The organism is Bariatricus sp. HCP28S3_F11 (assembly GCF_052065395.1).
Taxonomy (GTDB): Bacteria; Bacillota; Clostridia; order Lachnospirales; family Lachnospiraceae; genus Allocoprococcus.
Window position 1 is genome coordinate 1 of record NZ_JBQHUC010000005.1, and the last position, 57,671, is coordinate 57,671.

A 57,671-nucleotide genomic window follows, 5' to 3' on the forward strand; every position below is an offset into this window, starting at 1 on the left:
AGTGGATGCTCTTTTTTCATTCACTTGATAGGTGAAAAGCAATATTCAGTTAAAATACAGTAACAACGTGGCTTTCAGCCACTTTCACGGCACAACCGTGAATAATTCAGGTTCATTTTTCGCTATTTACTCCTCTTTTATAACTTGTTTCCTTACATTATCATAAACTCTTTATAAAGTTTTTACAATGAATTTTACATAGTTTTTCCCCTGATGCAGAAAATATCATAAAAAAAGGAAGGTTATTTTCATGAACAAAAAAGAAAAACAGCAAAACAATCGTATCATTGATTCCTATGATTATCTTGCCAATGCAGCCTCCTCCCAGGATTGTACAGGACTGATCCCCTCTCTCCCCATATCCCGTGCGGAGCTGGATTCCTATGAGGATGTTTATCACTACCAGCCTCCCAAAGTTCCGGTCAAAAAAGATGAGCGGGAATTGTAAAAATTCTATAAAATTGCAGAAGCGTCTGCCGGTCTATGGTATACTAATAACAAGCGAATTGTGCAGACTACTCCTGCACAAGAATTTACAAAAGAGAGGAATTGATATGGATCTTTTATCTGCTCTCAAAAGTGCACATTTTTTCAATCACAAAAGGCGTCTTCTTCCCCTTACAACAACGTGGGGCGAGTCGCTGGATCCCGAGCACGTTCTGGAAGAGTATCCGCGCCCCCAGATGGTACGCGAACATTTTATGATTCTGAACGGTTACTGGGATTATACCATCATTTCCAAAAAGAAACGCCATGCTCCTGTTTCAGGGAAGATTCTGGTTCCTTTTTCACCGGAAGCTCCTCTGTCGGGCGTGCAGCAGCAGATTTTCCCGGATGATACTCTGATCTGCGAACGGACACTCCCCGATGAGATTCTTCCGCCATACGGCAAGAGATGTATTCTTCATTTTGGTGCCGTGGACCAGCAGGCCAGTGTCCGGATCAACGGCCGGACCGTCATCGAACACACCGGAGGTTATCTTCCGTTTTCCGTAGATATCACCGACGCACTGACCGAACGTTCCAACATTCTGTCAGTATCTGTCAGAGACCAGTCGGACCGCTCCTTCCACAGCACCGGCAAACAGAAGCTGAAACGCGGCGGAATGTTCTATACAGCCCAAAGCGGCATCTGGCAGACAGTCTGGGCGGAATGGGTTCCGGATATCTATATCACGGAACTGCATCTGACTCCTCAGTATGACAAGGAAACGGTGCATGTCTCTTTAAAATTGAACCGTCCGGTACCGGCATGCCGTGATCAGGATGCGGTCGTCTGCCATGTTCTTGATGCCGACGGCAACATCATTTCCAAAGGAATCTGCACCAATTATTCCGATTCTCTTTGTGAATATTCCTGCTACTGCGATGTGGACCAGATGGAGCCGTGGACTCCGGATCATCCTTATCTGTACCGCCTGCGTGTCCGTGCCGGCAAGGATGAGGTGACCGGATATTTCGCCATGCGCACCTATACTATTGAAAATGATTCAAAAGGGATCTCCCGTTTCTGCCTGAATCACAAGCCCTTCTTTCTGAATGGAATCCTGGATCAGGGCTACTGGCCGGACGGACTCTATACCGCCCCTTCCGACGATGCTCTGATCTATGACATTACCAAGATGAAAGAACTTGGATTCAATATGCTGCGCAAGCATGTGAAGATTGAGACCGCCAGGTGGTACTATCACTGTGACCGCCTCGGTATGATCGTATGGCAGGACATGGTAAATGGCGGCGCCTATCATGCCCCCATTATGACCTGGATCCCGGCTCTGTTCCCGAAATTCAAGGTACGTATGAGTGACAAGCTGCACCTTCCTCTTGGCCGCAGGAGTATCCGGGGCAGAGAAGAATTCATTCAGGAATGCCGCGATACAGTCCAGGCACTTGGCTGTTTCCCGTGTATCAGCACCTGGGTCATCTTCAATGAAGGCTGGGGACAATTTGACTCCAAGAAGCTCACACGGCTATTGCGGGAACTGGATTCTGACCGACTGATCGACTCCGCCAGCGGATGGTTCGACCGCGGACAGGGGGATTTCAAGAGTGAGCATAATTACTTTGATAAACAGTTTGTAAATCCGGAACGACGCGCTTTCGTCATTTCCGAATATGGCGGGTACGCCTGTCAGATCAAAGATCATGTCAGCACGCGCGGTGTTTACGGGTATAAGGTTTTTCCGGCCGTCAGCGATTTCAGAGGCGCTTTCTACCGCCTGATGAGTGAAGAGATCGATCCGCTGATCGAGAAGGGGCTTTGCGGAGCCATCTACACCCAGGTTTCTGACATCGAAGAAGAAGTAAACGGTCTTCTCACCTATGACCGGAAAGTCTGCAAATTGGACAGGAATTAGACCGAAATATCAAAATTTTAAAACGCAGGGGCACCTCTTATAAATGAAGTGCCCCTTTTTCTTTATTCTGATTCCAACAATATTCCGGAAAACGGCGGAAGATTTAGTATGACCTTTCCATTTTTGTACTCATTTTGGACAAGAGATGTCTTTTTTGCGGTACTGCCACCGAATTCTTCCCAGTCTGAGTGCAATGCCACTCTGATTTTTGCATCTTCCTCAACCTTAAATTCATACGCTTCCTGCAATACATTCGAAAAATTAAAGACAGCTATATATTTTCTTTTGATTCCAACGCGTTCCATCGCATAAATGCACCGCTCCTCCTGATGGCAGTCCACCCACCGGAAATTCTCAGGATCATAGTCCCTATGGAACGCATCATTTTCCCGGTAAATACGGTTCAGTTCTATCATATACCGGTGAAGCGCATCATGATTCGGATACTTCAGCATATCCCAGTCCTGCTCCCGCTTCTCATCCCACTCACGGAGCTGGCCGAATTCATTTCCCATAAAATTCAGTTTCTTACCCGGATGCACCATCATATACATGTACATCGCTCTGGCCTGCGGAAATTTTCCATCGTAATCCCCGTTCATTTTCTGAAGGATCGTCGCTTTCCCGTGTACCACTTCGTCATGACAGAATTCCAGCATATAATTTTCATGATAGAAATACATCATAGAAAATGTCAGTTTATGATAATCCCGCGCCCGATACTCCGGAGCCGTCTGGAAATACTCCAGCGTGTCATGCATGAATCCCAGATCCCATTTATAGTCAAATCCGAGGCCGCCCTTCTCTACCGGCTTTGTCACCCCCGGGTAGGAAGTCGAGTCCTCTGCGATGAGCATCGCCGTCGGATGGCGCTGTTTCAGCCCCTGATTCATGGTCTTCAGGAAATCCAGCGTCGTTCCGTTCACACCGCGTCGTTCATCTCCCTGCCAGTAGATCAACCGGCTGACCGCGTCCATCCGAAGCCCGTCAAAATGAAATTCCTCCAGCCAGTAATTCGCCGCCGACTGCAGGAAACAGCGCACCTCTCCCCGGGAATGCATGAAATTACAGCTTCCCCACTCACTTTCTCCTACTGCAGCATTTGGGTACTCATACAGACATGTTCCGTCAAATTCCTTCAAGCCATAATAATCCACCGCAAAATGCACCGGAACAAAATCCATAATCACTCCGATTCCTGCCTGATGGCATTTATCAACCAGCTTTTTCAGCTGATCCGGTGTCCCATACCGTGAAGTCGGCGCAAAAAATCCGGTATTCTGATACCCCCAGGAACCGTCAAACGGGTGCTCAGAAAGAGGCATGAATTCCAGATGTGTATAATGATTTTCCTTGATATATGGGATAAGAAGCTCCGCCAGTTCCTCGTAATCATACCAGTCCGTCTCTTCTTCCCCTTTCTTTTTCCAGGATCCTGCGTGCAGCTCGTAAATATTCAACGCCTCATCGTGCCTTACCGTGCGCGACTGCATCCATTCCTCGTCCTGAAACTGATAGGAATCCAACTCCGTCAGGATCGAACAGTTTGCCGGACGCAGCTCCATCTGAAATCCATAAGGATCCGCATGCTCTACCCGCCAGCCCTTTCCCGTGTAAATGCAATATTTATACATTTGTCCCAACTTTGCCGCAATCGGCTCCGATATATATACACCACTCTGGTTCTCCTGATACATCGGAATCTCCCGCCAGCTACTAAATTCTCCCATGACCGTAACGCCTCTCGCTCCCGGTGCAAATACACGGAAAATAAAATGATCCCCTTCTTTATGTGCTCCAAAATACCGGTAAACATCAAACAAATGACCTGTATAGAATTCTTTCTGCATTTCTCCTGGTTCCCCTTTCTCCTCATCGTATATCAGCTACGCCTATTATACAAAATGCAGAAAATAACCGTCAATAAAGCGGAAGACTACAATTTCTTGAAATTGTAGTCTTCCCATCATTTACGTTTCAAACCCTGCATACTGTGTCATATACAGTTCATAATATTTTCCTTTCTGTTCTTCAAATATATTGATGTATCTGTTATCTGTTGTCCTGTCACGAAAAGCCGGATATAAGAATCCAAATTCCGGTTTCCCCGGTTCGTACTCGCCGATAAGCGGACTGATTGTGCATAAAAGGTATGTATAAACCTCTTCCGATCCTTCCATCCACTCCTTATCACTGCCTTTTACGGGAACATCATATTGTCCGAAATAAAGATAACAAGCATACGGATATCCCGGATGAACTCTCTCTTGAATCAATTCATACAAAATATCCAGAAATGCATCATTCTTAAGTTCGGACTCTTTAATCCCATCCAATAACTGCCAGATGCTCCCCGGCTTTCTCGCAGAATCCGGGATTAGGTAGTCCTTCATTTGGTCATTGGTCCTGGAAATCAGAATCGTCTTCGCCAGATTCAGATTCTTTGTCCGGTCCGGTACCGACAATTTCAGAAAATGCGTATTAAAAGTCCCGTCAACATAACCTTCCTCATCAAAATACGCCCCTGCAATCCTCGACACCGAAGACCTGGCCGGGGTCATACGTCTGGTCAGTTCCAGCATATCTTCCCTGTTAATCATAATCACTACTCCCGCCTTTTCCTGTCATTATAAAATCAATTCCGGTTTGCGAGTGACCAGGGGACAGGTACCTAGTCACATTCAAATTAGTATTATTATAAACACAACATCGCATTAAGTCAATTAAGATGACTTTGGGAACGGATACATAATAAACGGTGCTTCGAATTCTAATTCCCGAAGCACCGCTCATCCCATTCATATCATATATTCTATTCGTCACACATAGAATCCTCATCCACCTTTTCCAGTTTTTCAACTCTTTTTTTGTATATCAGTGAGGATACTACTAATGCAGCCAAACATAAACCTCCCGTACAAACGAACATAAAAGCACCGGTCATAATAGATCCGATAAAATTATGATAATTTTGATAGGAAATCACAAACCAAATGACACCTAATGCAGTACCTGCAATTACACTGGCAATTGCGTTTGTTTTAAAATTTGGTTTTAATTTTCTGTCCCAAATTCCATTTTCATACAGGCAGCCGATAGATAAATTGCAAGGCACATAAATACGATTCATTCTCCTGCAAGATTTTTCGGACTGCCATTGCCCAAAAACATCTGAATCGGTATTGTGGTTCTTTGTCCCCAAGGCATTATCACACTTATGATTCCAACAATGAAAGTAGTTATAAAAAGAATTTCGTAATACTTCTTTTCCATGTTTTTTGTCAGCAGACCACATCTACACTCATTTTTCATTTTACGGTGCGTACGTACATAAATAAATTAATCCACACCCACTCCGATCCATCCCGATCTTAGCTATTTTTTAACATCTACATTCTTTATTTTCCAAGTGCCGTTTTCTGTGAAACTACAGTTGATTTTTCATAGCAGGCAAATGCCTCGTCTACCAGTTTCTTATCCGGCTTCGGTGTAACAAGGCTGACAAGCGGAACGATAATCAGACCGCCGAGCATTGCGATTGCACCCGTATTGATCGGAGACTGCATGATCACCGGAAGGCTTGATCTTGCAAACATATTGATAAACGTAAGACCGCAGCCCCAGATGAAGGATACCCAGCAGGATGCTACCGTTGTCTTCTTCCAGTACAGCGAATACAGGAACGGAGCCAGGAAGGAACCTGCAAGTGCTCCCCATGACACACCCATCAGCTGTGCGATGAAGGTTACGGAGCTCTTATACTGAATCAGTGCAAGTACTGCAGAAATCGCGATAAATACGACGATAAATCCACGGATTACAGTTACCTGCTTTTTGTCATCCATATCTTTTACCACGTTATCTTTAATAAAATCGATCGTCAGTGTGGAACTGGACGCGATTACCAGTGAGGACAGTGTAGACATAGATGCGGAAAGTACCAGGATTACTACCAATGCGATCAGCATCGGGCTTAAACTCTCCAACATGGTCGGGATAACAGAATCATATCCATTTGCGGCAATATCAATTTTATCGGAGAACAGACGTCCGAAACCGCCAAGGAAATAACATCCGCCGGCTACAACCAGAGCAAACAGCGTGGAAATAATAGTTCCTTTCTGAATCGCGTTCTCATCTTTGATCGCATAAAATTTCTGAACCATCTGTGGAAGTCCCCATGTACCAAGAGAAGTAAGGATAACCACAAACATCAGGTTCAGTGGATCAGGTCCAAAGAAAGATGCGAATACACCGGGCGCGGTAGAAACCGTTTCATCCGAAATCTGTGCAAGTCCCTGGTATGCTTCCATAAATCCGCCTTTGCTTGCAAGGACTGCCGCGATCACTGCAACAATACCTACCAGCATAACCATACCCTGAATGAAATCATTGATCGCAGTAGCCATATACCCTCCGGCAATTACATAGATACCGGTGAGAACTGCCATCAATACAATACATACGGAATAATCAATGTTAAATGCCATTCCGAATAATCTGGAAAGACCATTATAAAGCGATGCTGTATATGGGATCAGGAACACGAAGATAATCAGGGAAGCACACAATTTCAGTGCTTTACTGTTGTATCTCTGTCCGAAAAACTGCGGCATCGTCGCTGAATCAAGATGCTGTGTCATGATTCTGGTTCTTCTTCCCAGAACTACCCATGCAAGAAGTGAGCCAATAATGGCATTTCCAATACCGGCCCAGGTCGCTGCGATACCATATTTCCATCCAAACTGTCCCGCGTATCCTACAAATACGACCGCGGAAAAATAAGAAGTACCGTATGCGAAAGCGGTAAGCCACGGTCCAACCGAGCGGCCGCCCAATACAAAACCATTTACATCTGTTGCTGTTTTGCGGCAATACAGACCGATTGCGATCATCAGTGCAAAGTATGCCAGGAGTACAATTACTTTTAACATTTTCTTTCCTCTTCCCTCTCAACTAACTCATTGAGTTTGTGCTTTTTCTTTAGTACCTTAAAGTTTTAATCTTTAAATCGTTAAAGTAATAAAATTGTAGCATACGCCATTTGATCTGTCAATCAGATTACGGATACGTCCGCTTGTTTTTTGCCTTTTTTCATACAATAAGATGCTTTTTCATCGGGATTCTTTCATTGACAAATAAAATATTATGCTCTATCATTATTACAGCAACGCGTTAATATACAACTACAATCCAATCATAAATAAACAAAAACAACGAGGTAATCATCATGGCGAATTTAAATGAAAGAATGGTGGCATTGGGAACTTCCCGTTCCGTGATCCGTGAACTTTTCGAATTTGGTAAACAAAGAGCTGCAGAAATCGGCGCTGAGAATGTATTTGATTTCTCCATCGGAAATCCAAGTGTTCCGGCTCCGGATGCAGTCAATGAAACTGCAATCAAACTGCTTCAGGATACAGATCCTGTAGTTATTCATGGTTATACCAGCGCTCAGGGAGACATCGAAGTCAGAAAGCTCCTTGCCGATTCCGTAAACAGACGGTTCGATACATCTTTCGGACCGGATAACTTTTATGTATCCGTCGGTGCCGCCGCTGCACTTTGCTGCTGTCTGAATGGTCTTTGTAACAAGGATGACGAGGTCATTGTATTTGCACCATACTTCCCGGAATACAAAGTATTTATCGAAGGTGCCGGCGCAAAAATGAATCTGATCCCTGCCGATACCGAAGCTTTCCAGATCGACTTTGAAAAGTTTGAAGCAGCAATCAACGAGAACACAAAAGCAGTCATTGTAAACTCTCCGAATAACCCCTGCGGTGTTGTATATTCACATGAGACCTGCACAAAACTTGCGGAGATCCTCAACGCAAAATCTGCTGAATTGGGCCATCCGATCTACTTGATCGCGGATGAGCCTTATCGCGAGATCGTGTTCGATGGTATTGAGGTTCCGTACCTTCCTAAATACTACAACAATACTCTGGTGTGCTATTCCTGGTCCAAGTCCCTCTCCCTTCCGGGAGAACGTCTGGGATACGTTCTTGTTCCGGATGAAGTCGAGGAACACGGACTGGTGTACGCAGCTGTTGCAGGTGCAGGCCGTTCCCTTGGATATGTCAATGCACCCGGACTTTTCCAGCGCGTATGTGCCATGTGTGCAGATATGACTGCCGACATCACCATCTATGAGACCAACCGCAATCTCCTTTACAATGGGCTCCGCGAGATTGGTTTTGATGTAGTAAAACCGGACGGAACCTTCTACATCTTCCCGAAGACACTGGAAGAAGATGACGTTGCTTTCTGTGAAAGAGCAAAACAGTTTAATATCCTTATCGTTCCGGGATCCGGTTTCGGCTGTCCGGGACATGCACGTATTTCCTACTGCGTACCTACAGAAAGAATCGAACGCGCGCTTGATGCGTTCAAAAAACTGGCAGATTCTTATAAATAACACATAAAAATCTGTCAAATAAATACTAGAAGAGAAAACACCCATGATTATTGATTTTCATACTCATATATTTCCAGAGAAAATCGCAGAACGAGCGATTTCCAATCTGGCAGCAGTCATAAGACAAAAGCCCACCACCAACGGTTGTGCAGACGGCTTGCGTTCTTCCATGAAACAGGCCGGTATCGACATCAGTGTTGTGCTTCCTGTCGTAACCGATGTGAAGCAATTTGATTCCATCCTTCGTTTTGCGGTTTATATCAACGAGACGTATGCTTCCGTTCATGAGCAACGGCTGATTTCCCTTGCGGGTATCCATCCGGACGATCCTGACTGCAAAGCTCATCTGGCGCTGATTAAACGAGAAGGATTCGCCGGAGTCAAAGTCCACCCACATTATCAGAATGTAGAATTCAATGATATCCGCATGAAAAATCTGATCTATGCCGCATCCGAGATCGGTCTTCCGGTTATCACTCATGCCGGATATGATCCCTATACGCCGGATCATGAGTTCTGCACTCCCGATATGGTTCTCGACGTTTTGAAAGATGTTGCTCCGGAAAATCTGATTCTTGCACATTTAGGAAGCAACGAAAATTACGATGAGGCCGAAGAAAAACTCTGCGGTCAGAACATCTTTCTCGACACTGCTTACTCTATCACTCGTGTGAGTGAAGCCCAGTTTATCCGCATGGTGCGCAAACATGGCGCGGATAAGATTCTTTTTGCTACCGACTGTCCATGGGCAGACCAAAGAACCTGTGCTGAAATTCTGAAGGAAAGCGCACTCACTGATCGGGAAAAAGAATTGATTCTATCAGAAAATGCTATAAAATTATTAGGCATTCAATAAAAGTAAAACCCACTGAAGAATTCTCCGGTGGGTTTTGCTTTTCTCTCTATCCAATTACTTCATTGCGTCCATACCTACAATACGGAATCCTTTCGCATCCAGAATCTTTGCAGCTTGTGCATCATCATTCGTACGAATGATCATATATGCAACATCGTTCTTCTTTCCCAAAATCGTGTACATATACTCAATATTGATTCCTTCTGTCCCAAGTACAGCAATCATATTTGCAAGCATACCGGGCTCATCCTGAACTTCCACAGCGATGACATCGGTAATAGAGCAAATATAATTTTCATTTTTCAGAATGGTAACTGCGTTGAAAACATCATCCACGATGATACGGGCAATACCGAAATCAGAAGCTTCTGCTACTGAAATTGCACGAAGGTTGATTTTTTGAGCGGAAAGAACCGCTGCAACCTCAGCAAGTTTTCCCGGCTGGTTTTCAAGAAATACGGAAATCTGTTTAACTGTCATGAATTTTCCCTCCTATTCATTAACCCTGATACAGGTTTCGTTTATCAATCACTCGAACTGCTTTGCCTTCACTTCTTACAATGCTCTTAGGTGCAACCAGCTTAACCTTAGCGTAAATTCCAAGCATCGCTTTCAGTCCGTTTACAAGCTCTTTCTCTTTTTCGGATACAACACTCAAGTTGTCGGAGAACATCTCAGGTGTCATTTCTACCTGAACTTCGATGGTGTCACTGTTGTTTACACGATCAACGATGATCTGATAGTTCGCCGGATATCCCTGGTTCATAAGTACGGTCTCGATCTGGGACGGGAATACATTTACACCCTTAACGATCAGCATATCATCACTTCTTCCAAGCGGTTTGCTCATCTTCACATGCGTTCTTCCGCAAGAACATTTTTTCCTGCTTAAGATACAGATATCACGGGTACGATATCTCATGAGCGGGAATGCTTCTTTCGAAATGCTGGTAAATACAAGCTCGCCCTTCTCGCCGTCCGGAAGCACCTCTCCCGTGATCGGGTTGATGATTTCCGGAATAAAATGGTCTTCATTTACATGCATACCGGTCTGCTCTTCGCATTCGAAGGCTACACCCGGACCGGAAATTTCTGTAAGTCCATAAATATCATACGCTTTAATGCCAAGCTGTTCTTCGATATCATGGCGCATTTCTTCTGTCCATGCTTCTGCTCCGAAAATACCTGCTTTTAATTTGATCTGATCGCGTACCCCTTTTTCATGAATGCTCTCCGCTAGGTAGGCAGCATAAGATGGAGTACAGCAAAGAATCGTAGATCCCAGGTCTGTCATAAACTGAATCTGTCTCTCCGTATTTCCGGAAGACATCGGGAGCGTCAGACATCCTACTTTGTGGGAACCACCATTTAATCCCGGGCCGCCGGTAAACAAACCATAACCATAACTTACATGGCAGACATCTTCTTTGGTTCCGCCTGCGGCTACGATTGCTCTGGCGCAGCAATCCTCCCAGAGATCAATGTCATGCTGAGTATAGAAGGCAACCACACGTCTTCCGGTAGTACCACTGGTTGACTGAATGCGAACACATTCTGAAAGCGGACGTGCAAGCAATCCATATGGGTACTCGTCTCTTAAATCATCTTTTTCAATGAAAGGCAATTTCGGCAGATCATCCACAGACTTGATATCTTCCGGAGTCAGTCCTTTTTCCTCCATTTTCTTTCTGTACATTGGCACATTGTCCCAAACATTCCGGACCTGTTTTACAAGTCTCTCACTCTGGATCTTATGAATCTCATCCCTGGATGCGCATTCGATCTCTGGCTGAAAATATCTTTTCATCTCTTTTTCTCCTTCTTACTGTATTGTTTAACCTCTCCCGAGGGCAAACGCTCTTTTGTTCATTTCGACAAATTTTTCCGGAACACACTTCTCAATAGCACTGATCCATTTTTCTTCCGGAATATCAAAATATCTGGAAAGTCTTCCCATCAGGACCAGATTTACCGCTTTGGCAGAGCCAGCCTGCTCTGCAAGGGAAAGGCAGTCCATTGCATCAACTGCGATTCCTTCTGCTTCCATCTTATCGATCAGGTTCTCCGGATAAGAAGCTGCACCGGTGATGACCGGCATTGGATCGATCTCCTGGGTATTGACCACGATGCGTCCGCCTTTTTTCAAATATTCCACATAACGTGCCGCTTCCAGCTTTTCAAAGGATACGATAAAGTCTGCCTCACCCTTGTCAATGACCGGTGAATACACCTTCTCTCCAAATCTTACATATGTAACCACGCTTCCACCGCGTTGACTCATACCATGTACCTCAGATACTTTTACATCATATCCTTCATTCAGAAGGAGATATCCTAAAAGTTTGCTGGCAAGGAGAGATCCCTGTCCTCCTACACCGACAATCATTACATTCTTTGTCATTTCTTTATTCCTCCCCGCTCTGTAATGCATCAAACTTACACATCTGCTGGCAAACTCCGCAGCCAACGCACAATGTTGTATCGATCACAGCTTTTTTGTCTTTTACACTGATTGCAGGACATCCAAGACGCATACAGGATTTACATCCTACACAGTTATCCACAGCAACTTTCAAAGGAGCTTTATGTTTTACATATTTAAGAAGTGCACATGGGCGGCGGCTGATGATGACAGACGGCTCATCTGCTGCAAGTTCTTCTTTCAATACTTTATCGCACTCTTCCAGATTGTATGGATCCACGACAGCTACGCGGTTGAAGCCCATCGCTCTGCACAATGCCTCCAGATCAATCTTTCCTGCCGGATCACCTTTGATGTTGTATCCGGTCGTCGGATTCTGCTGATGACCGGTCATACCGGTAATGGAATTATCCAGAATGATAATGGTGGAATTACTCTGGTTATAGGCAACATTTGCCAAACCGGTCATACCGGAATGCATAAAGGTGGAATCACCGATTACGGCTACTGTCTTTCCTTCACTTTCTTCGCCGCTGGCTTTGTTAAATCCGTGAACGGCACTGATGGATGCACCCATGCAAAGAGTCATATCCATAGCGGCAAGGGGAGCTACCGCGCCAAGGGTATAGCAGCCGATATCTCCAAGAACCGTGCATTTATTCTTGGAAAGAGTATAGAACAGTCCTCTGTGCGGGCATCCTGCACACATAACAGGCGGTCTTCCCGGAAGCTGTTCGCCAAGAGAATAACAGTCTGCACATTTTCCTTCTATTTTTTCCGCAATGAGATTCTGAGAAAACTCGCCGCAGATCGGAAGCAGATCTTTTCCTGATAAAGTCAGGCCAAGTTGCTTACAATGATTTTCAATGATCGGATCCAGCTCTTCGATCACGATCAGCTTTTCAACCTTTGCCGCAAAATCCCGAATCAGTTTTACCGGCAGCGGATTTACCATACCAAGCTTCAAGATACTTGCATTTTCTCCGTAAACTTCCTTCGCATACTGATAGCAGGTGGACGAAGTGATGATACCCAGTGCGGTTCCTCCCATCTCCACACGATTCAGCGGGCTGGTCTCCGCGTATTCGATCAGTTTTCTGGTCCGTTCTTCTACAAATGGATGACGGCGGATCGCATTACCCGGCATCATTACATATTTCTGAATCTTCTTTTCATATGGCTTCTGCTTAGGAACCACACGCTCGCCCGGAACGACAACGCTCTGGGAATGTGCTACTCTGGTACACATTTTTATAATGACCGGAGTATCAAATGTCTCCGAAATCTCATATGCGGTCTTTACAAATTCCAGTGCTTCTGCAGAGTCAGACGGCTCCAACATAGGTACCTTCGCTGCGATTGCATGATGGCGGGAATCCTGCTCATTCTGGGAAGAATGCATGCCCGGATCATCCGCCACGCAAATCACCATCCCTGCATTTACACCTGTATAGGAGCAGGTATAGAGCGGATCGGCCGCTACATTAAGTCCGACATGCTTCATGCCGCAAAAGCTTCTTTTTCCGGCAAGACAGGCTCCAAAAGCAACTTCCATGGCCACCTTTTCATTCGGAGCCCATTCACAATAGACCTCATCATATTTTGCAATTTCTTCTGTGACTTCCGTACTTGGCGTCCCCGGATAACTGGACACCACGCTGCATCCTGCCTCGTATAAACCTCTGGCAAATGCCTTATTACCTAGCATCAACTGTTTCATCGGTATCGTAACTCTCCTTTCAACTTTCACTTTCTGCATTTACTTCGCTCTCTTCCAAACGAATCAACGTCTTCTCCAGCATACCCGTACCGCCATTCAACACACGGCTCACACGGCTGATAGTTGCTGTGCTGGCACTTGTTGTACTCATAATATCTGAATAGATTTTTCCCTTTGAGAGCATTCTCGCCACATCAAAACGCTGTTCTATAGCGCGAAGCTCTGTCTCTGCACAGATATCCTCAAAAAAATCCATACATTCTTCTATTGATTCCAGCTGAAGAATTGCCTTATACATATCTTCGTTTCTGGTTCTCTGAAAATTCTTTTTCATATAAACCTCTCTTTTCTGCACAATGAGTACACTTTATTACTGTATTCTATTATTGTATCATTTTTATCGGAATAGGTAAACAGTATTTTTATATCGGCAGAAGCTCCTCCGACGTTAAACAAATCGTACCTTTCAAAGTATCCTGCCAGATTATTGACTTTATCTTTCAAATATGCTATCTTGATTTAAAGTATTAAAGTTTGAATTGAGAGGAAATCCATCATGCCTGTTACTGATTTACTTGAGAGAAATCACAAATTATATGGGGACGAAGTGGCTCTTGTGGAACTGAACCCATCTGTGAAAGACACCAAAAGAACCAGCTGGAGAGAATACAGTCTGGTACAGCCTACTTCTTTTGAACCGTACAGAAGAGAAATCACATGGAGTGTCTTTGATGAAAAAGCAAACCGCGTTGCAAATATGCTTCTGGAACGTGGAATTAAGAAAGGGGACCGCGTTGCAATTCTGATGTTTAACTGTCTGGAATGGCTGCCGATTTATTTCGGAATTTTGAAAACCGGTGCGATCGCCGTTCCTTTTAACTTCCGTTTTGATTCTTCTGAAATCAAATATTGTGCAGATCTGGCCGAAGTACATGTCTTATTCTTTGGGCCGGAATTTATCGGCCGAATTGAAGCGATTGTTGATGAGCTGACCAAGGGACGGCTTCTTATTTATGTAGGAGACACCTGTCCCACCTTTGCCGAAAGCTATCGTGAAATGGTAGCCGACTGTTCCAGCCAGCCTCCGATGATCCATCTGGAAGAAAGCGATGATGCCGCTATCTACTTTTCTTCCGGAACCACCGGATTCCCGAAAGCAATTTTACATAATCATGAAAGTCTGACCCAGGCTGCAGAGATGGAACAGAAACATCACCTGACAGACCGGAACGATACCTTCCTTTGTATCCCGCCGCTTTATCATACCGGAGCAAAATTCCACTGGATGGGAAGTCTCTGCGCAGGAAGCAAAGCAGTTCTTCTGAAGGGCACGACTCCGGAAATCATTCTGGATGCTATTTCAAGAGAAAAATGTACTATCGTATGGCTTCTGGTTCCGTGGGCTCAGGATATCCTGAATGCTCTGGACCGAGGTGATGTGAAGCTCGAAGATTATGAGCTGAGTCAGTGGAGGCTGATGCACATTGGTGCGCAGCCTGTTCCGCCATCTCTGATCAAACACTGGAAAGAATACTTCCCGAACCATCTCTACGATACCAACTACGGACTTTCCGAGTCCACTGGTCCCGGATGTGTTCACCTTGGTGTAGAGAATATTCATAAAGTCGGTGCTATCGGTGTTCCCGGATATCGCTGGGAATGCAAGATCGTAGACGAGAATCTGAAAGAAGTTCCGTTTGGAGAAGTTGGAGAGCTCTGTGTCAAGGGTCCCGGTGTTATGACCTGTTATTACAATGATCCGAAGGCTACCGCAGAGACGATCGTAGACGGCTGGCTCCGTACCGGTGATATGGCCATGCAGGATGAAGACGGCTTCTACTTCCTCGTAGACCGTAAGAAAGATGTCATCGTCAGCGGTGGAGAAAACATTTATCCGGTACAGATTGAAAACTTCCTGAGCACCTTCGATAAGGTCAATGACGTTGCCGTTATCGGTCTTCCGGATCCACGTCTCGGCGAGATCACAGGTGCGATTATCTCGATCAAACCGGGCATGACCTGCACAGAGGAAGAAATCGAAGAATTCTGCAAAGGACTTCCAAGATATAAGAGACCGAAGAAAATTATCTTCGCAGACGTTCCGAGAAATGCCACCGGCAAAATTGAAAAACCTGCCCTCCGCAAGAAGTACGGCGCAGATCAGCTGGTTGCACAGCAGAACCGGGGTTAATTTCGGGGACATAAAAATAAGTTTACAATGATATGTTTTAAGGAGAGTACTCAATGTACTCTCCTCATTTCATTCCCGTTGATTCCAACATTTATCTCTACACTTCTTCTATCTCTATAATCTGCTCCATTGCTATCTTCATTCCACTATCCATGAGAATGACTTTTTCCACCTCATCCATCTTTTTGACCGTTCCCACATCCGTAAGATATGCCCCGCCGCATTTTTGAGTATCCGGCCTGAAATATGTGATAGACACATTTCTTTTTTCAGACAAATGCTGAGAGATATCGTAAAGCTTCTCATTGATCTTCTCGATCGCAGTCTCATCAAGCATGATCTTCTCATCTGTAAGTCTTGCGGTTTCTTCGATGGCTTCCTCATGTCCGGCAAGGGCCGCAAAAGGCGCAAACTGCGCTGCCCTGTCGTGGAGTGACATGTGTGTCCGCTCTTTAGACTGGTGGTGTGGCAGGTCCATAATATCATCATATCTGTGCTCGTCTTTATAATATCCACTCACGCTTTATGGCCTCCTATCTGTCCATTTCTTTCTCTGGTCATAGCGCCCTCTTCCAAATTCATTCCCTTAAGGACCGCGTTCTTACCGTATTTTTTCTGAATATCCAGAACCGCCCGCTGAAGCTTTTTCTCCTTCTCGCGCTCTTTGTTCTCCTGCTCTCTTTCTCGTTCGAGCGCTGCATAATCCGTAAATAAATCAAGCTGTTCAAAAGTCTGCTTCTTAGGAACTTCACTCTCAGGGATCACCCTTGACGCCACAACATTCACCCTTCGCACAAGTAAATCCGGATTGACGATCCTGTCAAACAGTTCTTCCACTGCTTTCATAATAATCCTGGTAGAAGAAGTCTGACAAGGCAGATTCATGGTTCCATGCGCATGCTTCGGAACTCGTCTTCCATAATGGTCTGTAGTAACCTCTCCATGATATTTATTCCTGATTGCAGGATCCGTCAGATTCTCTATGTCATATCCGATCGTAAGTACCATCTGATCTGTGACAAGCTTCTTATCCACCAGATCGAGCACCAGTAAATCCGTCATTTCCTTTACGATCAGCCTTGCTTTTTCTGCCGTGTACGCGCAATGAAGCACCTGACCGGAGCCCAGGCTGTTCTTCTGCGGTCTATAAGCCTTGATCTCCGCAATGGTCGTAGGCTCCCATCCCCACGCATGGTCGATTAAAAGCTCCGCATTCACTCCAAACAGCTTATATAAAAATGCCTCATTATAATACTCATTCGGCTTTCCGATCGAACAACGCGCAATATCTCCCATAGTATATAAGCCATTTGCCATAAGCTTCTTTGCGTATCCCGGGCCGACTCGCCAGAAATCCGTAAGCGGGACATGATTCCACAAAAGCTTTCTATAGGACATCTCATCAAGTTCTGCGATCCGGACTCCGTCCGCGTCCGCAGGGATCTTCTTGGCTACAATATCCATAGCAACCTTACAAAGGTACATATTGGTACCGATTCCCGCTGTTGCTGTCACTCCCGTTTCCCGCAGCACATCCCGAATCATTTTAAGCGCAAGCTCACGGGCACTCATCCCATAAGTATTCAGATAAGTCGTAGCATCAATGAATACCTCATCAATAGAATATACATGCATATCCTCAGGTGCAATATATCTTAAATAAATATCAAAAATCCTCGTACTGTATTCCATGTAATATGCCATTCTCGGAGCTGCTGCTATATAAGCCACCTCCAGATCTGGAGACTTTGCAAGCTCTACTGCATGAAAAGACGCTCCTGTAAATTCTCCGCCCGGTATCTTTGATCTTCTCTCTCTATTTACTTCCTTGATCTTTTGAACCACCTCAAATAATCTTGGCCTTCCCGGAATACCGTAGCTCTTCATGGAAGGGGATACCGCAAGGCATATGGTCTTCTCTGTCCTGGATGCATCCGCAACGACCAGATTCGTAGTAAGCGGATCAAGACCTCTTTCGATACATTCTACAGAGGCATAAAAAGATTTCAAATCAATTGCAATATATGTTCTGTCTGTCACATCTAAGCCTCCTCTCAGGTTTCTATGGTCTCATTACCAATCATTCCCCTATATCTTGTTGTTGAAATCGAATGTATGTTCGTGTATAATTATATCAGATCCTTTCAATATTTTCAACCAGGAGATGATAGACATGAACAAAATGTTTCGAGCGAGGAGTGATGCTTTATGAGTCAAATCCTATCCTCCAACTCCCATGATTATCTGCCCATGCAGATTGTCCCGGTCATCGCTTCCTTTAACGATGACGGGCAGATCAAGCCTCTTTATGTCGGCATCAACGGCGAGCGGTACAAGGTGGATTCCTATTGGGTAAGGCGCAGTTTCTCGAATCAGATAGAATTCCATTGTAAACTCATCATCGAAAATATGCGAAAACCGGTTATTATGACCTATTACCTGAATGAGTGTATCTGGACGATCCCGAATATCCCGGAGCGTAATTAGAGCCGATGGACCTTGCCCATCGGCTCTGATGATCTGCAATTATTTTCGGCTCTCTTTTTTCTTCTGCGCCATGTTCAGGAAAATTGCTATGCAGTTCAGCACCAAAGCCATAGGCAGGTACCAATTAGGTTCTCCCTTCGGAATAATACGGCACATGGATTGCACAAGAAAGAAAACCGCACCAAGTTCTGTATGTTTTTTAAAAAACAACCGATGTTTCGTTTACTTCTGAAAAACCTTATTAATATGGGATTCTACGAATCATTTACTTCACAATTTTCTTGTGAATGTTGCTCAATTCAAGAATATGTGCATCATAAACCCGATTAAAAAGCAAACCGCCGCCGTAACAACAGCACTGATGATAACTTTTAATTCATTTTGGTATGGACGCTTTCCTACTTCCATCGCTTTGTGAAGTTCATCCAGCTTCTTCCCTTCTGTAAAGGCGACTATCTCCTTGTATGTCTGAATATCATTTTCTTTCTTAATTTTTTTCAACTTTCAATGCCCAAAACATGGTTATGGCAAATAACAGCCAGAAAGGTATAAACGTATAGTATTCTAACCAGATAAACAGCGGGGCCGCTGAGATAATCAAAATCAAAAACTGAATACTGAAAATGTTTCCGTAATAATTAAACTTCTTAACTTCCTGCTCGTTGATCATTTCTTTCATTGTCTCTATATCTCCTTTAATTAGTTGGTCGAGAGATACATTAAACAATGAACTGAGAAGCAACAGGCTTTGAATATCGGGGTAGCTTTTTCCGTTCTCCAAATTTGAAATCGTCTGTCTTGTCACATATACCTTTTCAGCCAGTTCCTCTTGGGACAGCGAATGGTATTTTCTCAACTCCATCAAATTATCCGCAAACATTATTTTCCACCTCCAATTTCGCAGGCGCACCATCTGATATTATCAATGTAAGTTTTCCTCTTATTATTACCACCTATGCTATTATTCTTAACATCATGGTAGCATGAACGGGGCAGTAATTCTACCAACGAAAGCAAACAATTCTGCATGTTTCTTGTAAAAAAAGTGGCATCCGGATTATATCGTTCATGTCTACACTTCCACTACATTCGTAAGGATATTGAAAAAATAAAGACTTAATAAAGATTGATCTTTTCCAATCAAATAGAGGCGTACCACCATTTCTGGTGATGCGCCTTACTGCTATTTATCTCTCAATTTCATCTATAATATTCGATTTCACAATCTTTCTCGCTGGAATACTAACTGCTATGATTGCAATCAAAATATTCAGAACCATAAGCGCTGCCATGATCCCATTTGGAACTCCTGCTGTAAAGTGCAGAAACTGTACTACATGAGCCATGTAATAATCCATGATTTTCCGAAAAACAATATTGTAAATCAGGAAAATAAACAAATCTGCCAGAATCCCATATAAGAATCCTGTTCTTAAGATCATTCCATAAAATCCAATATCAGTAATCCCCATCGCCCGGATAATACCATATTCACGCCTATGGAATAATATGGAATAGTTCATACTATTCATGATATGGAACAAACTGATCACCAGTAAGATCAGGGCAATTCCCGAAAAGAATAACTGTTGCTGCCGCAGATAATTCTTCTGGGTTTCGATTGCTGCAGTATAATCCTGCAAGACCGCCTTTGGTACATCCTGAATCTTTTGCAGTAACTGACCGCTTGCCTGATCAGGGTCTGCCCCGGCAGCCGGGGATGCATTCACAAAGCTGTAATCCTCTATTCCAAACTGACTGCTCATCTGCCTGTTTGTCATGATAAAACTCGGACTATTACTCCATGGTTCCACGTTCAGGAATCTGTCCTCCTGGACCAATGCGCGGCTTACGATAGCTGCAATTTTAAAATCCTTTGCTATGTAGTTTTCCTCTGCCTCCCGGAACGTCAACACCTCCTGGGAACAGTTCAGGTTTCCTGGAACCCGCAGTGTAATCGTATCTCCGGGATGTTTTCCGTAAAAGTTATAATTTCCCTGTCCGTCCATGTTTGCGACTGCTATAATCTGATTCCCTTCTTCCAACTTTTCCGGGATCATCTCTCCCTCCAGAATAAACTCCTGTAGTTGTTCGAGTAATCCGGCATCATATCCGTAAACATCATACTTGATCCCGTAGGTTCCATCTTCTTTGTCTATACAGATTCCCCCATACTGCTGCTGGAAGTAACCGTCTGCATTCCGCTCATTAAAATATTTCTCCCATTCCAGTTCCTGTGCCTGAATCGTAAGTTCTCCCAACGTATATTTCGTTGCATATACCTCCGACAACTCAGACATAGCCTTTATTGCATCAACGGTTGACGCCGGAATGGTATCCGACAAAACATTTGATTTTACAGAAACCCTATATTCCGATCCCAGACCATCGTCTGACTTCATGGACATTTCTGCGTGTACTTTCAGATTTTCCACCATATAAGTGGTACAAAGGAAGATACATCCTCCAATCGACAAGGACAGCAAAATTCCAATGACTCTTTTTTTATTAGAAAACATGAATTTTCTTACTACAACATTTGCAAGCCTGACATTTCTTAAGCTGTATATCTTCCTCCTGCTTTTTACAAAAGAGGTATCTCCGCTCATCACCTGCCGGATCGATTGTTTTCGCACAGAGTATACCGTGCAAAAACCAACGGCCGCCAATGTTACCAATAAGAAAAGAAAACCGATGACCATCGCATCCCAGGACACATGGAACGCCGCAGTTCTCATACTCTCCTGGATGGCAGTCTGATCCAGCCCGGAAAGTTCAATACCAGTTCCTGCTACTCCAACCGTTTGAGTAGAAAAGACACCATCTAACTGTCCGTAAAGCTGATTCAGAATCCCGTTTCCTAACAGACACCCCATCGGATAACCGATAAAAAATAAGATCCATAATTCTAAAATCAGCGTGCCGCCAATGCTTTTTTCACTGATTCCAAGTGTCTGCATCACGCCATACTCCGCTGTGCGTTTGGAAACAGAGATATGAAAGATGCTGTTTATGATGAACAGACTAAAAACACAGAGCAGCAAGATCATCCCATTGAATGCCAGGTTATACTCGCTCTGCAATTTCAAAACAATGTATGTGAAATTACCACTCTCATCTGTCAATGCAAACTTTACGATGTCTGCAATACTGTCCGGCTGCTCACCGCCCAGATACCTGACAACTTCATCATTTGCCGTTACTGCATCACTGGAAATTTGATACTTCTTCAAAAACACATCCAACTGCTTATACAGCTTCTCACTTTCATCGAATCTCAAATATAAGAGTGGCTGGCTTCCCCGGCCTTCAAAATCCTCTCCCACAAAAAGTTCCATTTCATTGGAACTGGCTGCCCAGGCACTTTTTATGATTCCGGTCATGACATAATCTTTTCCATTCAGGCTTAATGTATCGCCAATCTCTCCTGAAAATCCCAAATTCCCCAACGTGTAACGATCCGCCGCGATCTCGTTTGATCCTGCGGGATAAATTCCCTCAATAAGCTCCCGGTGTGCCATCTGTCGGTAAGATTCATCCGTATTGATAAAATAGATGAGATAAGGTTCTGTCACCACATCCCGGATTTCCATTTTACCGCATTGCTCCACCTGAAATCCGGCATCTGTTTGCCCACTGCGTACTTCCTCAAACACCTCCGGTTCCACATCCAGGTAATAATGCCAATCCCCATATATGGCCTTATGAGTCTCCAGACTGTTCATCTGGCTGCTGTAGATCAGGGAACTAACGCCAGACAACAAGGCAGCCGTTAAGATGATACTTGCCAGAATTGCAAAAGTCTGACTTTTATAATACCGCATATACTTATACGCCAGTATTAACATACGCCATCACCACCTTTTTGGGGAAACAGGTGTGTTCCTGACGTTACCATTCCATCTTCAATATGGATGATTCTGTCACAAATCTGTGCAATGGTCTCATTATGCGTTACCATCAGGATTGTCTGATTGTACTTTCTGCAGCTTGTTTTCAGCAATCCGATAACTTCTATGGTTGTAGCTGAATCAAGGTTCCCGGTGGGTTCATCCGCCAGAAGGATTGCAGGTTTATTGACTAAGGCCCTTGCGATCGCAACCCTCTGCTGCTGTCCGCCTGACAGCTCATTCGGATACTTTTTCCGTTTATCCCAGATTCCCAGTTCCTTCAGCAATTGTTCGATATACTTACGATTGATATGCTTTCCTTTGTCAAAAGTTACCGGGAGGGCAACATTATCATACACATTCAAGACGGGCATGAGACTGTAATTTTGGAACACAAACCCGATGTTTCTCCGTCGGAAAATGGTCAGTTCCTTTCTGGTCAGTGTACCGATCTCTTTCCCTTTTACAAGAATTCTCCCCTTTGTAGGAGTATCCAAACCTCCGACAAGGTTTAGAAGTGTGGATTTCCCACTGCCAGAGGTTCCTACAATAGCAATAAATTCTCCTTCTTTAACTTGTATATTGATATCCTTTAGCGCTTTTACCTGATTCTCTTTTTCACCATATATTTTTTCTACATGGCTTAATTCCAGTATATTGCTCATGGCTTACCGCTCCTTTCCTGTTGATACCAACAGTATATCTATGGAATCTTGCATTTTCTTTACAGGGCGGTAATCAATTCTTACAGTTTTGTAAGAACACCGAAAAGCAGCTTCCTTCTCCATAGACGGACTTCACTACCATATAGCCTTTTTCCTTTTCAAGAATCAAGTTAGACAGATACAGCCCAATGCCGGAGCCTTCTATGTGTTCCACTTCCCGGCTTCTGTAAAAGCGTTTAAATATTTCCGTTGTCTCCTCCTCATGGATACCGCATCCGTTATCTAAAATCTGAATCTCCGTATAGATTTCATAAGGACAAACCTTGATCTGGATTGTGCCTCCCTGCTGCGTGTATTTGATCGCATTCTCCAGAAGATTTACAAAAACTTCAACCGTCCACTTCCGGTTATGAAACAGCAGGATATCCTCATATGGTTCCGAAATTAGCATGATCCCTTTCTTCTCTAGCTTTTCATATACAGTATCTATTGCATCCAGAAGCGTTTTTCTGATTGAGATTCCTTCTGCATCAAATACAATCACATCCTGCTCCAGTTTTACCATCTTAGCCAATGAGCCTATGATCCAGTCCAGCTTATCAATCTGCTTTTTGATTTTTTCAGCAACTTCAGCTTGCTTCTTTTCCTCTAATTCCTGACCGTTTAATATTTCTGTATAGATAGAGAGGTTTGCTAACGGTGTTTTAAGCTGATGCGACATATTGGAAACAAGGCTTTTTACTTGCTCTTTTTCTGCTTCTGCCACTTCCACCTGTTTTCCCAAAACTTCCTGAATCCGATTGATCTTATTTACCAGGGCAGACAGTTCTCCCTCCTGGACATCGGATAGTTCTATCTTTTCCTGATTTAACACACAATCTAATAACCTGTCTATCGAACGATAGGTTTTTCTATTTTTATAAATACTATACCCTGCAGTGAAACATAACAACACCACAAGTATGATATTGAGCATCATGTTCTTATTCCTTCCAAATATATCCCACTCCATGAACGGTCTTTATGAACTTTGGATTGGATGCATCCTCTTCTATCTTCATTCTCAATCTGCTGATATTCACAGAAACTGTATTGTTATCTACATACTTTCCGTCGCTATCCCATATCTGGCTTAAAATCTGTTCCTTTGACAGCACATGATTTTTATTTTCAATCAAGTACATCAGCAGCCGGTACTCTAATTTGCTTAATGTAATTTCTTCCTCATTCTTATAGACTTTACAGGTACTTTTATCAATGACAATATTTCCGGAACATAAATTTGCCGTTTCTGCTTTTTCATTCAGAATCCGTTTCATTCTCGCTTTCAGCACACCAAGTGAAAACGGTTTTGACAGATAATCATTCACCCCCAGTTCCAATGCCCTGATCTCATCCATTTCCGTATCACGGGCAGTCAGCATGATAATGGGAATCATACTGAACCGGCGCACTTTCCTGCACAGATCAAATCCAGTTCCATCCGGGAGGTTGCAATCCAAAAGCACAAGATCATAACTGCCTTTTTTGATTTCCTGCTGTCCCTCTCTTCCGGTTCCCACATCGAAAACCTCATATCCATCTCCTTCAAAAGAAAAGTGCAATCCTTCTCTTAAATCAATATCATCCTCTATGATTAACAGTTTTTTACCAACCATTATTTTCTCCTTTCCAGGAAATCATCACTCTCGTTATTTCACAGTGCCGCACTGACTTTACTCATATCTGTAATAAAATACCAACCATCCGATTGATGGTTGGCAAAGCATTAAATCAACTGCAATTTTCTTTTACAAAATCAACAATATCCTGATTCACTTCCCTAATCCTACTATCCCGTTCCATCTCAGAAATGCTCATCCAATAATACTGTACACCATCAATTTCAAACGAATTATCTTGCATTATATTTGGAAACGTTTTAAGCGTAACTTGATAAAGTCTGTGACAATAAACCCGCATTTCTTTATGATTTTGTGAATATTTTTCATGAATTTTCTGTGACATATATTCAATAGAAATATCTTCGCTTTTTATTTTCAATTCATGTGAGATATGATCTATAATAAATTTTTCATTGTTTTGGTTGGTCTTGTAATTTAAAAACAATTTACAATTCCACTTCGGCTCATCATACACTAAGAATCTATTTGGGAATTCACTATACGTATCTTTTATTGCTATAATAGAATGGTTATGAGTTATTTGGTTTAATTTATTGATATCCTTAAAAAGATCTTCTTTCGAGTAATTATTTTTCGCGCCGGACCATATATCTTTTACACTTTTTGCTGTAAAGAATAATCCCAACATTACAAACGTTGTTTTTATTGCTGCTCCGGGCACGCCAAATATTTCTTTGTAGGTTGCCAAAAAAACCGAAACCAGAAACGAAACCGCGGACAAAAGGCTATCCCAAACTACCTCTTTCCCTATGAATTGTTTCTTCTTTTCCAACAGAAGATCTAGTTCTGTTTCGTCTATTAATATCTTCATAGTAATCACCACACAGAAAAATATGTTATATTATACCGTCTAAAAACATATTTGACAATATACTATGTTATATTTTTATATAAAGTTATCCGTGTATAACCAGTGAGCCCGCTGATATGCCTGCTTCCACTGAAAACGAACCTGGCATCCCCGATGGAGAAGTTTTGCAATAGGCTATCTGTTTTTCAAACATGGTATGACCGGCTGTAACGCCACGGAAAAAAGCAAAAGCCCCTCTATAAAATCAAACAGGTCAGATGTTTGTTCTGGTTCTAAGAATAGAACAGTCAAGTAAAATACAAATGTAATACAACCACAAATAAACAGCGAATGCATTCTTTTGATTATTTTTTCTTATACCTTCTGAATATTCTGCTGCCTGCAACAAGGTATCCTTTAACTCTGTATCCATTGTCTCCTTTCTCCTTTCTCCACGAAAGATTTCATTTAGATCAACATCATAAAAATCAGCAAGTTCAACTATCACAGATAAATCCGGAAGATTATTTCCCGTATCCCAGCGAGCAATGCAGGAATTTTCTCTGCAGACAACAAATGTCCCACACCATTTTAAGCATAGAGTCCTGTTCAATTATCCAGATTTTTCAAAATCGCTGGCATGCACCAGTTCTGCCATTCGATTCAATTTGAACATCCGATAGTCATTCCTAAGCAGACAATATCCATAGATGTACCAATAACATCCGATGATCCAGCCTTGAGTTTTTCCATAAGCTGCCCATAATAATGGCTTCCACTCACACTGTCAAGACTTCGAAGACCTGCCAGAATCATCTGCATATCCCTAGATGTCAGAATCGTCCGATCCATCCTATAACCATCCATAATGCTGATGCCGCCGCCCGCACCCTGTGATGTAAAAATCGGAATGCCGGCCCTACATAAATCTTCAATATCTCTGTTTATCGTTCTTCTTGAAACCTCAAATCTTTCTGCCAATTCCGGAGCAGTAATTTTCTCTTCCTGCAAAAGGATAGAAAGAATACCGATAAGCCTATCTATTTTCATATCACGTTCACTTCCTGATTCATTATACCATCCATAACACGACATCTGTATGTCATGTTCAGTTTATATTATACACAAAATAAAAAGATGTTACATCTAAATTCAACAGGCAAATCCCCATATTCGTCAATATTTTCTCACATTCCCCCATCCCGTGCATACCTTAAATCAGATACTTTTTTGTTCAGGAGGATACTATGAAAAAGAAAACCATCTCATTCTTACTGGCAGGCATACTTCTCGTAAGCCTGCTCCCTGCATGCTCGGCAAATGAAAGCAGTGATCCCGCTGCCGTTCCTGCTGCCACTGAAAGCAATTCCGAAAACACTGCTCACAAAAAAATGACGGAAGTTACTCTAAATGAAGTTGCACATTCTATCTTCTATGCACCGCAATACGTGGCAATCGAAGAAGGGTATTTTGAGGAAGAAGGAATTTCTCTCCAACTCATCACTGGTTTTGGAGCAGATAAAGTCATGACCGCCGTTCTTTCCGGGGAGGCCGATATCGGATTCATGGGAAGCGAATCTTCCATCTACACGTATCAGGAAGGTGCAAATGATGTGATCGTCAACTTCGCGCAGCTTACACAAAGAGCCGGGAACTTTCTTGTCGCAAGGGAAGAAATGGCGGATTTCTCCTGGGATGATTTGAAAGGGAAAGATGTGTTGGGTGGCCGAAAAGGTGGCATGCCGGAAATGGTATTCGAGTATATCCTCAAACAAAATGGAATTGATCCTTCCAAAGACCTGACCATCAATCAAAGCATCGATTTCGGTTCCACCGCCGCCGCATTTTCCGGCGGTCAGGGAGACTTCACGATCGAGTTCGAACCTGCAGCAACCACACTGGAACAGCAGAATGCCGGTTATGTCGTAGCATCACTCGGTGTAGATTCCGGTTACGTTCCCTACACAGCCTACAGTGCAAAAAGCAGCTATATGAAAGGAAACTCGGATGTGATCCAAAGTTTCACCAATGCGCTTCAAAAAGGTATGGATTACGTCCAGACACATACCCCGGAAGAAATCGCCGAAGTCATTGCTCCACAATTCAAGGAGAACGATCTTGAAACCATCACCGCCATCGTCAGACGTTATTATGAACAGGATACCTGGAAAGAGAATCTGATTTTTGAAAAAGAAAGCTTCGAACTTCTGCAGGATATCCTGCAAAGTGCCGGAGAGCTGGAAGAAAGAACACCATATGAAAAACTTGTTACAACAAAATATGCCAAGAATGCTGCAAAATAAAAAGTAAAAGGTGGCTGATGGGGACGTATCCCCCACCAGCCACCCTACCAGTCACTTATCGGATAAATCCCTGCTGATATGCTCTCATTTTATTAAATGAATACATCTCAGCAATCGTTGCCTGATAATACGGTTCTACATAAAGCACGGACAGAATTCCGCATGTAAATACAGATAAAATATTCCATCCGATGAAGGAAAGATCAAGCACAAATGCCTCCCATTTCTGGCCTTCCATCATCTGTTTGCTGATCAGGAATGCTTCTTTTCTGTCCATTCCCGGATTCTCGGCAAGGATGTACGGGACCATTTTATATTCGTAAGATTTCACGATTCCCGGTACCACGAGAAGAAGTGACCACAGGAACACATACAAGTCTCTAAGAAACATAGTCAGTACAACGTTGCCGTAATGTCCTGATCTGAACGGATCGAGCATCGTCCCTACTCCCGGTCTTTCGGTCTGGTTCAATACGAAGAAACGTGATCCACCGACGATCAGTACGTTTTCCACCAGATACTGAAGCACCATTCCGACCAGTGCCATCACAAGCACGATCGATGTAGCAATTCCTGCAAACAACATTCCTTTCGGTGAACTCAGGAAGTCCTCAATCACATTTTGAGATGCTGAACCGGAATACTCGACTGTATCCGAATACTGAAGTCTTTCTGTGACATTTCCGCCTCCGAAGATCAGGGAAATAATTCCCATCAGAAGTGCAACCGCAACTGCTGCACCATAGTTGCGTTTAAACGCCATTTTCCCTCTCATTTTTAGTTCCTGTCTGTTCCACATAGCTGTTACCTCCTAAACTAAATCATTCTTTCGCTTCCTGTATGCGCTCATTCAGATCATTTAAATAAACCCAGCGCTCCATCTTCTCTTCTAATTCTGCTTCCACCCCTTCTTTCTCAGCTATAAGTTCGCCAAGGCGAAGAGAGTTTGTTGCATTTTTCAGAATCTCTTCGTCCAGATTTTCAATTTTTGCTTCCAATCTGGCAATATCGTCATCAATCGTTTCGAATTCTTTCTGTTCTTTATAGGTAAATCTAAGTTTTTTCTCACGCTGTTTCCATGTGTCTTTGGCGGGTTGTTTCTGATTTTCCGTCGTTCCGGTGCCGTCTCTATTATTCTTGTTCGGAATGGCACCACGCCTGCCGTCTTCATCTTCCGAAATGGTCTCCAGCTCTTTCCGGATCAGATAATCCGAATATCCGCCTTCGGACTGCCGGATCACTCCGTCTCCTTCAAACGCAAAAATACGGTTCACCGTCCGATCCAGAAAATACCGGTCATGTGAGACGATAATGATAATTCCCGCAAAATGATCCAGATAATCCTCCAGAATCGTGAGCGTCTGAATATCCAGATCGTTAGTCGGCTCATCCAGAATCAGCACATTCGGTGCTCCCATCAGAATACGCAGCAAATACAACCTCCGCCTTTCTCCTCCTGAAAGCTTCTCGATCGGAGACCACTGCATCGCTCCGTCAAATAAAAAACGTTCCAGCATCTGTGAAGCTGTGATCTTACCGTCCGATGTGGTGATGTATTCTCCCACTTCTTTGATATAATCGATCACTTTAAGTGATGTATCCATATATTCATTTTCCTGGGAAAAATAACCCATGCGGATGGTCTGTCCCACTTCCACTGTTCCTCTGTCCGGCTTCGCGATCCCGTTAATGATCTTAAGCAATGTGGATTTACCACATCCGTTCGGTCCGATGATCCCAATCCGGTCATTGCGCAGAAAAATATAGGAATAATCCCGAATCAGGCATCTTTCCCCATATGACTTTGAAATTCCGGACAATTCAATTGTCTTATTTCCCATGCGGGATGCCGCCGAGTCAAACTGAACCCGGCGTTCTGCCTGAATGTCCTTCATCTCCTGCATCGCTTTGATCCGGTCAATATGTGCTTTCTGCTTTGTACTGCGCGCTCTCGCGCCTCTATGCAGCCATTCCAGCTCCGTCCTGAGCAGACTTTTCCGCTTTCTCTCTGTCGCCAGTTCCATGCTTTCTCGTTCTTCTTTCAGGCGCACAAATTCCGAATAATTTCCCGGATAACTGTACAATTTCCCTTTATCCACCTCTACGATCCGGTTCACCACCCGGTCCAGAAAATAGCGGTCATGTGTCACCATCAAAATGGCGCCCCGAAAGCGTATCAGATACTCTTCCAACCATTCTGACATTGCATGATCCAGGTGGTTGGTCGGCTCATCCAGAATCAGGATGTCTGCCGGCGTCAGCAGTGCCTGAACCAGCGCAACCCGCTTCTTCTGTCCCCCCGACATATGCTCGATCTTTTCATTATAATCCGTGAATCCAAGCTGATTCAGCATCGATTTTGCTTCGGCCTCAATCGTCCATCGATTCATCTCATCGGTATTTCCCTCGACCGCTGCCCGAAGAATCGTCGTTCCTTCCGCAAAAACCGGTGTCTGGGGAAGGTAACAAATCTTCACATGATTCCCCATGCTGATTTTTCCCGAATCATATGGTTCTATCTGTGCCGCCACCTTCAAAAGTGTCGATTTCCCCATCCCGTTGATTCCAATCACACCGATTTTCTCATTTTCATTGATTCCAAATCCGACATCATTCAGCAGGATTCGATCTGTGTAGGATTTGGTTACATGTTCCATAGTCAGCAAATTCATAATCTATATTCCTTATGGCAATACCGGAAAAGGCACCGCCATTCTTCTCTTTGTCTCTTTCTCATTGCTAACTTATTATACTCACATTTCCCTGTTCGCGTCAACACCGGATTCCGTTTTCAATTTTTTCTCAGATTCACTTGCTTTATCCGCAATTTCGGCAAGTGTCATATCCTGAAGCAAGGCAATCACATCCTCATCAATCTGATCCCAAACCAGTTTTCTGATCGCTCTCTGGAGCGCGTCCAGTTCTTTCTCCTCTTTTTTTTCGACAATGCAGAATTTTCCCTCTACTGCAGCCAATATTTCTTCTACCGTGATTTCTTTCGGTTCTTTATCTAACGAATAACCTCCTTTTGGCCCTTTCATACTCTTCACGATCCCGGCTTTTCTCAATGCACCCAATACCTGTTCCAGATAATTCAGAGACATCTCCTGCCGCTTGGCAATCTCCACCAGAGGCACCGGGCATTCCTGAATGTGAACCGCCAGATCCACTAACGCTCTTAACCCATATCTTGCTTTTTTAGAGACTTTCATAACATACCTCTCTACGTTTCATTGTTCATTTTTTCCACTTCGTCAACAATATCCTGAAGTGTGACCTTCTCTGTAGTCTTCTGTATTCTCTCCCAGAGCTGCTGCCACACTTCCTGCACAGCACATGTGCCATTATTCCTGTCGCATTCCCCTTTCTCTCCGAGACAGGATACGGGAATCATTTCATCTTCCACTGCTGCCAACACATCATATGCTGTAATTTCTTCCGCATTTTTTGCAAGACAGTATCCGCCATACGCCCCGCGTACGCTGACAACGACCCCATTGTCTTTCAGTCCTTTCATAATACGTTCCAAATATTTTTCTGAAAGGTTTCGACGATTCGCAATATTTTTAAGGCTTTCCCAGGAATCCTCTGTCGAATGCATGGCAAGGTCTGCTACTATTTCTAATGCATATATTCCTTTCGTAGATATTCTCATACAAGATTCCCTCCAAATTTTCTTTCTTTTCTATCATTGTAAAGGATAATGCATTTTCACACAATGAAAAATCGCTAATTTTTTTTGCTTTTTGTTATAATCACATAGTTTTTTGCGCATTTATCATGCAACTATTGACGAATTTACAAATGCATGATAAAGTAGTATAGAATATATACACTTTGGTAACGGTTGATGCTCGTTATCCACAAATCTATAATGGAGGTAGTACCGATGAACAAGGGCACCGTAAAATGGTTTAACAACCAAAAAGGCTATGGATTCATCTCTGACGAAGCCGGTAATGATATTTTCGTTCATTACAGCGGACTGAACATGGAAGGATACAAGAGCCTTGAAGAAGGTCAGGAAGTAGAATTTGAGATTTTCCAGGGCGAAAAGGGACCTCAGGCAGTGAACGTAACAAAGCTGTAATCAAAATTTGGTGTACCTTTTATATATGTAAATCGCAATTTTATTTAAATATTTAAAAGACATACATGAATTTAGATGAGGGAAAAAAGGAATCGTAAAATATACGATTCCTTTTTTATTTCGGGACAAGACAAGTACTCCAATATAGCTTATGTAAAGTCAAAAAGTGAAAGCTGATTGGTTTCCGGAAGATCTCCGAGAAGCCCCATCTCATCCATCAGATCAATGACTGTTTTGCTGACTTTCGTGCGCTGTCTGAAATCGTCTTTTGATAGATATGGGCCATTCTTGGAAGCAATCTCCACAGCTTCTGCAGCTTTATCCCCCATTCCTTCAATGGTGTTTAAAGGAGGCAGGAGCTTTCCGTCCACGATCTTGAATTTTGTTGCTGCTGATTCATAGATATCGATTGGCAAAAATTCGAAACCTCTCGCGTACATTTCCAATACATTTTTCATATCCTTCAGTGTATCCTGATCTTTTTTACTGAGCTGATTTAATTCCGCCCGGCGCTTATACTCTTTCATGTGATATAAAAGCTTATCTTTTCCCTGCCCCATCAGTTCATAAGAGAACGCAGACGCACGGATACCAAAATAAGCCGCATAATAGGCAAGCGGGTAATTCAATTTACAGTAGGCGATTCGGTACGCCATCATGACGTATGCCGCCGCATGTGCCTTCGGGAACATGTATTTGATTTTCTCACAGGACCAGATATACCATTCCGGCACATCATGCTCCAGCATATCTTTTTTAAACTCCGGCCATTCTTTACATTTTCCTTTCGCCACAGTCCCCTTACGCACACGTTCCATGATCGTAAAGGATTCCTCACTGTCCAGTCCTTTATTGATCAGGTAGGTCATAATGTCGTCTCGGGTACAGATTGCCGTAGAAATCGTTGCTTTTCCTTCTTCGATCAGAGTCTGCGCGTTATTCAGCCACACGTCGGTTCCGTGTGAAAGTCCGGAAATACGGATCAGATCGGATAAGGTCTTGGGTTTGGTGTCCACGACCATCTGAATAACGAAATCCGTTCCGAACTCCGGAATTCCAAGGCATCCCACCGGACACCCGTCGATATCCTCCGGTTTGATTCCCAGTGCCTCAGTTCCCGCAAAAAGGGACATAACTCCCGGATCATCAAGCGGGATATCCGTCGCCTTAAAAATACGGTTCACTCCATCATAACCGGTGTCCATGGAATCGGAATTGATCAGCTCCTCCAGGGTCTTGATCATCGTCGGATCATCGTGTCCGAGAATATCTAATTTCAGCAGGTTGTGGTCAATGGAATGGTAATCAAAATGCGTCGTAATAATGTCCGTCGTCATATCATTTGCCGGATGCTGAATCGGGGTAAAAGAGTTGATATCCTCGCCGTGCGGAAGGACAACAATTCCTCCCGGATGCTGCCCGGTACTTCGCCGGATCCCCGTGCATCCCTGTACAATTCGGTCAATCTCACAATTCCGTTTGCGGTCGCCCCGCTCTTCATAATAATTTTTTACATACCCGTACGCCGTCTTATCAGCCAGGGCCGCGATCGTTCCTGCACGGAAGGTCTGACCTTGACCAAAAATAACTTCCGTGTATTTATGCGCTTTACTCTGATAATCCCCGGAGAAGTTCAAGTCGATATCCGGCTCTTTGTTTCCCTTAAATCCGAGGAAAGTCTCAAATGGAATGTCAAATCCGTCTTTGATCAGCTTTTCCCCACAGACCGGGCACAGCTTGTCCGGCATATCGTGCCCGCATCCTCCGGCATATTTTCGCACCTCATCCGAAGTGAAATCACTGTAATGACATTTCTGGCAATAGTAATGCGGGGACAGCGGATTCACCTCCGTAATTCCGGACATGGTCGCCACAAAAGAGGACCCTACGGAACCACGGGAACCAACCAGATATCCGTCTTCGTTTGATTTCCATACCAGTTTCTGTGCAATGATATACATAACGGCAAATCCATTGGAAATAATGGAATGCAGCTCCCTTTTCAATCGTTCTTCTACGATTTCCGGGAGCGGATTGCCATACATGGAGTACGCCTTAGTATAACAGATGTCCGTCAGAAGCTGATCGGAATTCTCAATGACCGGCGGGCATTTGTCCGGCCTCACCGGTGAGATCTTCTCAATCATATTGGCAATTTTATTCGTATTTGCAATTACCACTTCATATGCCTTCTCGGAGCCCAGATAGGCAAATTCTTCCAGCATTTCTTCCGTCGTCCGAAGATAGAGAGGTGCCTGCTGGTCCGCGTCTGAGAAACCTTTTCCCGCCATAATGATACGGCGGTAAACTTCATCGTCCGGATCCATGAAATGCACATCACAGGTTGCCACGACCGGCTTATGGAACTGTTCTCCCAGCCGAACGATCTTCCGGTTCATGTCCTTGACATCCTCCATGGAATTGATCGCACTGACCTTATCGCTATCGATCATAAATGCATTATTTCCCAACGGCTGAATCTCCAAATAATCATAGAAATCCACGATCTTCGCAATGGTCTCATCGGATTTTCCATTCAGGAGTGCCTGATAAAGCTCCCCGGCCTCGCAGGCACTGCCCACGATCAATCCTTCCCGGTATTGGTTTAGTACACTTTTGGGAATTCTCGGCCGTCTTCCGTAATAAGTCAGGTGGGACAGCGAAACAAGCGTGTATAAATTCACTCTTCCAAGATCGTTTTTGGCAAGAATGATGACATGATACGTCGGAAGCTTCCGGATCGCATCCGGATTCAGATTTCCAAAACGGTTCACACCTTTCAGTGTTGTGATGTCACGTTCTTTTAACATTTCAATAAATTTTACAAAGATCTCCGCCGTCGCACCTGCATCATCCACCGCACGATGATGATTTTCCAGAGAAATATCCAGCGCTTTTGCCACCACGTCCAGCTTATATTTGGACAGGGACGGCAAAAGGACACGTGCCAGTGCTACGGTATCGACCGACACAAAATGCGGTTCAATATCCTGATAACGACAGTTCTGTTCGATAAATCCCACATCGAATCCGGCATTATGCGCCACCAGAGGCGCGTCACCCACGAATTCCAGGAACTGCGGAAGGATCACCTCAATGCCCGGATAATCCATGACCATCTCGTCCGTGATGCTGGTCAGCTCGGTAATCTTAAACGGAATCGGCCTTCCGGGATTGACAAAGGTACTGAATTTGTCCGTGATGACTCCGTGTTCCACCTTCACCGCACCGATTTCGATAATCCGGTCCGAGATTGCGGAGAAACCGGTCGTCTCAATATCAAACACGACATAGGTATCATCCAGGCTCTGACTTCCGGCTCCTTTGGCAATCTCGGTCAGATCATCCACCAGATATCCCTCCACACCGTAGATGACTTTGAAGGGATCGTCTTTATCCAGCCCCTCGATGAAATGGTTCGCATCCGGAAATGCCTGTACGACTCCGTGATCGGTGATTGCAATGGCCGGGTGTCCCCAGGAATGTGCTCTTTTCACCAGCGCTGTTGCCTCGGATACTCCATCCATATCACTCATTTTGGTATGGCAGTGCAGCTCCACCCGCTTCTCCGGGTATTTATCCTTTCTTCCAACACGGATGTCTGTTGCCTTACGGATTCCTGTTACAGAGCCAATCGTCAGTTCCCCGTCAAATTTATCGATCGTAGTAACCCCTTTTACCTTCAGGAACACACCCGTTTTGATCTCTGCAAGAAGCTCCGGAAGCTGATCGTTCCGGGTGAACATTTTGACCATGATCGTATCGGTAAAATCCGTCACCGCAAACATGATGATCGTCTTTTCATTCCGGATCTCGCGGGTATCAAAACTGATGACCTGTCCGCGAATTGTAATCTCTCCCATTTCCGATACGACCTGTTTTAATTCAATCGGCGTATCATCAAAATCACGCCCGTAGATCACATTCGGATCGTCTGAACGTTTCAGCGGATAATCCCGCTTCTGGAATGTTCCGCCGCCTTTGCTGCCTTTGAATCCACCGGTCTTTCCGGCAAAATCCTGTTTTGGCTCCGGAGATTTTGCCTCGGTCTTTTCCTGCTTCTTCGTATCCTGCTTGCCTGCCTCGTTCTCTTTCTTCTTCCCGGTCTGCTGCTTCTTTTCAGACGAGCCGCCTCCGGATGCGTCTCCTGCATGTTCCTCCTTGCCGGCTGCGTGCTGTGCCTGAAGGGTGTGGTTCCGTTCCAGGATCGCATCCACTTCCTGCTGAAGCTGCATCTCATTGAACTTGCGGTATTTGCTCTCTTTGACTTTCTCATAATCCACCCGGATTTCCACCGGAACGTGAAATCTTTCTTCAAAAAGAGCTTTTAGATAAGCGGAGAGTGCATCTGTCCTTCCCTCGGCCACGATCGTATCCGCCAGCGTAAGGAGAATCACATTCTCACCTTCATATCCTATTTTCGCTTTCTGAAACATGTTTTTTTCCAGAACACTCCGCTGTTCCAGTTCAAAGAGAATGCTGTCCCGATACGCTTCCATCAGATTCTCCGGCGTATAAAGTCCCGACAGGCGATACTCTTCCAGAATCGTCACCGGAATCCCCATTCCCGAGAAGAGCTGCATCTCAATCTGACGCTCGATGTCATACACCGTTTTCTTCGGAATCAGATGCGTACTGAAAATATGTACCTTAATATGGTCTTTCGCAGAAGTAGAGGTGATTTTCGTCACCTCTACCTCCCGAAACAGCGCCTGGCTGTCACTATCCAGTTTTAATGTTGGAAATACATCAAAAAATAATTTCGTCATTCTCTATTCGCCCCAATGTACCAATTCGTCTCTAAGTGCATCCAGAAGCTCTTCTTCTTTCACCTTTCTGATGATCTCGCCTTTTTTGATCAGAAGACCTTCTCCGATTCCCCCTGCAATCCCGATATCTGCTTCTTTTGCCTCACCCGGGCCATTTACTACACAGCCCATAACCGCAACCTTGATATCCAGCGGAAATTCCGCCACCATCGTCTCTACCTGATTCGCCAGAGAGATCAGATCAATCCGGGTCCTTCCGCAGGTCGGGCAAGACACCACTTCGATCCCGCCAGTACGAAGACCGAGTGTTTTAAGGATCAGCTTCGCACTCTTGATCTCTTCCAGCGGATCTCCGGTCAGAGATACCCGGATCGTGTCCCCGATTCCCTCATGGAGAATAATTCCAAGTCCGACAGCGGATTTGATATTGCCGGACATCAGCGTTCCGGATTCGGTAATCCCCACATGCAGCGGGTACGGACATTCCTTCGCAATCAGTTCATGTGCTTTCACACACATCATGACATCAGAAGATTTGATGCTGACCACCAGATTCTGATATCCCATCCGCTCAATCATATGAACTTTGTCCAATGCGCTTTCCACGATTCCTTCCGCAGTCACGCCTCCGTATTTTTCAACCAGCTCTTTTTCCAGAGAGCCGCTGTTTACGCCCACACGAATCGGCACATTGTATTCTTTGGCCTTTTCAACTACGGCTCTTACCCGGTCCTCGCTTCCAATATTTCCCGGATTGATCCGGATCTTATCTGCACCGTTCTCGATCGCCGCGATTGCAAGTCTGTAATCAAAATGAATATCCGCAACCAGCGGGATATGGATCTGTTTCTTGATCTCTTTTAAAGCCTCTGCCGCCTCCATTGTCGGAACCGCACAGCGTATAATATCACATCCTGCCCGTTCCAGTGCCAGAATCTGGCTCACTGTGGCATCCACATCCTCCGTCTTTGTATTCGTCATAGACTGAATCGCAACCGGATTCCCGCCTCCGATCCGGCAGTTGCCGATCCGGATTACTTTTGTATCGTTTCTCGTCATCTTCCGTCTTCCTTTCTCAAATCTATATACTCAAATCTTACGTTCAAACGTTCCAGATGCCGGTTATTTTCCTTTTGTAAAGAACATCTGATCCCCATAATCCCATTCTGTCAATGTCAGTTCCCTTCCGTCCACACTGTAATGGAATTTGGTCTGCATGGAACTGACGGCAGATTCAATGTCCTCGGCCGAGGCACCGCCATCCAGCTTCTTCGCAGCCGCTTCCAGAGCGTCCTGATGGATCTGGAAGGTGATCTCTTTGTTAGATTTATCCAGCGAATACTCCATATCCACAGTCAGTGTCTGATTCTCGATCAGATTATCCCATACAAGATTTGCCTGATTCTTCCCCCCGATTTCCAGAATCATGTCACTGTCCTCCTGCTTCCAGGTTCCTTCCAGCGGATTGCCAAAGAATCCTTTATATAAGAAAAACACTGCCACGATGAGTATCAGTATCGTCGCTCCCCTCATGGCATAATTCCATAATCTATTTCTCTTTTCTTCGTCATTTCCTGCAATAAGCATAGAATTATCATCCTCCTGTATATGACTTTCTTTGTTATCAATTATACGGGGTTTCAACTTTCATGTCAACGGTGCCGAAAACTCAAAAAAAGGTCCAGTGGACCTTTTTATAAATTATTCCGAAATATCACGGAAAAGTTCTTTGACTGCCGGATAAATTTTGCGGAATTTCTGATATTGTACTTCATATTTTCTGACCAGTTCTCTTTCCGGTTCAATGATCTTTTTCACTTTCACCAGTTTTTTTGCGGCCGTCTCTACATCCGGATATTCGCCGCAGCCGACCGCGGCAAGAATCGCTCCTCCAAGTGCAGGACCTTCTTCGCTTTCGATCACTTCCACCGTCAGGTTCATAATATTGGCAATCATCGCTCTCCACAGCGGACTTTTGGCTCCACCACCGCAGATTCTGGTGCATTCCGGGCGGATCCCGATACTTCTCGCCACTTCGAGGGAATCTCTGAGTGCAAATGCCACGCCCTCCAGAACGGCCTGTGTCATATCCGATCTGGAAGTATCCATCGTCATTCCGATGAAGGTCGCTCTTGCAAATGGGTCGTTATGCGGAGAGCGCTCTCCCATCAGATACGGCAGATAGTACACATGATTCTCTCCCAGCTTCGTGATCTGCTCCTGCTCCGCCACATAATCTGTCGTCCCCAGGATCTCTTCGGACCACCATTTATTGCAGGACGCAGCGCTGAGCATACATCCCATCAGGTGATACTTTCCGTCCGCATGAGCAAAGGAATGCAACGCATTCTGTTTATCTACACCGAATTTTCCGCTGGAAATGAAGATCGTTCCGGAAGTTCCGAGGGAAATATTACATTTTCCATCGCCTACGGTTCCCGTTCCGACTGCTGCCGCCGCATTGTCTCCGGCTCCTGCGATCACCTTCACCTGCTCGTGCAGCCCCAGTTCCCGGGCTGCTTCTGGTGTCAGATTTCCAACCACTTCATAACTCTCATAAAGCTTCGGGAGCTGTTCTTCTGTAATACCACAGATCTTCAACATTTCCTTAGACCAGCACTTGTTCTTCACATCCATGAGAAGCATTCCGGACGCATCGGAATAATCCGTGCAGAAGCTTCCGGAAAGCCGGTAAGCGAGATAATCCTTCGGAAGCATGATCTTCTTTATTCTTGCGAAATTCTCCGGCTCCTTTTCTTTTACCCAGAGTATCTTCGGGGCAGTGAATCCGGTAAATGCAATATTGGCCGTGTATTCCGATAACCTGTCTTTTCCGATTACCTGGTTCAGATAATCTGTCTCTTTTGTCGTTCTTCCGTCATTCCACAAAATGGCAGGGCGGATGACCTCATCGTTCTCGTCCAGAATGACGAGACCATGCATCTGACCTCCAAAGCTGATGCCTGCAACCTGCTCTTTATCGAACCCGTCCACAAGTTCCCGGATTCCTTCCGCAGATCTTTCATACCAGTCCTCAGGATGCTGCTCAGACCATCCCGGATGCGGAAATTCCAGAGGATATTCCTTCGATACAATTCTTTTTATCTTACCTTTTTCGTCCATGAGCAGCAGCTTCACCGCTGACGTTCCCAAATCTACTCCAATATACAGCATGTTTTTTCCTCCATTTACCTGCGGATCCGAATAATTCTTACGCCCATGGATTCTCAGTAGGGTATCTTACACCCTTCGGCTGATTATAACCGATTTCCTCGACCGGCACACCGATGTATTTGAACACTTCGAACAGTGCTTTTCCATAATGTCCGAACGCAACCGCTCCATGGTGCGGGAAATTCTTCTCGATCAGTACATGACGGTAGAAACGTCCCATCTCCGGGATCGCGAAGATGCCGATGGAACCAAAGGAACGGGTCGCTACCGGAAGTACTTCGCCCTGTGCAATGTATGCGCGAAGAATGTTGTCGGCAGTGCTCTGCAGTCTGAAGAATGTAATGTCACCAGGCACGATATCGCCTTCCAGCGTTCCCTGTGTCACTTCTTCCGGAAGTGCTCTTGCCATGATCATCTGGTATTTCATTTCGCAGAAAGAAAGCTTGGAAGATGCGGTGTTGCCGCAGTGGAATCCCATAAATGTATCTTTCTGTGTATAGTCGTATTTTCCTTTGATATCTTCTTCATAAAGATCAGCCGGTACGGAATTGTTGATATCAAGCAGGGTAACCGCATCCTGACTGATGACCGTTCCGATAAATTCGCTGAGCGCTCCGTAAATATCCACTTCACAGGATACCGGAATTCCCTGCGCCGTCAGACGGCTGTTCACATAGCATGGAACAAATCCGAACTGCGTCTGGAAAGCAGGCCAGCATTTTCCTGCGATCGCAACGTATTTTCTGTATCCTCTGTGTTCTTCCACCCAGTCCTTCAATGTCAGCTCATACTGTGCAAGTTTCTGCAGGATTTCCGGTTTTTTATTGCCGGTTCCAAGCTCTTCTTCCATCTCTTTCACAACAGCAGGGATCCTCTCATCACCTGCATGCTTGTTAAATGCCTCAAATAAATCCAGTTCGGAGTTCTCTTCAATCTCAACTCCGATATTATAAAGCTGCTTGATCGGCGCATTGCATGCCAGGAAATTGAGCGGTCTCGGTCCGAAGCTGATGATCTTCAGGTCGTTCAGGCCGATGATTGCGCGTGCGATCGGTACAAACTCATGGATCATATCCGCACATTCCCCGGCAGTTCCCACCGGATATTCCGGGATATATGCCTTGATGTTACGGAGCTTCAGGTTGTAGCTTGCATTCAGCATACCGCAGTATGCATCCCCGCGTCCCTGAATCAGATTATTTCCAGTCTCTTCTGCCGCTGCCACGAACATCTTCGGTCCGTCAAAATGTTTTGCAAGGAGCGTCTCTGCAATCTCCGGTCCAAAGTTTCCAAGATAAACGACCAGCGCATTACATCCGGCCTTTTTGATGTCTTCCAGCGCCTGTACCATGTGGATCTCACTTTCCACGATACAGACCGGACATTCGTAAATATCGTTATCCCCGTACTTTGCTTTGTATGCATTTACAAGGGCTTCTCTTCTTGTTACGGAAAGGCTCTCCGGAAAACAGTCACGGCTGACTGCAACGATTCCGATTTTCACTTCTGGCATGTTGTTCATGATTCATTCCTCCTGTTCATTTCAACTATGTTGTTCCATTTTTTATCCCCATCGTATTTCTGGCTTCTCACTGTCCAGAATTCGTATCGTCAGCTATAGTATAGCATTTTCAGTGATTTTTCAACTACCGAAAACTTGTCTATTTAACTGCAATTTTTTGTCTTTTTATATTCACTTGGCAGCATTCCGTATTTCGTTTTAAAGGCTCTTGTAAATGCCCTTGCGTCCGTAAATCCATGATGCTCTGCTATTTCTCCTATGCTGTTTTCGCTATTTTCCAGTTCTCTGTATGCGTACTCCAGCCGGATGCTCTGCAGATAGGATTTATAATTCATATGTGCATATTTCCGGAACATCCGGGACAGATACGTCGGTGAATATCCAAACACCTCCGAAAGCTTTTCCAGTGAAATCTCAGAGGTATAATTCTCCTTAATATAACTGATGATCTCTGACAGACGCCCCAGATTTCTGCGGGATCTGACGATCTCCTCACTCACCTCAAGTTTACGGTAACGGGTGACCATAAGATAGATCAGCATATAATAAAAGCTCTGCACTTTCAGTTCATAGCCCGTCTTTTTCTCCTGATACGTAACGAACATATCGCGGACAAGCTGCATGACAAATGCATCCTGGTTCCGGTCACTATGTGTAAAACAGATAAACTGCTCATCCGTATAATAGGCTTCGAATGTGCCAAGCGGCATCTGCAGTACCACGGTCTGATTCGGCTCTCTGGCCACGATGGAATGAATCTCATTGGAATTCACGATCACAAATTCTCCGGCGGCAAGAACCGTCTTTTTTTCATCAATATAGAATTCCAGATTTCCGTCAAACACCGCAAAGATCTCAACCGACCGGTGCCAGTGTTTATCCCGGAAATAATTCCCGTTTTTGCCCTCAAATAAAAACATTTTAAAGGGCAGGTCCTCATTCGGCACGATCAGTTCATGTGTCACTTCCATTTCTTCACCCCACACATTCTTCCAGCAGCTTCATCGCCGCATGGTATTTATCCACCGGCACACCTGCACAATTCATCATGATCGTACATTTTGACTCCCTGTTATCAGCAGGCACCGGTGAAAGAAGCAGCCCTTTCTCCTTCGCCTTTTCCGCAATTTCCCCGGCGGGTAATTTCGTATCAAGCTCCACATAGACATGGAAACCCGAGTCGCCGATCCTGACTTTTGCCTTCCTTCCGAGAACCTGTTCCACCGTAGCTGCCAGTTGTCCTGCCTTTGCCATATGTATTTTCCGGGATTTCCGGATCTGCCCGGCAAGATGCCCGTCGCGGATAAACTGTGTCAGTGCGATCTGTTCTGCCTTGGATGCCGTCTGGTTATAACGGTCCTTTCGTGCATCATAGCTTTCCAGAAGTTCCGGCGGAAGCACCATGAAACTCATTCGAATGGACGGAAGCAGCATTTTGGAAAAGGTCCCCAGATACACCACACCTCTTCCGCCTGCCAGTCCCTGAAGGGACGGAGTCGGCCTCTGGAAATAGCGGAACTCACTGTTATAATCATCTTCTATGATCAGCAGATCCCTCTCCTCAGCTTCCCCGATCAGCGCAAGCCGTTCGGAAACCGTCATCATACCTCCCCACTTCGTCATCTGTGACGGCGAAAGATAATATACTTTGCAGCCCTCTTCCTTGTAGTTTTCTGCAAATGTAAATCCGTAATCTTCAAAGATCGCGCGTCCCTGCACAAACTCCGGATTATAAAATGCAGCCGTCTTCCGCTCCCAGATCATCGGACAGAGAATATGCAAAAGGCTCTGCACACCTGCCCCGATCACAATCTGTTCCGGCGAGCAGATCACTCCCCGCACCTTGTGAAGGTAAGAACTGAGCACTTCCCGGAATTCCTGCTCTCCCTGCGGTTCGCCATAAGTCAGAAGTTTTGTATCCTGACGCAGCGCGCTCTTCATATAACGTCTCCAGAGTTCAAACCGGAAACTCTCCCGATCCACGTTCGAGGTCACGAAATCGTACTGTATTTCCTGTTTCTTCCTGCTTTTTCGCACCTCTCCGATGTCCGACGGCTTTTTCTTCTGCACCGCAATGTCTGTGACATAATACCCACTCTGCGGTTTGGAGAGAATGTATCCCTCGGCGGCAAGGAGCAGATAAGCGTTCTCCAGCGTCGTGCGGCTGATCTGAAGCTGGATCGCCCCCTTCCGGATCGACGGAAGCTTCGTATCCGGTGCCAGCTTTCCGCTCAGGATCAGTTCTTTATAATAATGATACACGCGCAGATACCGCGGAATATCCTGGTTTTCCAGTGCTGTAGACATCTCTGCCACCTCCCGTGCTTTTATCAGAAATATATATAGCTGAAACAAAGAGGACTGCACCTGCAATCCTCTTTTTATCATACCATATCCTGACCAGGCGCTCAACGCCCGATTTAATACCGTTTAATTTTCTTAGAAGGCGTTTTCTCAAACTCCCGCTCTCTGACCTTCAGTTTGTACACTCTTTTATACGCCGGTGCTTCCTGATTATAAGCATCGATCACTTTCTGAAGTTCTTCTTCCACATTTTTGATCCGTTTCTTTTTCACATAATCCAGATCCGGGAATATCTCCGTCTCGATCACGCCTTCTTTTTCACGAACCAGATTTTCCTGTACAAGGCGGGCCTCACCAATCTTGTTCTCCAGTTCTTCCGGAGACACATTCTCTCCGTTTTTCGTAATGATCAGATTCTTCTTCCGACCGGTCAGATAGACAAAGCCGTCTTCATCTACATATCCCAGATCTCCGGTTCTGAGCCAGCCGTCCACCAGCGTCTCCTTTGTTTCTTCCGGCATATGATAGTATCCCTGCATCACACTGCTGCCGCGGACCCAGAGTTCTTTGTCTACCACCTTCGCCTCACAGTTCGGCAGAAGCTTTCCAACCGAATTTTTCCGGATATCCCAGCTCACATTCGTGCTGATGACCGGTGCACACTCCGTCATACCATATCCCTGCAGGATCGTGATCCCATAGGATTCAAACAGATCGATCATATCCGGCTGGAACAGACGGATATTCTTTGCCACACGAAGCAGCGAGTCATTGATACAAATGATACTGCCCAGTGAAATACCTTTGAGAATGTCCATACTGAGGCAATACGCATGATGAATCGGCAGAACAGAAAGGATCGTTATACGGGGCGGGATCTTCATATCCAGGCAAGTCGCATTCTCCGCCAGATTCCGGTGGGTCAGCATGACACCTTTACTTTTTCCGGTCGTACCGGAGATAAACATAATCGTACAAAGCTGATCCGGTTCCGGTTCATACGAATATCCAGCCTCCTGCTTTTCAAGAAGCTGCCAGAACGAATATGCCTGTTCATCCTGTTCCGTTTTCTGCATGGAAATCAGGGTTTTCAACTTCGGACATCTATCTTTTACAATTGCCGCCACATCTGCGCGGATCTCATTCCGCCCATGGAAATACCGTGGAGCAGAATTTCCACATCTTCGCCGCAGATTTCGATCACCTTTCTGATCCAGCCCATCGCATCGTGCCGGTCCAGACACCCAAATCCGATCTGTTCCCCTTCACTCATACCATGTGCTCTCTCATCAACCAGAAGCATTGCGAAACCATTTCTCAGATAATAATCCGACAGCCCGACGAAATCGTTCATCCCCTGACTGGTACATCCGTGGAAACAGATGACAATTTTCTTCGCATCCTGATTGGGAAACCAGGTGCCATGAAGTTTCAATCCGTCGTCAGATGTCAGATACAGATCCTGATGCGGATTCGCAACAAGTTTCTCTTTCCTGTCCTGAATGATATCCATGTACTGATTCCAGTCCGTGCCTGCCATCTTCATGGTTCTCTTCATGTATGCATTATTTCTTATCATTGTTCTTCTGTAGAAATAGGCCGTTCCTCCTGCTTCTGCCAAAGTAAGTGTTCCTGTCAGAAGCGCAGCTGCTTTCCAAAATCTTATACTGTTCTTCTCCTTATTCAAACCCCAGAGCTTCCTTCTATTTTCTGCTGTCAATCAGCTGTTTGAAACGAAGCGCCTTGTCAATATTTCCTTCTACCTTCATTTTCTGAAGCGTCACGGCCATGATCGGATCCATCTTTCCGTCTGCAATCTTCATCAAAGTCTCTCCGCTGCAGGTAAACATGGCATCTCTGTCATAATATTCATATGGTTCTACAGACAGTTTCCCCTCTTTCACTTCCACATAAAATATACCGGATTCTTCACCAATGATATTAAACTGATAAGCCAGATGTTCCTGAATATCACTCACATCCGCTTCCATAAATCTTCTTTTTAATTCCGAAAAAATATCTGCATAAGTCATTTCCATATTCTCCCTCTGGGTTGATTTTCGACCATGAGTCGATTTATTTTTCATTCATCATACCATACTTTCGACCACGGGTCAATTCATGAATTGTCACAAAAAATCTGTCCTTCTTCCCGATTTCTGTGTGTTTTTTCGGTTGTAACCGGGACTTTATAATGTTATACTGAATAAAATTACTGTTCGCTATCGACAAAAAATCACAATTTTCGGAGGGAAACATGCGTAATTCCACAAAATATGACAAAATATTAGATGCTCTGCAGTCCCTTCTAGAGCACAAAACACTTCAGAACATATCTGTTAGTGAAATTGCACAGACGGCCGGAATCGGAAAAGGAAGCATCTACTATTATTTTCCATCCAAAGATGCCATACTGGACGCCCTCGTAAAACGCAATTACGAATCACCGATCCAGACTGCAAAGACACTCTCGCGCCAGACCGATATTTCTTCATTCACGCGTATGGCCATGATCTTCCAGGCATGCAGGAATTCTTCCTCAGCATTTCGCTACCATCCGTCCGGCACATTGGAGACGGATGCGAAGGGAGAATCCTTTCTCCATCAGAAATATATGAAACACCTGATTTCCGAACTCAAACCGGAACTGACCGAGATCATCCGGCAGGGAATCGAAAACGGTGATATTCACTTTGACCAGCCGGCAGCTCTTGCAGAGATCGCCCTCATTGTCCTCACCGTCAAGTTGGATAATACGCTGATCCCGTCCACTGAGGAGGAAATCGAGGATACCATCCGCGGGCTCATTTCCCTTCTTGAAAAAGGGACGGAGAACCCGCCCGGTTCCCTGAATTTTCTTACTGTTTTCTAGAGATACTGTTTCAGGAAGGAATGTTTGAGATATGGTTAAAAAAGTGGCAGTCATCCAGGATCTGTCCGGTCTTGGTAAATGTTCTCTGACCGCGGCGATTCCGGTCATCTCGGTGATGGGCGTACAGGCATGCCCGGTACCCACCGCTGTTCTGACGAATCAGACCGGATACGAAAGCTATTATTATGATGACTTTACGGACAAAATTGATTTTTTCACAGAAGAATGGCAGAAACGGGGCCTCACACTGGACGGAATTTATACCGGTTTTCTCGGAAGTGAAGCTCAGGTTGAGAAGATCCTGCATTTCAACGAAGTATTCCGCAAAGAGAATACCTTGCTTTTTGTGGACCCCGTCATGGGAGATATGGGAAAGGTTTTTGATATGTACACACCTGCACTCCGTGAACAGATGCGCAGGCTGGCACTCCATGCTGATGTCATTACTCCGAATCTGACTGAATGCTGTCTTCTTGCCGATGCCGATTATGATGCAATTTTCTCTCATACAGGGGAACCTGATTACCTGAGACGCATCGAAATGATGGCAAAACCGCTTTTAAAATCCCGGATAAGCACTGTAATCATCACTGGGATCATTCACAAAGCAGCAGAAGATTCTGCTCCGAAATACTACAACTTGATTGTCTCCTCCGACGGCTGCCAAAGTGTCTCCTCTGAGATTCACGGCGGAAGCTACTCTGGAACCGGCGATCTCCTCGCCTCCGTCGTCTGCGCCGATATGGTGCGCGGAAACAGCGCATACTGCGGGGTATCACGGGCCGTTCGTTTTCTGGAGGAAGCACTGACCGAGACGGCTGCGGAAGGCGTTCCGCGAAATGACGGAATCAATTTCGAACCATTTCTTCCGCTTTTGCTGGATCAATAGAACTTAAAAAGATGGCAGAGTCCCATTAACTTCAGGCTCTGCCATCTTATTTAATTATATTATATTCTATTCCATTTCTGTCAGAAATTCCGCGATCAGTTCGATGCATCCTTCTACATCTTTTTCATCCGCTACTTCCGCCGGTGTATGCATGTAACGCAGCGGGATCGATACAAGGACCATCGGCACGCCCTCATTTGAGAAATGAATCTTGTCCCCGTCTGTACAGGTAAGACGGCTCGCTGCTTCTCTCTGAATCGGAATCCCCGCCTTTTGGGCACACGCTTCCATTTTCTGATTCAGTTTTTTCACAACAATCGGGCTATTGCAGAGTACCGGTCCTTTTCCCAGTTCCACTGTCCCCGTCTCGGCCGGATTCATTCCACTGTAATCACTGCAGTAAGTCACATCCACCACAATGGCCAAATGCGGCTTGATACGTGCGCTGGTCCAATATGCACCGCTTTTCGTCGTCTCCTCCCCGACCGTAGATGCGGCATAGACCCCCGCTTTGCACCCTTTTTCTTTCGCTCTTTTCAGCGCTTCCATAATAATGAACACTCCAAGGCGGTCATCCAGTGCACGTGCCGTGAATCTTCCATTCATCATGGCGCGGATATGGGTATCCGGCACGACCGGTGCGCCGAGTGCAACCTTCTCAAGTGCTTCTTCTCTGGAATTTGCACCAATATCGATCAGAAAATCCGTCGCTTTCAGCTCACTGTTTTTGAAGAGCTCTCTTCTGCCCTCCACAACTCCGTATACATCTTGGTCCGGCATATGCACCTTGATCTGCTGCCCCGGATAGGTTCCGGCGATGATTCCTCCGCGGTCGACCACCTGAAGCCGTCCATTCTCTGTGATATTGGAAACCATCACGCCGATTTCGTCCGCATGGGCAGAAAGCATGATCCGTCTCTCACTTTCCGGATTCAGAATACAGATCAGATTCCCCATTTCATCCTCACGGATCTCGTCTGCCGTATGTTCCATATATGTTTTCACAACCTCCTGCACCGGTTCCTCATAGCCGGATACAGAAACCTGGTTCAGTATCTCATTTAAAAATTGCTCATTCATTTTCATTTGCTCCTAAATGTTTTTTACACTATCCCTGATATATAATTTCGTCGGTGCAATAACTTTCAAACAAATATCCCTTCCGTTGATCCGTTCCTCCAGCATATGAACCGCATATTCCCCCATGAATTCCATATATAAACGGACTGTCGTAAGCGGCGGTACCATATATTTTGCCGTTGGCAGATCATTAAACCCTATAATACTGATATCATCCGGAATCGACATTCCCAATTCATAAGCTGCCCGATAACTGCCCGCTGCCATGGAATCATTTGCCACGAAAAGAGCCGTAGGAAGATTTCCCTCCTCATGCATTTCCTTGAATAGACTGTGTCCATATCTTGCATGATAACGTCCCATTTTTACACACTCCGGATGATACATTCCCTTTTCCGTCAAATACTGTCTGAAGGTTTCTGTCCGTTCATCCGGAACCAGTTCTCCTTCTTCATTCGTTTCTACCCCTCCTATGAACCCGATCTTACTGTGCCCGTTCTCAATCAAATAATCCAGCACAGACTTCACAGCCTGCTTATAATCGATAACAATCGCATCAAACCGATCCAAATCAGGACATGTATCAATAAACACAGCTGGTTTTCCCCAAGAACCAATATGTTCTACCATTTTTTTGCTAAAAGTTCCTACACATATGACACCGTCAATTCCCGCCAGAGAATCCTGTGTATCCGAAATATTCACCACTTGCTTACGGTACCCTTCCTCCTCAAGCCGTTTTTCAATTGCCAGCCGAATACAAAGATAATATGGATCTTCAAGTTCTTCTTTCGGTGAATAAGAATAGAATACACCAACTTTGAGCTTTTTCTTTCTCTTTTTTACCCGAACTTCATATTCAAGTTCTTCAGCAATTTCAAAAATCCGCTGTTTTGTCTCTTCTTGAGCATTCAATGTCTCATCATGATTCAATACTCTGGATACTGTTGCTATTGATACTCCGGCTTTAGCCGCAATGTCTTTAATTGTTGCCATATATGTTCCACCTTTTTTATTTTATTCTGCTGTTTCAGTTTTTCCGGACAACTGAACCTCAGATACCAGGACTGCTGAGAGAATCAGAACTGATCCGATAATCATGCGCACAGTCACTTGTTCATGCAGCAAAATGACAGAAAAAACTGTACCAAACACCGCCTCCATCGACAATATAATCGCTGATTTTGTCTCATCCACATATTTCTGCGATACAGTCTGCAGCAAATATGTGATGGTTGTGCTCACCACCCCCAGATACAGCACAGCGAGCAAACTTTTCTCAGAAGGTCTAAATACAAAATCTCTCGAAATTACAAGTCCTGCAGCCGACAAGACGAAAGCGGTCGTCATTTGAAGAAAATTCAGTACGGTCGGACGAATTCTTCCCACATATTCCCCCGTCAGGAATATCTGAAGCGCAAAACACACCGCACACAGTAAAGTCAGTGTATCTCCCAGTCCCAAAGAGAAATCACTTTGAAGTGACAGTATACCTGCGCCTATGATTGCCATCACAGCACCGATCAGGCTTCGTAATTCGATCTTCTTCCGATAGATTACAAGTGCAATAAACGGAACAATCACTACATTTGTTGCCGTCAGAAATGCATTTTTAGAAGGAGTCGTATATTGAAGTCCTATGATTTGAAGAGCAAATCCGCCAAACAGGGCCGCTCCCAGCCTGAAACCGCATTTTACTTCATCCTTTGTAATGGTCGGTATCTGTTTTCTTCCCAAAAATGTCATAATCACAGCCGCGATCAGAAAACGAACTGTCATGATCTGAAAGGGTGTCAGAGTTTCCAAAGCCATATCACTGGCCACAAACCCTCCGCCCCATATGATAGTCACAGTGAGGAGCCCGATTATTCCTAAATATTTCTTCATGAACCAATTCTCCATTCTTAATAGTATATCATAGTTTACATAAAAAAGGGACATTTTACTGCCCCTTTTTAATCACGTTTTTACCAGTATCTTTATCTTGTTTTACTCTCTTATCTACTGGAATTTTGTTTCCAATTCTTTCTGAAGATCTTTCATTGTTTTTTCAACATCTTCTCCATTCAGTAGAATCTTGGAAACAGCTACACCGATTGTATCAGAAGCTTCCTGGGCATTTGGAGAAATCGGGGTGTCAGCAACCTTCTGTCCATTTTCAATAAAGATCTCATAAACATTACCTTCTCCGAAGAAAGCATCACCTTTCTGGAACACTTCTTCTTCGTAGCTTGGAATATATGAAGGATACAAACCGTATTTTTCAAATCCACTTGCCTGGAGTGTAGTATCAGTCATAGCAAATTTCACGAAATCTTTCGCTTCTTCCGGGTAATCTGTCTTTGCGTTAATTGCAAGATCAGAACCTCCGTTGCTGCAGCTGTATTCTCCACCTTCAATCTTCGGGATATCCATAACAGACCATTTACCTTCTGTCTGCGGTCCTTTGTCTTTAATGGTACCGATCATCCACACTGCTTCCGGAATACATGCAACTGATTCATTTACAACCGTCTGCTCATACTCATCCCATCCGTTATAGTTGAGAGCCACACCTGAATCATAGATCTTATCAGCCATCTTCATTGCAGAAATTGAACGTTCGTCATCGACGATCGGATTGCCATCTTCATCAAAAACGCCAATACCGAATTCACCACGAATCAGAGAATAAAGGCTGCTCTTTTTCGGATCAACCGGGATCATTTTAACCGGGTCACCTGACGGAGTCTTGCAGGCAGCTTCAATCTTCTTTCCTGCTTCGATCAGATCATCCCATGTCTGGATGTCTTCTGGGTTCACGCCTGCCTGTTCAAAATAATCTGTACGATAGAACATACCCACCGGGCCTGCATCCCACGGGAATGCGTGCACTTTATCTTTATATGTTACTTCAGCAAGTTTTGAAGCAAGGAATTCATCTGCATTCACTGCATCAGATACATCCAGAAATCCTTCCGGGAATTTATCGGCATATCCAACCAGCACATCCCCTTCAATTGCGATAATGTCTGCAATACCATTACCTGTTGCAAGAGATGTCGATAATTTCTTGTAAATCTGATCTGTTCCCATTTCCTCAAATTCAAATTTTACATCCGGATGATCCTTCTGGTAAACTTCTGCTGCCTCCTGAAGCTGCATCAATGCAACATCCCACGCCCATACTGTTAACACTTTCTCTCCATCTTCTGCTTTCTTCTTTGAACCGCCACATCCGGTAAGCACTGCTGATGCTGTCATCGCAAGTGCAAGTGCCATTGCCATAACTCGTTTCATTCTTCTCTTCATAATCTTTTTCTCCTCCTTACTATTCTTTTACTGCTCCACCCATAACTCCCGCAACAAACTGCTTCTGGAATACCAGGAAAATAATCAGGATTGGCAGGGTGGCTACAGCTGTAGCAAGCATAATAACCGCATAGTTCTTATTTGTCGGATTTCCATCCAGCATGGCCAACGCAATCGGAAGCGTGTATTTTTCTTCACTTCCCAAAATAATGAGTGGCCACATAAAGTTGTTCCACATACTTGTAAACATATAAATCACCAGAGCTCCCAAAGCCGGTTTAATATTTGGTAAAACGATCCGGAAGAATATTCCGATTTCACCGACTCCGTCGATCCGCCCTGCTTCCATAAGTGCTGTTGGGAAATTCAGCATATTCTGACGCATCAGGAAAATACCGAAAGCATTTGCCAGAAGCGGAAGTATAACTGCCCAATGGCTATCCGTCATATTGATCTTAATCATCATCTCGAATAACGGTACATACATAACCAGCGAAGGAATCATCATAGATCCCATTACGAATCCAAAAATAATACCTTTTCCTTTAAAATCAAATTTTGCCAGTGCATAACCTGCCATTGAGAAAAGGAGCAGCGCCAGAACCGTATACACAACTGATACAAAAAGTGTATTCCAGATACTAGTCAAAAGATCGATCTTCCCGCTCAGAATCGCAAAGTTCTCTGCAAGCTCAGTTCCCGGTGTCAGTTTAGGCGGTACAGACAGAATCTGATTGTTTGTGTTTGTTCCCGATACAAACATGAAATAAAACGGGAACAGGGAAAGGAATGCACCAATTGCCAAAACGATATATCCGATTGCTCTACCTACCGATTTCATTAGCCTTCCTCCTTTGTAGCTTTAAACTGGAATACTGACAGCAATCCTATGATAATCGTCATCACATAACCAATCGCTGACGCATATCCGAATTTTAAGTATCGGAAACCATTGTTGTACAAATACATTCCCATCGTGATTGTTGCATTATTCGGGCCGCCCTCTGTCAGAATAAAAGGTTCATCAAACAATTGCAATGTACCGATCGTAGATGTAATCGTGCAAAATAAAATAATCTGTTTGATCATCGGAATTGTAATATAGAACAATTTATCCCAAAACGTCGCTCCGTCAATATCCGCCGCTTCCATTAATTCGTTCGGAATAGACTGAATACCTGCAAGAAGAATAATCATATTGTATCCCAGCCATCTCCATGTAATGGAAATGATGATTGCAAATCTTGCCGGCCATTCTCCATAAAACCAGTCAATTCCCTTTCCGCCAAACAGTTCAATCACATAGTTGATCAGACCATGATCTCCGTTCAGAAGCACTTTGAATACCAACGCATAGGCAACCAACGCTGTAACGGACGGAAGAAAAATCGTTGTTCTGAAAAATGCTTTTCCCCGAATAAACTTCTGTTCAATTGCCACCGCAATCAACAGTGCCCCACCGATCATAACCGGAACCTGAACGATAAGGAAAATCACAGTGTTAAATAAACTCTTATAAAATGTTTCATCTTTAAAGAGTGCTATGTAATTTTTTACCCCTACAAAAACGTAGGATCCCGATACCAACTCGAAAAAACTAAGATATAATGATCGAAGGATTGGATATACCATGAAAATTGTAAATATCACCACGATCGGTGCAATCATTATATATGGTACGGTTTTTCGGTTAACCAACGGTTTTTTATTCATGGATCATCACCTTAACTTTCTTGGTCTCTTCAATAATCGATTCATTATCAACACCTACAAAGATCAGTTTCATAGAATAATCATTCAACCTTGTCTTATTTGCATACGTCTGTTCTTCACCACATGCATTGCTTCCCACTCCGGAATGCTTTGCGTCAATATGAACGATCACGGCATCACAACGTTTGATTTCTCCTACATGTTTTGCTTCCTCCAGCGCATCAATCGTATAGTCATGGACGTCCATTCCCACCTCATTTTTCGCACATACCAGAAGACTCTTTTTGTCATCTCCCACTGCAAACCACTTCACATTTTCACGATGTCCGTTTTCCTGCGGCATTGCGTATTCCACATGCATATCATCCACATTTTTGTGATATACCCCCATGAAAGAGGCCGACTTCATATCACTGTAATTCTCATCCGGTCCTAGACCGTACCATGTAACTTGTCTCATTTCACAAGGTATTTTCATTTCAACGCCGATGCGAGGAATGAATTCCGGTACGAAAGGACTGTATTTAAATCCTTTCATCTTCAGAGCAAGTTCCATTTTTCCATCTGGATAGATCCGGTAACGGTAATGTCCTTTAAAGCCAAAAGCCATACTAAGCGGCGAAAAATGTGTATGTATCTTTACTTCCACATATGATCCGCAATTACAAATTTCAAACTCTTCCATCTGCTCTTGTTGTTTGTTCAGGAAATACTTTTTATACCAGTCTTCAACTTTATACATGTCATTGTCAATTGTTGCACGTCGGAGATTCATAGACGGTCCTTCCATGATCCAGGTTCTTCCATCCATCTTATAGGTAAGAAGACGGCCATTTACCTTATCAAACACAACATTCACATGTCTTCCTGTAACCTCAGCCCGAACCTGCGTCTCTTCTATCAGGAGCCTTTCTTCAGTACATGCATCAATGATTCTTTCTCCGCTTTGATATACCGGAAGATGGAACTGGGCTTTCGCCACTTCATCCCCTTCTTCTCCATAAAGCGTTTCCTGATTATAGACAAATGAAAGATTCAGATAATAATCTGTTTCGGGATAAACCTTTTCCAGTTTCCACGGAATTTCAAACTCCTCCGCTTCCTGAGCTGCCACTTTCAGGCTTTCAATAACTCCTGTCTGAAGTATTTCGTCATCATATACAATCTCGTACTTCATAGACAAATGCTCCAACGATCTGAAATAATACAGATTCGATATCCGGATTCTCCCTTTTTCAAGATCAACTGCTTCTGCCTTGACCGGTGCGATCACCTGCTTGTAGTGAATCAATCCAGTAGAAGGTACTCTGTCCGGTCTTAGCAGACCATCCATACAGAAATTTGAATTATTCGGCTCATCTCCAAAATCACCACCATAATAATAAGTTGTATTTCCTTCCGAGTCCTTTTGTTCAATTCCGTGATCATACCATTCCCAGATAAAACCGCCCTGCAGTCTCTTGTATTTGTGGAACAATTCCTGATACTCCTCCAGATTTCCCGGCCCATTGCCCATCGCATGACCATACTCGCACAAAATATGTGGTTTACCGTGACAATCATTATTCTCACCGATTCTCTTCATACCATCCAACCTGGTATACATTGTAGAGTACACATCTGTGATATCCGCATCATAATCGCTCTCATAATGGATCAGACGAGAACTATCCAGCGCACGGATCGCTTCTGCAGAAGCATTGAAATTCGAACCAACTGATGATTCATTTCCCAGCGACCACATAATGATACATGGATGATTCCGATGCTCCTTCACCATTCGAGTGCTGCGGTCACAGTATGCCTCTTTCCAACTCGGCGTATCGTTCAGCCACTGGTATTTCTGAATCCATTCAAATCCATGTGTTTCGAGATCTGCTTCATCGATCACGTAGAACCCATAACGGTCACAAAGCTCATAGAAATAAGGCATTTTCGGATAATGGGAGCATCGAATCGCATTGATGTTATACTGCTTCATCATCCGTAAATCCTGCTCCACAACTGCCGGTTCTACCGTCGCGCCCCCTATTGGACTAAAATCATGCAGATTGACTCCATTCAGAAGAATCGGCTGACCGTTTACCGTGAAATTTTCACCATTCACTTCTACACGCCGGAAACCTGTCATTAAAGTTACCTCATCGACCGTTTCCCCCTGTCTCATCAGTGTTAATGATAAGGTATAGAGCTCCGGCAATTCTGCACTCCATGGTTTTACCTCTCCGATAAAATCATTTTCCATGGCAATGCCATTCTCAACTGCGATCTCTCCTGAAGCCACTTGATTTCCTTCTGCATCCCAAAGCCCCCATGAAGCCTTATCGGCAGACGCAGACGCTTGAATCTTCTGACGCAGAATTCCGACATGATATGAGTCATCCAACGTCGCTTCCACCTGATAATCCAGCACCGAACACTCCGGCTCATTTCTCAGGGACACGCTGCGGAATATTCCGCTGTACCACCACATATCCTGACATTCCAGGTAAGTTCCGTCAGACCACTGGTATACTCGCACCGTGATCTGATTTTCCCCCGGATGAATCAGGTCTGTGATGTCAAACTCAGACGCAAGACGGCTGACCTTGCTGTATCCGGCATGCTTGCCATTGATCCAGACATCAAATGCACTGCTGACGCCTTCAAAACGAAGAATGTCTCTGCCCTCATGCCATGTTTCCGGAATAAAAACCGTTTTCCGGTAAATTCCTGTCGGATTTTCCGAGGGAACAAACGGCGGATTTATCGGGAACAAATACCACACATCTGTATAATGCAGATATCCGTATCCCTTTAACTGCCAGCAGGATGGAACTTCTATATTATCCCATGCCGCATCCGGAAACCCGAACTCAAAGAAGCCTTCGGGAGAGTATTCCGGTGCTTTCAAATACAGGAATTTCCAGTCTCCGTCCAGAGAGATTCGCGGGGAAATCTGTTCACTTCTATGAAAATCAGTATGGCTTTCCCGCCTTCCGATTTGCAGAAGTTCTTCATCTTCCCAACGTTTCTTTTTCCTTGACACTTCACTTTCCTCCTATCTTAATGATGGTTTAAGATTATCATTTTACTAGTTAAATGTCAATATTTTACTAGTATACTTTTCACTTCAATTGTGCAAAACGTGAATTTGCACTACTAATATAAATAATTTTTGTACATTTATTACATGTTTTGTTCCTTGTTAATACTATAACAATAATATTTTAACAATCTTTTCCTTAGTAAAATTAATTCTATTTTTTACTATACTATATTGATATTTTTACTATTTTGTTCTATAATAATTTTAGGAATCAGCCACTGCCCTGCATTTGCGGCATTCGTACAAGATCTGCTTCCTAAATAAAAGAAAAAGCAGGTGTTCATATGAATCAGGAAAATAAAATTTTAGAGTTGCTTTCAAGAATTGTCGATTTATTATTACTTAATCTTCTATTTATCATAACCTCCATCCCAATATTTACTATAGGAGCCTCTCTCTGTGCACTATATTCTGTAAATCTGAAGATGACCCGCAAGGAAGAATCCTATGTGATAAAAGATTTCTTTCGCTCTTTCCGGCAAAACTTCCGGCAGGCAACCCCATCATTCTTTGCCTTTGCAGCAGCGTTTTCTCTTCTCGGCATGAACTTATGGATATCAACTCAGACTGGTGGAACATTTTCAGCTGTCCTCCGAACAGTAGCGGGGATTTTTCTTCTGGCTGTATATATCTGCTTTCTATATTATTTCCCGATACTGGCACGATTCCAGTTTACGTGTAGACAGGTAATGATGCATATTCCACACATGATACTCACCTGGCCAGGCTACTTTTTCACTTTGATTCTCCTGAATATTCCTATTTTTTTCTTTGCATTCTATTCCTTATATACTGCTGCAGCATTATTCATAATCACTTGCATTATCGGTGCTTCAGCATTTACGTATGTTGAATCACTCTTATTCCGCAAAATATTTGAAAAATACGAACGCAAAAGCTAAAAACGGCGTGACAAAAGTCACGCCGTTCTCTCTTCCGAATCCATTATTCTATTCTTCCTTACCCAAATATTCCGCCAATCACCACATAGGACAGAAAATACATGATCACAGTCGCCATGCACACTCCGATCACCACAGCCAGAAATGCTTTCTTCCAGTCGATTCCCAAAAGCGAAGCAATCAGAGATCC

At 44.3% G+C, this 57,671-nt stretch carries 51 protein-coding genes and 2 pseudogenes (1 of these 53 running past the window's edge); 11 read left to right on the forward strand and 42 right to left on the reverse strand.

Going from position 1 to position 57,671, the window contains the following annotated elements:
* Positions 1 to 250: 250 nt before the first annotated feature.
* Positions 251 to 448, forward strand: coding sequence for a hypothetical protein (locus ACTNBR_RS03630; protein ID WP_427808525.1), 198 nt, complete (start codon positions 251 to 253; stop codon positions 446 to 448).
* 106 nt (positions 449 to 554) lie between these two features.
* Positions 555 to 2,357, forward strand: coding sequence for a glycoside hydrolase family 2 protein (locus tag ACTNBR_RS03635; protein WP_441016026.1), 1,803 nt, complete (start codon positions 555 to 557; stop codon positions 2,355 to 2,357).
* A gap of 62 nt (positions 2,358 to 2,419) precedes the next feature.
* Here ACTNBR_RS03635 and glgB read toward each other — a convergent pair whose 3' ends face one another.
* The 4 genes from glgB to ACTNBR_RS03655 form a co-directional block, all read right to left on the reverse strand.
* Positions 2,420 to 4,207: a 1,4-alpha-glucan branching protein GlgB gene (gene glgB / locus ACTNBR_RS03640; RefSeq protein WP_427808521.1), complete on the reverse strand. Its 1,788-nt coding sequence runs from the start codon at positions 4,205 to 4,207 to the stop codon at positions 2,420 to 2,422.
* Positions 4,208 to 4,327: 120 nt separating this feature from the next.
* On the reverse strand, positions 4,328 to 4,957 hold the full coding sequence (locus ACTNBR_RS03645) for a DUF4317 family protein (protein WP_427808519.1): 630 nt from the start codon (positions 4,955 to 4,957) through the stop codon (positions 4,328 to 4,330).
* 212 nt (positions 4,958 to 5,169) lie between these two features.
* Complete coding sequence (locus tag ACTNBR_RS03650; RefSeq protein WP_441016029.1) at positions 5,170 to 5,652, reverse strand: hypothetical protein; 483 nt, start codon at positions 5,650 to 5,652, stop codon at positions 5,170 to 5,172.
* A 103-nt stretch (positions 5,653 to 5,755) separates the two neighbouring features.
* Positions 5,756 to 7,291, reverse strand: coding sequence for a sodium:solute symporter family protein (locus ACTNBR_RS03655; protein WP_427808515.1), 1,536 nt, complete (start codon positions 7,289 to 7,291; stop codon positions 5,756 to 5,758).
* Positions 7,292 to 7,587: 296 nt separating this feature from the next.
* Between ACTNBR_RS03655 and ACTNBR_RS03660 the strand changes: the two genes are divergently transcribed.
* Together ACTNBR_RS03660 and ACTNBR_RS03665 are read left to right on the forward strand one after the other, a co-directional pair.
* Positions 7,588 to 8,778, forward strand: a complete 1,191-nt coding sequence (locus ACTNBR_RS03660; RefSeq protein WP_427808513.1) for a pyridoxal phosphate-dependent aminotransferase — start codon at positions 7,588 to 7,590, stop codon at positions 8,776 to 8,778.
* A gap of 43 nt (positions 8,779 to 8,821) precedes the next feature.
* The gene (locus ACTNBR_RS03665; RefSeq protein WP_427805672.1) at positions 8,822 to 9,634 is read left to right on the forward strand and encodes an amidohydrolase family protein; all 813 of its coding nucleotides are present in this window, start codon (positions 8,822 to 8,824) and stop codon (positions 9,632 to 9,634) included.
* A 54-nt stretch (positions 9,635 to 9,688) separates the two neighbouring features.
* Here the strand turns inward: ACTNBR_RS03665 and ACTNBR_RS03670 are convergent, their stop codons facing one another.
* The 5 genes from ACTNBR_RS03670 to ACTNBR_RS03690 are packed head-to-tail and all read right to left on the reverse strand — an operon-like array spanning position 9,689 to position 14,110.
* Positions 9,689 to 10,114 carry an ACT domain-containing protein gene (locus tag ACTNBR_RS03670; RefSeq protein ID WP_427805671.1) on the reverse strand — a complete coding sequence of 142 codons (426 nt, stop codon included), beginning with the start codon at positions 10,112 to 10,114 and terminating at the stop codon, positions 9,689 to 9,691.
* 19 nt (positions 10,115 to 10,133) lie between these two features.
* Positions 10,134 to 11,441 (reverse strand): phenylacetate--CoA ligase family protein, encoded by a 1,308-nt coding sequence (locus tag ACTNBR_RS03675; RefSeq protein WP_427805670.1) that lies wholly within the window; start codon positions 11,439 to 11,441, stop codon positions 10,134 to 10,136.
* Between the two features lie 27 nt (positions 11,442 to 11,468).
* Entirely contained in the window at positions 11,469 to 12,035 is a 567-nt protein-coding gene (locus ACTNBR_RS03680; RefSeq protein ID WP_427805669.1) for an indolepyruvate oxidoreductase subunit beta, read from the reverse strand.
* Positions 12,036 to 12,039: 4 nt separating this feature from the next.
* Entirely contained in the window at positions 12,040 to 13,815 is a 1,776-nt protein-coding gene (gene iorA, locus ACTNBR_RS03685; RefSeq protein WP_427805668.1) for an indolepyruvate ferredoxin oxidoreductase subunit alpha, read from the reverse strand.
* Complete coding sequence (locus ACTNBR_RS03690) at positions 13,796 to 14,110, reverse strand: YerC/YecD family TrpR-related protein (RefSeq protein WP_427805667.1); 315 nt, start codon at positions 14,108 to 14,110, stop codon at positions 13,796 to 13,798. The genes iorA and ACTNBR_RS03690 overlap by 20 nt, the downstream gene beginning before the upstream one ends.
* Positions 14,111 to 14,332: 222 nt before the next feature.
* Between ACTNBR_RS03690 and ACTNBR_RS03695 the strand changes: the two genes are divergently transcribed.
* Positions 14,333 to 15,967 carry a class I adenylate-forming enzyme family protein gene (locus ACTNBR_RS03695; RefSeq protein WP_427805666.1) on the forward strand — a complete coding sequence of 545 codons (1,635 nt, stop codon included), beginning with the start codon at positions 14,333 to 14,335 and terminating at the stop codon, positions 15,965 to 15,967.
* Positions 15,968 to 16,064: 97 nt separating this feature from the next.
* On the opposite strand, the gene ACTNBR_RS03700 is transcribed toward ACTNBR_RS03695, so the two are convergent.
* Both ACTNBR_RS03700 and ACTNBR_RS03705 read right to left on the reverse strand, forming a co-directional pair.
* A complete protein-coding gene (locus ACTNBR_RS03700) occupies positions 16,065 to 16,487 on the reverse strand; it encodes a hypothetical protein (RefSeq protein ID WP_427819688.1) in 423 nt (140 codons plus the stop codon).
* Complete coding sequence (locus ACTNBR_RS03705; RefSeq protein WP_441016032.1) at positions 16,484 to 18,007, reverse strand: Y-family DNA polymerase; 1,524 nt, start codon at positions 18,005 to 18,007, stop codon at positions 16,484 to 16,486. The genes ACTNBR_RS03700 and ACTNBR_RS03705 overlap by 4 nt, the downstream gene beginning before the upstream one ends.
* 168 nt (positions 18,008 to 18,175) lie before the next feature.
* Here ACTNBR_RS03705 and ACTNBR_RS03710 point away from each other — a divergent pair, with 168 nt between their 5' ends.
* A complete protein-coding gene (locus tag ACTNBR_RS03710) occupies positions 18,176 to 18,454 on the forward strand; it encodes a hypothetical protein (RefSeq protein WP_427805663.1) in 279 nt (92 codons plus the stop codon).
* A gap of 294 nt (positions 18,455 to 18,748) precedes the next feature.
* Here ACTNBR_RS03710 and ACTNBR_RS03715 read toward each other — a convergent pair whose 3' ends face one another.
* The 9 genes and pseudogenes from ACTNBR_RS03715 to ACTNBR_RS03755 form a co-directional block, all read right to left on the reverse strand.
* Positions 18,749 to 18,955 (reverse strand): hypothetical protein, encoded by a 207-nt coding sequence (locus tag ACTNBR_RS03715; protein ID WP_427805662.1) that lies wholly within the window; start codon positions 18,953 to 18,955, stop codon positions 18,749 to 18,751.
* Positions 18,942 to 19,334 (reverse strand): helix-turn-helix domain-containing protein, encoded by a 393-nt coding sequence (locus ACTNBR_RS03720; RefSeq protein ID WP_427805661.1) that lies wholly within the window; start codon positions 19,332 to 19,334, stop codon positions 18,942 to 18,944. Before ACTNBR_RS03720 ends, ACTNBR_RS03715 begins: the two co-directional genes overlap by 14 nt.
* A 307-nt stretch (positions 19,335 to 19,641) precedes the next feature.
* A complete protein-coding gene (locus ACTNBR_RS03725; protein WP_441016034.1) occupies positions 19,642 to 22,302 on the reverse strand; it encodes an FtsX-like permease family protein in 2,661 nt (886 codons plus the stop codon).
* The gene (locus ACTNBR_RS03730; protein WP_427805659.1) at positions 22,296 to 23,009 is read right to left on the reverse strand and encodes an ABC transporter ATP-binding protein; all 714 of its coding nucleotides are present in this window, start codon (positions 23,007 to 23,009) and stop codon (positions 22,296 to 22,298) included. Before ACTNBR_RS03730 ends, ACTNBR_RS03725 begins: the two co-directional genes overlap by 7 nt.
* 73 nt (positions 23,010 to 23,082) lie before the next feature.
* Positions 23,083 to 23,883: a sensor histidine kinase gene (locus tag ACTNBR_RS03735; RefSeq protein ID WP_427805658.1), complete on the reverse strand. Its 801-nt coding sequence runs from the start codon at positions 23,881 to 23,883 to the stop codon at positions 23,083 to 23,085.
* Between the two features lie 109 nt (positions 23,884 to 23,992).
* Positions 23,993 to 24,667, reverse strand: coding sequence for a response regulator transcription factor (locus ACTNBR_RS03740; protein ID WP_427805657.1), 675 nt, complete (start codon positions 24,665 to 24,667; stop codon positions 23,993 to 23,995).
* Positions 24,668 to 24,782: 115 nt separating this feature from the next.
* Positions 24,783 to 25,505 (reverse strand): hypothetical protein, encoded by a 723-nt coding sequence (locus ACTNBR_RS03745; RefSeq protein WP_427805656.1) that lies wholly within the window; start codon positions 25,503 to 25,505, stop codon positions 24,783 to 24,785.
* Between the two features lie 253 nt (positions 25,506 to 25,758).
* On the reverse strand, positions 25,759 to 25,917 hold the full coding sequence (locus tag ACTNBR_RS03750; RefSeq protein WP_427805655.1) for a hypothetical protein: 159 nt from the start codon (positions 25,915 to 25,917) through the stop codon (positions 25,759 to 25,761).
* A 213-nt stretch (positions 25,918 to 26,130) separates the two neighbouring features.
* Positions 26,131 to 26,534: pseudogene (locus tag ACTNBR_RS03755) on the reverse strand (helix-turn-helix transcriptional regulator); the annotation flags it as partial.
* 197 nt (positions 26,535 to 26,731) lie between these two features.
* Here ACTNBR_RS03755 and ACTNBR_RS03760 point away from each other — a divergent pair.
* Positions 26,732 to 27,787, forward strand: coding sequence for an ABC transporter substrate-binding protein (locus ACTNBR_RS03760; protein ID WP_441016040.1), 1,056 nt, complete (start codon positions 26,732 to 26,734; stop codon positions 27,785 to 27,787).
* 55 nt (positions 27,788 to 27,842) lie between these two features.
* Here the strand turns inward: ACTNBR_RS03760 and ACTNBR_RS03765 are convergent, their stop codons facing one another.
* The 4 genes from ACTNBR_RS03765 to ACTNBR_RS03780 all read right to left on the reverse strand — a co-directional run bounded on the left by ACTNBR_RS03765 (position 27,843) and on the right by ACTNBR_RS03780 (position 31,442).
* On the reverse strand, positions 27,843 to 28,586 hold the full coding sequence (locus ACTNBR_RS03765; protein ID WP_427805653.1) for a DUF975 family protein: 744 nt from the start codon (positions 28,584 to 28,586) through the stop codon (positions 27,843 to 27,845).
* A 22-nt stretch (positions 28,587 to 28,608) separates the two neighbouring features.
* Positions 28,609 to 30,459 carry an ABC-F family ATP-binding cassette domain-containing protein gene (locus ACTNBR_RS03770; RefSeq protein ID WP_441016043.1) on the reverse strand — a complete coding sequence of 617 codons (1,851 nt, stop codon included), beginning with the start codon at positions 30,457 to 30,459 and terminating at the stop codon, positions 28,609 to 28,611.
* A gap of 81 nt (positions 30,460 to 30,540) precedes the next feature.
* On the reverse strand, positions 30,541 to 30,999 hold the full coding sequence (locus tag ACTNBR_RS03775; protein WP_427805651.1) for an RrF2 family transcriptional regulator: 459 nt from the start codon (positions 30,997 to 30,999) through the stop codon (positions 30,541 to 30,543).
* 11 nt (positions 31,000 to 31,010) lie between these two features.
* On the reverse strand, positions 31,011 to 31,442 hold the full coding sequence (locus tag ACTNBR_RS03780) for an RrF2 family transcriptional regulator (protein WP_427805650.1): 432 nt from the start codon (positions 31,440 to 31,442) through the stop codon (positions 31,011 to 31,013).
* 234 nt (positions 31,443 to 31,676) lie between these two features.
* Between ACTNBR_RS03780 and ACTNBR_RS03785 the strand changes: the two genes are divergently transcribed.
* Positions 31,677 to 31,877, forward strand: a complete 201-nt coding sequence (locus tag ACTNBR_RS03785; protein ID WP_427805649.1) for a cold-shock protein — start codon at positions 31,677 to 31,679, stop codon at positions 31,875 to 31,877.
* A 149-nt stretch (positions 31,878 to 32,026) separates the two neighbouring features.
* Here ACTNBR_RS03785 and ACTNBR_RS03790 read toward each other — a convergent pair whose 3' ends face one another.
* The 10 genes and pseudogenes from ACTNBR_RS03790 to ACTNBR_RS03835 form a co-directional block, all read right to left on the reverse strand.
* Positions 32,027 to 36,646: a PolC-type DNA polymerase III gene (locus tag ACTNBR_RS03790; protein ID WP_427819694.1), complete on the reverse strand. Its 4,620-nt coding sequence runs from the start codon at positions 36,644 to 36,646 to the stop codon at positions 32,027 to 32,029.
* A gap of 3 nt (positions 36,647 to 36,649) precedes the next feature.
* A complete protein-coding gene (ispG, locus tag ACTNBR_RS03795; protein ID WP_441016046.1) occupies positions 36,650 to 37,705 on the reverse strand; it encodes a flavodoxin-dependent (E)-4-hydroxy-3-methylbut-2-enyl-diphosphate synthase in 1,056 nt (351 codons plus the stop codon).
* Positions 37,706 to 37,768: 63 nt separating this feature from the next.
* The gene (locus tag ACTNBR_RS03800) at positions 37,769 to 38,233 is read right to left on the reverse strand and encodes a hypothetical protein (protein ID WP_441016049.1); all 465 of its coding nucleotides are present in this window, start codon (positions 38,231 to 38,233) and stop codon (positions 37,769 to 37,771) included.
* A 114-nt stretch (positions 38,234 to 38,347) separates the two neighbouring features.
* Entirely contained in the window at positions 38,348 to 39,820 is a 1,473-nt protein-coding gene (gene xylB, locus ACTNBR_RS03805) for a xylulokinase (protein WP_427819697.1), read from the reverse strand.
* Positions 39,821 to 39,857: 37 nt separating this feature from the next.
* Entirely contained in the window at positions 39,858 to 41,342 is a 1,485-nt protein-coding gene (locus tag ACTNBR_RS03810) for an L-fucose/L-arabinose isomerase family protein (RefSeq protein ID WP_441016051.1), read from the reverse strand.
* 143 nt (positions 41,343 to 41,485) lie between these two features.
* Positions 41,486 to 42,313: an AraC family transcriptional regulator gene (locus tag ACTNBR_RS03815; RefSeq protein WP_441016183.1), complete on the reverse strand. Its 828-nt coding sequence runs from the start codon at positions 42,311 to 42,313 to the stop codon at positions 41,486 to 41,488.
* A 4-nt stretch (positions 42,314 to 42,317) separates the two neighbouring features.
* On the reverse strand, positions 42,318 to 43,649 hold the full coding sequence (pdxR, locus tag ACTNBR_RS03820) for a MocR-like pyridoxine biosynthesis transcription factor PdxR (protein WP_441016054.1): 1,332 nt from the start codon (positions 43,647 to 43,649) through the stop codon (positions 42,318 to 42,320).
* A 113-nt stretch (positions 43,650 to 43,762) separates the two neighbouring features.
* Positions 43,763 to 44,791: pseudogene (locus tag ACTNBR_RS03825) on the reverse strand (AMP-binding protein); the annotation flags it as partial.
* Positions 44,758 to 45,333: an alpha/beta hydrolase gene (locus ACTNBR_RS03830; protein ID WP_441016057.1), complete on the reverse strand. Its 576-nt coding sequence runs from the start codon at positions 45,331 to 45,333 to the stop codon at positions 44,758 to 44,760. The gene ACTNBR_RS03830 and the pseudogene ACTNBR_RS03825, both read right to left, overlap by 34 nt.
* A gap of 16 nt (positions 45,334 to 45,349) precedes the next feature.
* Positions 45,350 to 45,679, reverse strand: coding sequence for an SCP2 sterol-binding domain-containing protein (locus ACTNBR_RS03835; RefSeq protein WP_441016059.1), 330 nt, complete (start codon positions 45,677 to 45,679; stop codon positions 45,350 to 45,352).
* Between the two features lie 224 nt (positions 45,680 to 45,903).
* Here ACTNBR_RS03835 and ACTNBR_RS03840 point away from each other — a divergent pair, with 224 nt between their 5' ends.
* The gene (locus ACTNBR_RS03840; protein WP_441016062.1) at positions 45,904 to 46,518 is read left to right on the forward strand and encodes a TetR/AcrR family transcriptional regulator; all 615 of its coding nucleotides are present in this window, start codon (positions 45,904 to 45,906) and stop codon (positions 46,516 to 46,518) included.
* A gap of 31 nt (positions 46,519 to 46,549) precedes the next feature.
* Positions 46,550 to 47,407 carry a pyridoxamine kinase gene (locus ACTNBR_RS03845; RefSeq protein ID WP_441016064.1) on the forward strand — a complete coding sequence of 286 codons (858 nt, stop codon included), beginning with the start codon at positions 46,550 to 46,552 and terminating at the stop codon, positions 47,405 to 47,407.
* 66 nt (positions 47,408 to 47,473) lie between these two features.
* On the opposite strand, the gene ACTNBR_RS03850 is transcribed toward ACTNBR_RS03845, so the two are convergent.
* From ACTNBR_RS03850 to ACTNBR_RS03880, 7 genes are all read right to left on the reverse strand, one after another.
* Positions 47,474 to 48,487 (reverse strand): M20/M25/M40 family metallo-hydrolase, encoded by a 1,014-nt coding sequence (locus tag ACTNBR_RS03850; protein WP_441016066.1) that lies wholly within the window; start codon positions 48,485 to 48,487, stop codon positions 47,474 to 47,476.
* A gap of 12 nt (positions 48,488 to 48,499) precedes the next feature.
* Positions 48,500 to 49,483, reverse strand: coding sequence for a LacI family DNA-binding transcriptional regulator (locus ACTNBR_RS03855; RefSeq protein ID WP_441016068.1), 984 nt, complete (start codon positions 49,481 to 49,483; stop codon positions 48,500 to 48,502).
* Positions 49,484 to 49,504: 21 nt separating this feature from the next.
* The gene (locus tag ACTNBR_RS03860; RefSeq protein ID WP_441016071.1) at positions 49,505 to 50,374 is read right to left on the reverse strand and encodes a DMT family transporter; all 870 of its coding nucleotides are present in this window, start codon (positions 50,372 to 50,374) and stop codon (positions 49,505 to 49,507) included.
* A 114-nt stretch (positions 50,375 to 50,488) separates the two neighbouring features.
* Entirely contained in the window at positions 50,489 to 51,778 is a 1,290-nt protein-coding gene (locus tag ACTNBR_RS03865; RefSeq protein ID WP_441016074.1) for an ABC transporter substrate-binding protein, read from the reverse strand.
* 19 nt (positions 51,779 to 51,797) lie between these two features.
* Positions 51,798 to 52,619, reverse strand: coding sequence for a carbohydrate ABC transporter permease (locus ACTNBR_RS03870; protein WP_441016077.1), 822 nt, complete (start codon positions 52,617 to 52,619; stop codon positions 51,798 to 51,800).
* Positions 52,619 to 53,491 carry a carbohydrate ABC transporter permease gene (locus tag ACTNBR_RS03875; protein ID WP_441016080.1) on the reverse strand — a complete coding sequence of 291 codons (873 nt, stop codon included), beginning with the start codon at positions 53,489 to 53,491 and terminating at the stop codon, positions 52,619 to 52,621. The genes ACTNBR_RS03870 and ACTNBR_RS03875 overlap by 1 nt, the downstream gene beginning before the upstream one ends.
* Positions 53,484 to 56,519, reverse strand: coding sequence for a glycoside hydrolase family 2 TIM barrel-domain containing protein (locus tag ACTNBR_RS03880; protein ID WP_441016083.1), 3,036 nt, complete (start codon positions 56,517 to 56,519; stop codon positions 53,484 to 53,486). The genes ACTNBR_RS03875 and ACTNBR_RS03880 overlap by 8 nt, the downstream gene beginning before the upstream one ends.
* 344 nt (positions 56,520 to 56,863) lie before the next feature.
* On the opposite strand from ACTNBR_RS03880, the gene ACTNBR_RS03885 reads away from it, so the two are divergent.
* Positions 56,864 to 57,481, forward strand: coding sequence for a DUF624 domain-containing protein (locus tag ACTNBR_RS03885; protein ID WP_441016086.1), 618 nt, complete (start codon positions 56,864 to 56,866; stop codon positions 57,479 to 57,481).
* Positions 57,482 to 57,539: 58 nt separating this feature from the next.
* Here ACTNBR_RS03885 and ACTNBR_RS03890 read toward each other — a convergent pair whose 3' ends face one another.
* Positions 57,540 to 57,671 carry the end of a COG2426 family protein gene (locus ACTNBR_RS03890; RefSeq protein WP_441016089.1) on the reverse strand. 378 nt of this gene lie beyond the right edge of the window, so 132 of the gene's 510 nt are visible here — the last part of the coding sequence; its start codon lies off the right edge, out of view; it ends in the stop codon at positions 57,540 to 57,542.

Excerpts from the sequence above, each read along its gene's own strand:
- ACTNBR_RS03645 (WP_427808519.1), bottom strand. The coding sequence starts at position 4,957 with ATGATTAACAGGGAAGATATGCTGGAACTGACCAGACGTATGACCCCG.
- iorA (WP_427805668.1), bottom strand. The coding sequence starts at position 13,815 with ATGCAGAAAGTGAAAGTTGAAAGGAGAGTTACGATACCGATGAAACAG.
- ACTNBR_RS03865 (WP_441016074.1), bottom strand. The coding sequence starts at position 51,778 with ATGAAGAGAAGAATGAAACGAGTTATGGCAATGGCACTTGCACTTGCG.
- ACTNBR_RS03845 (WP_441016064.1), top strand. The coding sequence starts at position 46,550 with ATGGTTAAAAAAGTGGCAGTCATCCAGGATCTGTCCGGTCTTGGTAAA.
- ACTNBR_RS03655 (WP_427808515.1), bottom strand. The coding sequence starts at position 7,291 with ATGTTAAAAGTAATTGTACTCCTGGCATACTTTGCACTGATGATCGCA.
- pdxR (WP_441016054.1), bottom strand. The coding sequence starts at position 43,649 with ATGTCTACAGCACTGGAAAACCAGGATATTCCGCGGTATCTGCGCGTG.
- ACTNBR_RS03815 (WP_441016183.1), bottom strand. The coding sequence starts at position 42,313 with ATGGAAGTGACACATGAACTGATCGTGCCGAATGAGGACCTGCCCTTT.
- ACTNBR_RS03790 (WP_427819694.1), bottom strand. The coding sequence starts at position 36,646 with ATGACGAAATTATTTTTTGATGTATTTCCAACATTAAAACTGGATAGT.
- ACTNBR_RS03695 (WP_427805666.1), top strand. The coding sequence starts at position 14,333 with ATGCCTGTTACTGATTTACTTGAGAGAAATCACAAATTATATGGGGAC.
- ACTNBR_RS03835 (WP_441016059.1), bottom strand. The coding sequence starts at position 45,679 with ATGACTTATGCAGATATTTTTTCGGAATTAAAAAGAAGATTTATGGAA.
- glgB (WP_427808521.1), bottom strand. The coding sequence starts at position 4,207 with ATGCAGAAAGAATTCTATACAGGTCATTTGTTTGATGTTTACCGGTAT.
- ACTNBR_RS03635 (WP_441016026.1), top strand. The coding sequence starts at position 555 with ATGGATCTTTTATCTGCTCTCAAAAGTGCACATTTTTTCAATCACAAA.
- ACTNBR_RS03840 (WP_441016062.1), top strand. The coding sequence starts at position 45,904 with ATGCGTAATTCCACAAAATATGACAAAATATTAGATGCTCTGCAGTCC.
- ACTNBR_RS03690 (WP_427805667.1), bottom strand. The coding sequence starts at position 14,110 with ATGAAAAAGAATTTTCAGAGAACCAGAAACGAAGATATGTATAAGGCA.
- ACTNBR_RS03630 (WP_427808525.1), top strand. The coding sequence starts at position 251 with ATGAACAAAAAAGAAAAACAGCAAAACAATCGTATCATTGATTCCTAT.
- ACTNBR_RS03875 (WP_441016080.1), bottom strand. The coding sequence starts at position 53,491 with ATGAATAAAAAACCGTTGGTTAACCGAAAAACCGTACCATATATAATG.
- ACTNBR_RS03810 (WP_441016051.1), bottom strand. The coding sequence starts at position 41,342 with ATGAACAACATGCCAGAAGTGAAAATCGGAATCGTTGCAGTCAGCCGT.
- ACTNBR_RS03750 (WP_427805655.1), bottom strand. The coding sequence starts at position 25,917 with ATGGATACAGAGTTAAAGGATACCTTGTTGCAGGCAGCAGAATATTCA.
- ACTNBR_RS03850 (WP_441016066.1), bottom strand. The coding sequence starts at position 48,487 with ATGAATGAGCAATTTTTAAATGAGATACTGAACCAGGTTTCTGTATCC.
- ACTNBR_RS03765 (WP_427805653.1), bottom strand. The coding sequence starts at position 28,586 with ATGTGGAACAGACAGGAACTAAAAATGAGAGGGAAAATGGCGTTTAAA.
- ACTNBR_RS03855 (WP_441016068.1), bottom strand. The coding sequence starts at position 49,483 with ATGGCAACAATTAAAGACATTGCGGCTAAAGCCGGAGTATCAATAGCA.
- ACTNBR_RS03710 (WP_427805663.1), top strand. The coding sequence starts at position 18,176 with ATGAGTCAAATCCTATCCTCCAACTCCCATGATTATCTGCCCATGCAG.
- ACTNBR_RS03745 (WP_427805656.1), bottom strand. The coding sequence starts at position 25,505 with ATGAAGATATTAATAGACGAAACAGAACTAGATCTTCTGTTGGAAAAG.
- ACTNBR_RS03670 (WP_427805671.1), bottom strand. The coding sequence starts at position 10,114 with ATGACAGTTAAACAGATTTCCGTATTTCTTGAAAACCAGCCGGGAAAA.
- ACTNBR_RS03775 (WP_427805651.1), bottom strand. The coding sequence starts at position 30,999 with ATGAAAGTCTCTAAAAAAGCAAGATATGGGTTAAGAGCGTTAGTGGAT.
- ACTNBR_RS03740 (WP_427805657.1), bottom strand. The coding sequence starts at position 24,667 with ATGGTTGGTAAAAAACTGTTAATCATAGAGGATGATATTGATTTAAGA.
- ACTNBR_RS03870 (WP_441016077.1), bottom strand. The coding sequence starts at position 52,619 with ATGAAATCGGTAGGTAGAGCAATCGGATATATCGTTTTGGCAATTGGT.
- ACTNBR_RS03730 (WP_427805659.1), bottom strand. The coding sequence starts at position 23,009 with ATGAGCAATATACTGGAATTAAGCCATGTAGAAAAAATATATGGTGAA.
- ACTNBR_RS03660 (WP_427808513.1), top strand. The coding sequence starts at position 7,588 with ATGGCGAATTTAAATGAAAGAATGGTGGCATTGGGAACTTCCCGTTCC.
- ACTNBR_RS03780 (WP_427805650.1), bottom strand. The coding sequence starts at position 31,442 with ATGAGAATATCTACGAAAGGAATATATGCATTAGAAATAGTAGCAGAC.
- ACTNBR_RS03785 (WP_427805649.1), top strand. The coding sequence starts at position 31,677 with ATGAACAAGGGCACCGTAAAATGGTTTAACAACCAAAAAGGCTATGGA.
- ACTNBR_RS03675 (WP_427805670.1), bottom strand. The coding sequence starts at position 11,441 with ATGAAAAGATATTTTCAGCCAGAGATCGAATGCGCATCCAGGGATGAG.
- ACTNBR_RS03680 (WP_427805669.1), bottom strand. The coding sequence starts at position 12,035 with ATGACAAAGAATGTAATGATTGTCGGTGTAGGAGGACAGGGATCTCTC.
- ispG (WP_441016046.1), bottom strand. The coding sequence starts at position 37,705 with ATGACGAGAAACGATACAAAAGTAATCCGGATCGGCAACTGCCGGATC.
- ACTNBR_RS03885 (WP_441016086.1), top strand. The coding sequence starts at position 56,864 with ATGAATCAGGAAAATAAAATTTTAGAGTTGCTTTCAAGAATTGTCGAT.
- ACTNBR_RS03770 (WP_441016043.1), bottom strand. The coding sequence starts at position 30,459 with ATGAATTTGCTGACTATGGAACATGTAACCAAATCCTACACAGATCGA.
- xylB (WP_427819697.1), bottom strand. The coding sequence starts at position 39,820 with ATGCTGTATATTGGAGTAGATTTGGGAACGTCAGCGGTGAAGCTGCTG.
- ACTNBR_RS03725 (WP_441016034.1), bottom strand. The coding sequence starts at position 22,302 with ATGTTAATACTGGCGTATAAGTATATGCGGTATTATAAAAGTCAGACT.
- ACTNBR_RS03720 (WP_427805661.1), bottom strand. The coding sequence starts at position 19,334 with ATGTTTGCGGATAATTTGATGGAGTTGAGAAAATACCATTCGCTGTCC.
- ACTNBR_RS03800 (WP_441016049.1), bottom strand. The coding sequence starts at position 38,233 with ATGCTTATTGCAGGAAATGACGAAGAAAAGAGAAATAGATTATGGAAT.
- ACTNBR_RS03760 (WP_441016040.1), top strand. The coding sequence starts at position 26,732 with ATGAAAAAGAAAACCATCTCATTCTTACTGGCAGGCATACTTCTCGTA.
- ACTNBR_RS03650 (WP_441016029.1), bottom strand. The coding sequence starts at position 5,652 with ATGTGGTCTGCTGACAAAAAACATGGAAAAGAAGTATTACGAAATTCT.
- ACTNBR_RS03860 (WP_441016071.1), bottom strand. The coding sequence starts at position 50,374 with ATGAAGAAATATTTAGGAATAATCGGGCTCCTCACTGTGACTATCATA.
- ACTNBR_RS03665 (WP_427805672.1), top strand. The coding sequence starts at position 8,822 with ATGATTATTGATTTTCATACTCATATATTTCCAGAGAAAATCGCAGAA.